The following is a 55,199-nucleotide window of genomic DNA, read 5'->3' on the forward strand; positions in this document are numbered from 1 at the left end:
CATGTCCCAATCTTGCTCTTTTGTCACATAAGGTGCATTGGCCAGTACAAACAGGTTGCTTCTTCCCAGTCCTCCGCTTAAAGCTGGTTCTGAATGACCTGAATAGCATATGTAGAGCGTCGGGTCTTGAGGCAGTTGTTTTTTCTGAAAAATATCTTTGAATTCTTGCTCATAATCCTCAGGGAAAAACACAGTGTGATGAGCGAGCTGTTCATAGACTTTAGGTACACCTAATAAGAGAACAAAGCCCGACAACGACGGTTCAATACCAGCCAGTTTTTGATTTAAAAAACGAGGACGGTCTTTTTCATCTATAAGATGACGGTATACAGTCAGCGCATCTGCTCCTGCAATGACTTGATCTGCCTCATACATCTGCTGATCCGTCTCCACTCCTTTGATCCGCCGATCCTTCACATGAATCTTGTTCACTTGTTCATTGAGGTGAATCTGAACGCCTAATTCTTTTGCCAGTGTCTCAAATGCCTCAACTAAACGATACGTACCGCCTTGTATTCCATAAATCCCTTTCTCTCCTTCTAAATATGCCATCATGTTAAAAATAGCCGGCGCTTCGTAGGGAGAAGAGCCGAGATAAGTGGCATACCGTCCAAACATCGCCAATGTATGGGGATGACGGAAATATTGACGCAGCAGGCGCTGAACGGATGTGAATGGTTTGACAGCAAGAAGTGCTTTCATCAGCTTTAAATCCGCCTTATCCTTCCAGCTCAATAACAAACGATTTAAAAACTGCTCCTCTGCCTTTTGAAAAAGCGTCTTTGATTCCTGCAAAAATGCGCGGTATTGCTTCGCATCTTCAGGACTGAATGCAGCAATTTGTGATTCCATTTGCTCAATATTCGGCGTAAACTCGACCGTATGGCCATCTGAAAAAATATTTTTGGTCAGCGGAGAAATCGGATAAAAGGTCACATAATCCTCCATCCGTCTATGACAGGCTGTAAACACTTCTTCAAAATATGCCTTCATTGTAATGGTACTCGGTCCTAAATCAAAAGAGTAGCCTGCCTCGTGATGGCGCTGCAATTTCCCGCCTAAAACCGCTTCTTTTTCTAAAATGGTGACCTGAACCCCGCGTGACTGTAGACGGATCGCGGCTGATAATCCGCCAAGTCCGCCGCCGATGATGATCACTTTTTTCATTCGTACCTTCTCCCTTTCCATTCATACCCTTCTTTTTTCAGACCGATTTTCATAGAAGCAAAACCGATAGCAATCAGGCTTAAAATACTGACCGGCAATAAAAAAGCCATCGCAGATGTCCGCCCATTTTCAGTATCTATTGCCGCTTTAATCGACACACCCAGCCCATAACAAAGGATCGCTAAGCATATGCTCAAAACATCCAGCTGAAACAATGCAATCATGAAACAAATGACAGGAACCAAATAAAGGAGGGTGTATAAACAAAAGACACTGCTTAACAAAGCAATGCTTCGATTCACACCTGGGAATAAATTTTTCCGGTAACCTTCCCAAACCTCTTGTCCACTCTCATACATTCTCATATACACAAATGGATGAATGCTTGCAAGTGTGAACGGAAAGCCTTTTTCCTTCACCCGTCTAGCCAAGGCCATATCATCAACTAGTGAATTCTTGATCGCTTCATGCCCACCAATGTCGTGATAACAATTCTTTTCAATGGCAATAAAACCGCCATGTGCTGCGGCAAAAGCGGGATTCTTAGATTTTCTTACCCATTTCACTGGCAGATGACAGCCAATGGTAAACATCATCATAGGAACCACAAGATGCTCAAAAAATGTACCTGTTTTCTGTTCTGGAAAACCTGACAGCATGCCCGTTTTTTGCATGCATAACTGCTTGTACACTGATTCAACTGCCCCTTTTTTTAACCGGACATCCGCATCTAAAAATAGCAGCCAGTCAGAAGCAGCAGCTTCCGCGAGCTGAGAACAGGCATATGATTTACCAAGCCAGCCGCGCTTTAATGGTTGACCTGACTGGACACGGATCCACGGATATGTTTCTGCAAAGCGTTCCACAATCGCTCTTGTCTGATCTGTCGAATGGTCATCAAGGACGATGAGCTCTTTCGGGTAAAGACGTTGATCAACGATCGACTGAAGACAGGCTTCGATCCGATTTTCCTCATTTCGCGCTGGAATCAGAATTGATAATGAAATCGGTTCACCCGGCGGAAAGGATGCTGGCTTTAAAACAGGAAGCTGCCTCATATTCCATATGGTGAAAATAAACTGACAGAGCAAGAGTACACTGATCACAGTTAGGAAGACCGCCATGTTTTCACCCACTTTTTAAAGGAATCAAACGCATCACTTGTTGACTGACTTGTCCTTGTCATCTGTCTAAATTCTTGATTGTTTGAAAAATCAGGATCTGCGATGACCTGTGCTTGATGTGCGTTTAACTGCGTTTCAAGCAGATCTCTGAGCAGATGCGTCACGTCCTTGCTTCGAAGTGCCCCGCCAGATACTAAGGTATCTTCACCAAACAAAGCAGATACTGTCGGCTTTTGAAATTGATTAAATGTATAATGCAAGGTCACAGGCTTCACCACGACTTGCTCAAATTGTCTCACTAAAAATGAAGCCCCGCCCTCTAATTCAAGCGGCCGTATGTCCTGATGCATGATTTTCCCCTGTGGAAAAAGCCATACAGCCCCGCCAGCCTGCATGTTTTCTCTAGCCGTCATTAATGCTTGCTTCACACTTTTCAGATTCTCTTTCTGAACCGGAAAGGCACCTAGCTTACGAAAAAAGGCATATTGCTTCAGCTGCTTCTCTTCCATCATCATATAGTGATCGAGTTCGGACGCTTTTTCTGTTAAAAGAAAAAGGATGAGTCCATCCCACCATGAGCTATGATTGGCGAGATAAAGAACAGGCAGCTTCTCGTTTGGGTCCACAGCGCCTTTCATCATCACGCAGCGAAAATGTTTATGAAGTAAATACCGCTCAAGATAAAGAGAAAATATACGTCTAAACGATCGGCTTTTGTCGCTTTCTTTCAAATTGAACCCTTCCTTCACACAAAATAACAATGATCAGTGCTAAATAAAAAATAACCTCGAGCCCGCCCTTTAATGCCAGCACACCAAAAAAGAACACCATTGCCTGATAAATACGGCTCGTCCAGCTAAGAGCCTTTTGATCAATCTGAACAAGCGGGAAGAGAAAGGAAAGTCCTGCTCCAATCATACCCCAGCTCACAAAATTCTCAAAAGGAATACCATAAAAACCACCGCCGTCATACCACACCCAAAATTTCCGTTCAGCTGCTACTGGGTCTAATATGAGGTCAAGCAAGACAATCCATAACCCCGTTTCGATCGCTCGTTTCCACTTCGACTGCTGACTAGATAAAAAAAGACTGTTTAAAAATACTCCAACCCATGCAAAAGCAATGGTTAAAGGCACCCCTGCCACTAGAAAACCTAACGTTGGATAATAGTCATAAGCCCCGAAAGGAAACCCGGTTGTGATCCCAATCCATTCAACCGTAAATGTCAGCACGCCGACAATGGCTGCCCGTTTGATCACCATTCCCCATGATCCATAAATATTTCGCCCAATCTCTATCACACAGCAGGCATACAGCACAAGGAAAATGCCATTTGCAAATTGAAGCCATGCTGGCACCTCAAAAAAGACCATTAATATGAGCCCTATTAAATACCACCCAAGAAATACCCAACTCACTCTATACACGAAACCGCCCCTTTATTTCTTCCAAATTCAAGAAAGTATTCATGCTTCTAGTATAGAAAAAAAGACACGTTCTATAAATAAACAATGCGTTTCTTATTTTCATCTAGGCACTCACCAAAAATCCCTTTTGACATACTTTAATTAGTGATCTAGAACAAAGGAGGCGAATTACTCTTGAATCGTTCCATCAAAGTCAGACTGGCATTCATCGTCGTTGTCCTGCTCTTTATTCCATTTGTCGCCTGTAAAAAAGAACAAGAGCGGACCGTACAAGTAGCCGAGGTGACCCATTCGGTTTTTTATGCTCCGCTATATGTTGCCTTATCTGAGGACTTCTTCAAAGAAGAAGGGCTAGAGGTTGAATTAAAAACGACTTGGGGCGGCGATAAAACGATGACAGCTCTCTTATCCGGTGGTGCAGATATTGCCCTGACCGGTTCTGAATCCTCTATCTATGTAGAGGCTCAAGACTCAAAAGACTCTGTCATCAACTTTGCACAGCTGACACAAACAGACGGTACATTTCTTGTTTCAAGGGAGAAAGTGAGCGAATTCTCTTGGGATCACTTAAAAGGAAAAGACTTTCTTGGACAGCGGAAAGGCGGCATGCCGCAAATGGTCGGTGAATATGTCCTGAAAAAGGAAGGCATTGATGTAAAAAGGGATCTCCGTATGATTCAAAATATTGATTTTGCCAACATTTCAGGTGCTTTCTCCTCTGGAACTGGCGATTTTGTGCAGTTATTCGAACCGACAGCATCCTTAATTGAAAAAGAAGGCAAAGGGTACATCACCGCCTCCTTTGGAGAGGCTTCCGGAAAGGTGCCTTATACCACCTTCATGGCAAAGAAAAGTTACTTAGAGGAAAACAAAGAGACAGCTGAAGCCTTCACTCGTGCCATTTACAAAGCGCAGAAATGGGTGGAAGCCAAGCAGCCGGAAGAGATTGCCAAAACCATTCAATCTCATTTTCCTGACACAGAACTTGATGTCTTATCAACAGCCATTAAACGCTACAAACAGCAGGAATCCTATGCAACAGACCCCCTTCTGAATGAAGAGGAATGGAACAAATTGCAGGAAATTATGAAGGAGAGCGATGAATTGCCGAAATTTATCCCGTACAAACAACTTGTCGATTCATCCATTGCAAAGAAGGTCACAGAACATAAATAGAATAGGAGGTAGCACATGTCTTTCCTTCAAATTGACCATGTGACCCACACGTACTTCTCTTTAAAAGAAAAAACAACGGCCATACAGCACATCAATATGGAGATAGACCAAGGAGAATTTATTTCATTTATTGGTCCCAGCGGGTGCGGAAAAACCACCCTGCTGTCTATCATTGCAGGAATAACGCCGCCCTCTGAAGGCCGAATTTTAATCGAAGGAAAAGAACCGAATCAAAAGGAGCATCAAATCGGCTACATGCTCCAGCAGGATTATTTGTTCCCTTGGAAAACCATCAAGGAAAATATCATTCTCGGGTTGAAAATTACCAAACAAGATTCACATGAAGCCACCTCCGCCGCTCTTGGCTTACTGCCTAAGCTTGGCCTTCATGATGTAGAGGAAAAATACCCGAAAGAGCTGTCAGGCGGTATGAGGCAGCGTGCGGCTCTCGCCCGAACGCTTGCAGTGAATCCCGGTCTGCTTTTACTAGACGAACCCTTTTCAGCTCTAGACTACCAAACCAAACTAACATTAGAGGATCTCGTCTTTCATACACTCAAAAACTATCAAAAAACAGCGGTCCTTGTGACACATGACATTGGCGAAGCCATTGCGATGAGTGACCGCATTTTCTTATTCTCTAAGCATCCCGGCTCGATTCAGCGGATTTTTACCGTTCCAGATGATCTGAGGACTCTTTCTCCTTTCGAAGCAAGACAGACCCAGAGTTTCCAAGAGCTCTTTCAAACGATTTGGAAGGAGCTGAAAACTGTTGAAACACAGTGATCTTTTACATGAAGCCTATCGCAAAAAATACCGAATGGAAAAACGCATGACCCGAATCTATCAGTTCATTATTTTCGCCAGCTTCTTTTCGCTTTGGGAGCTTGCCAGTCATTTTCGTCTCATCGATCCACTGATATTTAGTTCACCATCTGCGGTCTGCCAATTGTTTGTACAAAAAATATCCGATGGGTCTTTAGTGAATCATATGAGTATTACATTATTTGAAACGGTGCTCGGATTTCTACTTGGTACCTTTTGCGGTATTTTGCTTGCTGCCGCCTTATGGTGGTCCACCCGCCTGGCAAACGTTCTTGATCCTTATTTAGTCATTTTAAATGCCATGCCAAAAGTTGCCCTCGCCCCGATTTTAATTGTTGCCCTTGGGCCTGGCATGATCAGCATCGTTGCCATGGGCGCAATCATTAGTGTGATCATTACGACGATCGTCATTTATACAGCCTTTCAAGAGGTCGATGAGAATTATTTAAAGGTGATGAAAACCTTTGGTGCGAAAAAAAGCGTCGTCTTTCGCGAGGTCATTTTGCCAGCTAGTATTCCAACGATGATTTCTGCGATCAAAGTCAATGTCGGCCTTTCTTGGGTTGGGGTTATTGTAGGGGAATTTCTTGTTTCCTCAAAAGGGCTCGGCTACATGATCATTTACGGCTTTCAAGTCTTCAACTTTACACTCGTGTTCTTAAGTCTTTTCATTATTGCCGTGTTTGCGACTATCATGTACCAGCTTGTGGAATGGCTCGAACGCCGTTTTCTTCAAAAATAAAAAAGCACAGGGAATGTCTCCCTGCGCTTTTTTTAACGAATTAAACCGTTTTTTTCTAAATAAGCAAGACTTTGTCTTAACACATCATCTTTCATAATAAAACTGAAATTCTTATTTTTTGCGATGGATCTTGGCAAGTCTGCGAAAAGAACGGGTCCTTTCGTTTCAAAATACGTGTCTTGCTTCACTAGCTTTTCAATATCAGCGAAATAAATATTCTTGACAATGACCTTTTCTCTGCCCAGCACCTGATATTGACCAATATACGTTAATTCACGAACAACAGCACCCGTCTCTTCTTGAATCTCCCGTATAGCGGCTTGGTCTGCTTCTTCATCCGGCTCAACTTTCCCTCCTGGAAACTCATAGCCCCGATCCTCATGTTCAGTGAGCAGCCACTTCCCTTGGTAGCGGCAGATGGCCCAAACATGCTTAGGATGACTTGAAAAAGGCTTCCCCTCAAAAGAGAGCTTGACCGTATTATGATAATAGTCTTTAAATACATGCATGTGAAATCCCTCATATCCTGTCCTTGCTTCTTGTAAAACATCATACCACAGATCACATTTATCTGAAGAATTTTTATCAAAAGTGAAACAAACGAGTGGTTCCAACTCGTCTGTATCTAAAATGAGGTATTGTTGCTAAAACCTTTTTATCATTTCCAACTTCACCCAATTTTAATCATGAAACCTTTTATCCCTATATGACGTAAATGAATCAGTGTTTGTCCTATGACAACGAGGAGGAAATCAGCATGAGTATAAAAAATGGGTCAAAACAAGACGCACCCCATGAGGTGATCAAGAAACACCTTGTGAAAGGGCAAAAGTTAGATTTAACAAAAGACAATCCAGCGGTCGACCAAATTCATATCGGGCTTGGCTGGGACCTGGCCGGTCAGCCAATTGATTTAGATACGCAAGTGTTTCTTTTAAATAAAGAGGACAAACTGTTGTCTCCTAAGCATCTGATCTATTATCACCAGCAGCAAAGCTTAGACGGAGCTGTTCGTCATCTTGGCGATCATCAAGTTGGCGGAGGGTATCGAGACAATGAAATGATTATTATGCAATTAAGCAGAGTCTCACCTGATATTCATAAAATTGTCGTCACAGCCACAATACATGATGCACACGAACGCCAGCATCATTTTGGACAAGTCACTAATGCCTATGTGCGCCTTACTGATCAAATCTCGCAGCAAGAGATTTGTACCTTTCAGTTAACAGAAGATTATTCGTATTGTACATCCATTATATGCGCAGAAATCACGAGAGATCAGGAGGAATGGAAAATCACTGCGACCGGGCAAGGGACTACTCTAGATTTACATGATTTATGCCGCATCTATGGATTCACATCTTGACGAAGGAAAGGAGCCGGCACCCATGGGATTTCATTTCATCACAATAGAAGAACTTACCTTACAAGCAGAAGGCAGCGGAATCTTTTTTGCCAAAAAGGGCGCAATGATTGCCGATCAAGGAAGTTTCCAATACCGCAAGCGATTACTTGGAACGAATAAAGGAAATATGGTCAGCCAAGTATTTAACCATATAAGCAGGAAATTCACAGGTGAAAACCTTGAGATGATGGAAGTGAGTGGACAAGGTACTTGCTATCTGGCTGATTCAAGCGAGCATGTAACAGTGATTAATCTTGAGCCAAGCGGTCCTTGGCAGCATGTAAGTGTAGAAAGTGAAGATTTACTTGCCTTTACTGAGGAATGCCATTACGGCGTCACACCAGTAGGCGTTGGTATTTTATCGCAGAAAGGACTGTTTACATCAAAACTCTCTTATCAAGGACACGGAGCGCAGGTCGCCATCAAAACGAATGGAAATCCGCTCATTTTAAAAGCCCCCTGCCGCGTAGACCCTGACGCAATTGTCGCTTGGACGGGCAAAGCACCAAAGGTCAAATTAGATGTGAACTGGAAAACTTTCATTGGACAAACATCTGGTGAATCCTATTTATTTGAGTTCCAAGAACAAGACCAAATTGTTATTATTCAGCCATCTGAGCGCACATCTGGCTTACGGGTTGGCTTAGATGATAATCGCTATAAGCCTCAGAGCCAAAGCTCCTCTCATGAATTCACCAATTCACAGCAAGAAAATAGAGGCGGCGGTATCACTGATCTGATCGGAGGCATTTTACAACCGCGAAAATAAAGCATGTAGAGATTCTCTACATGCTTTTTCAATTCATCAAACCATTTGTCTCAATAAAGCTCCTTGTCTCTTCATTGCCGAGCTCATAAATCATTGTGTAAATCTCTTTTCTTTTTCTATCCATTTCATCATTTGGACTATCATAATGATATTCAAGAAAAGGAACATGTGCCCGAAAGAAGCCTTTCCAATCTGTCATATACTGTTCATCGAAATAGTCTCTCAGCTGCAAAATTTGATCATCATCTGCTTCTATTTGAAATTGCCAAGCCGCTGCATCTCTATGCTGCGATATCGATCCATCTTGTACGGATACATAGTAGGTGTGTCTCGCCATCTGAATCATCCTTTTTTCCTTTAGTATGACCAGATATGAGGAAATTACGGCTTTTTGCGCAATTTATTTTTCAACATGTCCAACACATCAATAAACAACTGTGGAATGGGAATTCCAAGGGCTCTGGCTGTCGAGACGATTTGGTAAGATTCATAAATTATATAAAAGATGATCGCTAAATCCTTAATCGTCCCATTTGTCTTCAGCATGACATCAAAGAAATGCGCCATCGATATTAAGGAAACTGTCACGATCTTTCGGACAAACCTTGTAAAAAACCGCTTCATTGTGAGCTGTCCAGTCAAAGATTCTCTTAGGCTTGAACAAATTAATTCAATAGCCATCAACGTTACTAAAATCATCAGTAAATATCCTGCTCCACCAAACAGAAAGCCCATCGCCGACAAACTCACTGTAACCAACGAAAAGATGCCTAAATCCTTGCTCACTTGGCATCAACATCCTTTCATAGTGGAACTCCTTACCTCAATAGTATATGCCGGATTTTCGCAATAGCTTGGACGACAAAAAATAAAGGCGCTGTCTTTTGACAAGAAAAAGCCGCCTTGCGCGGCGGCTACTTCCTAGACCCTAACATCAATAAAGCTTGCATCTGAATCCTTTGGCTGGACAGCTTGAGGCTGCTGCTGCACTTGATCCAGCATCACCATAGCTTGTGCTGTATTCGTAGCAAGCTGTGAATTCAACAAACTAATATTGAGTGTCTTTTGAATGCTCGCTACTTGCTGACTCATCATTCCTGCAATAGAAGACATCTTCTTCCCTCCCTTCTCTTTTCTCTTCGGCTGAAAGCCCTATGATTTCAATGGGCTGTCTGTCCCGATTCCAATAAAAAAAGAATGTCGATCGAATTATGACCGACATTCTTTTCCCATACGTGTATTATCCTAAATATGCTTTAAGCATCCAGTTGTGTTTTTCAATGGATTGATGAATCGCAAGCAGCATATCACCTGTTGTTTCATCGCCAACCTCTGCAGCCAGCTCCATTCCTTTCTTTAATTCCTCAGCGATATTGGAGAAATCATCATATAGATTTTTCACCATTTGCTCCGCTGATTCTTTGCCTTCTGCTTCTTGAATGCTTGAAATTTCTAAGCACTCTTTCATTGTCGCAACAGGCTGTCCATTTAAAGCAAGCATACGCTCAGCCAAATCATCAATATATGTAGCTGTTTCTGTATATAGTTCCTCAAATTTCTCATGGAGTGTAAAGAAATCTTTCCCTTTTACATACCAATGATAGTTATGTAATTTCACGTAAAGCACAGTCCAATCAGCTACTTGTTTATTGACAACGTTTAATAAATTTTCAGACATGTTTATTCCTCCTTATGTAATTGCGTTTAGTATGAGAATACCCTTTTCTTATTATACTGAAACCTGCCGTCAATTTCTTCTATTTTGACTGCATGAAATATATGTTAATATGGAAATAAGGAGGGAGTTAGATGCTGTTACTTGGGATTATCAGCTTTATCATTATCTCAATCGTTGTCTTTTTATCATTGTGGACGACATCGAAGGCTTATGAATATAAGCATAAAGTCGATTCACCACAAGATGCTGAACCAAACCAACGTCCTAATCCAAAATGAAACCGCTTTTAATGATGTGACGTTTCTTCATCTTCAGTAGATGAACTCTCTTTTTTCACCTCACCTACGTGGATGTTCGTTTTCGGCATATTATGCTGCTGTTTAGCTGTCACATGGACTTGTATGATATAAAGGCCATCTTTTTTGAAGGCTGTGTGCAATTCGTATACACCTTTGTTTTCTTTCTTTGGCTGAATCATCTTGCTGTTATCCTTGTCGCCATCTTTCCACACTTCAAATTGAACATCATCTGCATCATCAACAGGCGTATCACCGTATGTGACAGCTGCTTTTACTATAACGCTTTCATTTTTCTCCACTTGCTCAGGTCCTGTAAGCTTTACTTCTAATAGCTCAGGCACTTCCCCTTTGCCGCTATTTGCTGCAGAGTTTCCACATGCACTTAATAACGTGAGCATCAGAATCATTCCCAACATTTTTCGCATCGTGCGTTTCCCCCTTCTTTTACTGACATGTCCATTTTAACAAATATCCCCTATTTTGACATCACTGTTGGAATTCAAATAAAAAACCGGACATCTAAATGTCCGGTTCATCATTCTATTAACCAAATACTTTTAAAAGCTCTTCTTGATCCTGAGAAAGCCAGAAACGCATTAAACGTTTTGCTCCTTCAAGATCATGAAGCTTCGCTTGGCCGCATTGCTCTTCGTTTGCAGCAGGAATTTCTGTTACTTCAACTGCATCCTTGAATGTTGCATCAAGAAGTTCAACGATTTCTTTTGGAGTTGGTGCACCACTGACAACTAAATAGTAGCCTGTCTGGCAGCCCATTGGAGAAATATCGATAATATCAAAATGATCATATTTCTCTGAGTGTGTTCTAATATTAAACGCAAGCAAATGCTCTAATGTATGAATCGTATCAGGTTTCATCGCCTGCTTGTTAGGCTGACAAAAACGAATATCAAATTTATTTACTTCCCCATCTGATCCCACTTTATGAACGCCGCAATGACGAACGTATGGCGCTTTTACAGCATTATGATCAAGTTCAAAGCTTTCAACTGAAGGCATAATCACCACTCCTATAATTGCAATTTCCTATATTATAACATATTTCTCCGACCAGTTTAGTTTATAAAACTTTCCTTCCTTGTCCTTTTTTCTTATACTGTGGAAGACAGACAAGGAGGAACCTCTATGAAACAAATTTTTATCGGCATTATACGCTTTTATCAAAAATGTATTTCCCCTCTTACACCGCCAAGCTGCCGGTTTTATCCAACATGCTCAAACTATGGACTTGAGGCGATCAAAACGCATGGCGCGATCAAGGGCGGCTGGCTGACCATAAAGCGAATTTTGAAATGTCATCCGCTTCACCCCGGCGGCATCGATCCTGTTCCGCCTAAAAAGGAAAAGTAACTTACTTTTCTTCATATCCGTTGACAACTAAGTCAAGCTTCCCTGTTCCAGGGTCAATGACAAGCCCATGTACAGGTACATCTGATGGAAGAAGCGGGTGATTTTTTACAACAGACACACTGTCCTTCACGCTCTCTTCAACTGAACTAAAGCTTTTGAGCCACTGTTTAAAATCTATTCCTGAGTATTCCAGTACTTCAATACGCTTTTCTGGAATACCACGCTCAACGGCTTTATTTAAAAGTGTCTGGCTGTCAATTTTGCTCATCCCGCAATCATGATGCCCAATGACATATACCTCGTCAGCATTTAATTCATACACAGCAACTAAAATGCTTCGCATAATACTTCCAAATGGATGAGAAACAAGCGCTCCAGCACTTTTGACAATCTTAATATCGCCATTTTTCATGTTCATTGCACGCGGAAGCAGTTCAACAAGTCTTGTATCCATACACGATAGAATGACAGCTTTTTTCTGTGGAAACTTTGTTGTTGTAAATTCTTCGTATTTCTTTTCTTCAATAAATTGTTGATTATATTCGATGATTTCATCTAAAAGTTTCATACGTTTGTCCATTCCTTTATCTTTTTTTAAAAATAAATATAGCACAATGTAAGAAATTTCGTCACGTTTTGCAGCTTATTTTTTTAGAGGAAACATCTGCTGACGAAAATTTTTTATTTTCCTCTTTTCAAATCGTAATTATTACGATACAATAACTCAGGACATTAAATCGTAATCATTTCTATCTATTAGTTTGAGAGGAGACATTTTCTACATGAAAAAAATCTTTTTTATTTTAACAGCTGCTTTATTCGCGATCGGCCTTGCCGCGTGCTCAAGCAGTGCGGGCACTAATGCTTCAAAAGGAAAGGCAGACGGGAAACTAATCATTTACACCACGATCTTCCCAATTCAAGATTTCACTGAAAAAATAGGCGGCTCTCACGTTCATGCTCAGAGCGTGTATCCTGCCAATGCAGATGCACACAGCTTTGAACCAAGTTCGAAAACGATGGTTGAAATGGCTGAAGGTGATGCGTTTATCTACAGCGGCACAGGGGCTGAAGCATTCGCAGACAAAACTGCTGCCACATTAAAAGACCAAGGTGTGAAAACAGTCAAAGCAGCCGAAGGCATCAAATTGTTATCGACAAATGAAGAACATGCACATGAAGAAGGCGAAGATCATGACCATGAAGGTGAAGACCACGATCATGATCATGACGGGCACGATCACGGAGATAAAGATCCCCATGCATGGTTAGACCCAGTTTATGCGCAGCAAATGGCGAAAAACATTAAAGACACACTCGTCTCATTAGATCCAGATCATAAAGAAGAATACACAAAAAACTATGAAAATCTAAAAAAAGATTTACAATCCCTAGATCAAGAATTCAAAACAACGTTATCTAAAGCCAAACATAAAGAAATTCTTGTTTCTCACGCAGCTTATGGCTATTGGGAAAAGCGCTATGGCATTGAGCAAATCAGCGTTTTAGGATTATCCGCTTCCGAAGAGCCATCACAAAAGCAGCTCGAAAACATTGTACAAAAAGCAGAAAAGCATCACATTCAATACGTTATTTTTGAAAACAACGTCAGCAGCAAAGTATCAGATACGATCCGCAGTGAAATTGGGGCAAAAAGCTTAACCCTTAAAAATCTAGAATCCATTACTGAAAATGATGCCAAAAATGGCGAAAGCTACGTCAGCTTAATGAAACAAAACTTAAAGACATTAAACACCGCTTTAAATGATTAATGTTTTGAACCCCGGGCTTTATCAGCCGGGGTTTTTTGCTGTAAAAAAGCACACCGTTATCAGGCGTGCTTTTTTGATTACATTTGATATTTTTTCTTAAACAGCTCGGCTCTTCCGCCTTTTTCTCCGAATTTTTGACGTCCTGTATAAAAAGGATGCGTATCAGAGCTTGTTTCTACTTTAATGACAGGATACGTTTTCCCATCTTCCCACTCTACTGTCTCATTTGATGTCTTTGTTGATTTACTCAAGAAGCGGTAACCGCTGTTTACGTCCATAAATACAACTTCATGTGAGGTTGGATGAATATCTCTTTTCAATGTCAAAACTCCTTTCGTTATCAAAACGTAATGATTACGTTTTATAATTATATTCTACTCCCTCTTATACAACTTGTCAAAAAACAAGCTTTCTTAGTCAGGAAGAATAATCTAAAAATGGTGGAGAATAATAAGCATCATGAAAAAGAGAAGCGATAAGAAAGGCGGAGAAAAAATTGACTGATCTCGTTTTAGCTAGAAGCCTGTTCGGCACAACCATGGGCTTTCATATTATTTATGCCTCGCTTGGCGTTGGCATCCCGCTAATGATTTTGTTAGCTGAACTCATCTTTCAAAAAACGAAGGACCCGCATTATGCCATCATGGCCAAGCGATGGACAAAAGCACAGGCTGTTCTGTTAGGGGTAGCCATTCCAACTGGTACTATTGCTGGTACGCAGCTTGCCCTTTTATGGCCAGGTTTTATGGAGGTTATCGGAAAAGTCATGTCACTGCCATTCCAGATTGAAATCTATGCGTTCTTTATAGAAGCATTATTTATGTCTATTTATGTGTACGCAGCGGATCGCCTATCAAATGCAATGCGCATCATTACGGTTATTTTTATCGTCATTGGTGCAGCTGCATCAGCGATTCTGATTACAAACGTACATGCTTTTGAAGGGACACCTGCTGGCTTTCAGATGGTGAATGGAGAAATCACAAACATCGAGCCTTGGAAGGCCTTTTTCAATCCAAGCTTTGCTGTGACTGCTACACATGTTGTGCTGTCTGCTTTTACAACAGGTGCTTTTGTCATTGCTTCCGTTGCAGCTTTTAAAATGCTCAAAACTAAAAAAAATGAGAAGCTCTATACATTTCATCGAAAAGCCCTTTTTCTTGGACTCATTGTAGGAGGACTTTTCTCTTTTCTAACAGCCTTAAATGGCCACGAATCCGCTCAGCTTCTGTATGAATATCAGCCTGAAAAGCTGGCTGGAGCTGAAGGTTTATTTGAAACGCAATCACATGCGCCTCTTGCAATAGGTGGTTTTACGGATGCTGATGCGCAGGAAATTAAAGGTGCGATCGAAATTCCTTGGGCGCTTAGTTTTCTCGCAGGAAATAGCTTCGATACGGTGGTCAAAGGGTTAAATGATTTTCCTCGTGACGAGTGGCCGCCTTTATTTATACACACATTATTTAACGGCATGGTCATTATTGGATCGGTGCTCATTCTATTTGCGGTATTAGCACTGCTTTATCGTAAAATTTTAAAACGTGAAAAATTTCCGAAGTGGCTTCTTTTTCTTTACTTATTCGGCGGGCCTCTTAGTCTTTTGGCTATTGAATTTGGCTGGATCTTTGCTTGTACAGGCCGTCAGCCATGGGTCATTTATCGAATGCTCAAAACCTCCGAGGTTGTCACATCATCTGGCTCGATCGGGACACTTTTTATCCTTTTTGCCATTGTCTATCTCATCTTAGGCATAGCAACCGTTATTGTGCTGACGTACTACTTTAGGAAACATACGATTGAAGAAGACCTACGGTTAACAGAATCTTAAAAAGGGAGCGATCTTGATGCAAATGGATGTTACAACTGATGCGCTCATTGCAATCACCATCTTATGGGGATTCGTTTTTATCTATGCAGTGATGGCATCAATGGATTTCGGCGCAGGATTTTGGTCGATGATTTATATGAATAGAGAACAAACAAAGGCAGCTAATATCGCGAATAAATATCTATCTCCAACATGGGAAGTAACAAACGTCTTTATTGTGGCCATCGTTGTCGCATTGTTCAGCCTGTTTCCAGGTGCGACCTTTGTACTTGGTACCGTTTTATTAATACCCGGCAGCATCATCTTATTGCTTCTTGCACTGCGAAGCGGATTTCTCGTGTTTTCTCATTCACTGCCTAAGAAGTACCGAAAAGCAGTGACTTATATTTCAGGGATCAGCGGCTTTATCATTCCGTCCATCCTGATCATGGTTCTCCCAATTACCCATGGTGGATTTATTTTTCAGGAGAACAACGTCTACTCATTAGATCTTGGACTGGTCTTTACAAGTGCAAATGTTTATTCTTTTGTCGGCTTTGCCATCTTTAGCACCCTTTTTCTTTCGTCCTTGCTTTTAGCTGATTTCTCTAATGTAGCTAATGAAGATGAAGCTTACAGCATTTATAGAAGAGGGGCGCTCATTACAGGTCCACTTTCACTCATGATGGCCTTTTTTATCATGCTGACATTACGAAGCGAGGCGAATTGGCTGTTCACAAAAATGATGCAGAACATCCCTATTCTTCTTGTATCTCTCCTAATGTTCCTGCTAGCAGGACTAGCTCTATTTTTACCAAACAGCCGTTTTAAGCATCGGAAAGGGAGACCACGCCTTGCCGTCATTGCGATTACCATTCAATATTTCTTAGCAAGCTATGTGTACGGGCGTGCTCACTTGCCTTACATGGCCTATCCAGATATTACAATTATGTCTGGATTTACAGACCCTGTCACATTTAGGGCATTATTTATCACCTATATTGTAGGTTTTATCATCTTATTTCCTGGGTTCTATTTCTTCTGGAAATTATTTATGAAGGATAAGCGCTATATTCGTCAGGAAGATTAACATGAATGGACGAGCTTCATTTCGGTTACATTATAGATGAAAGACATACTCAAAAGGAGGTCATCTGTATGAGTCAAAAAATCCTTTGTGAAGTCAATAACTGTTCCTATTGGAATACTGGAAACCGCTGTGGTGCAGATGCAATCTATGTCGTCAGCCACACAGGAAATACGGCTGAGAAAAGTGAAGAAACGGATTGTAAAACGTTTAAACCACAAGATCTTTAAGTCTCATTAAAGGAGGCGCTTCAATTTGAAACACGATCGGCTGCTTCAAACGTTTTTTGACGAAATTCATGACGCGGATGAAGCCGCATTCCATCAAGCCGCTCACTCCTTTTTAAACCTTTGGGATTATGAATATGGACATGCAGCAAACATGCCCAATGAAATGCATCAGTATATCGGACAGCTTGCTTATGAGAGCGAGCTGGTAGAAGAGTAAGAAAGAGCGGTTCACCGCTCTTTCTTTTTGTTCAGACAGGAAGGAAAAACTTTCCCTCACTATACATCCATTCTATTGGATAAGCAAAAGGTGATTTCTTCGTTTTTATCTCACAAAATCATGTTTTGTAAACACGTCGATTTTATCTGAAAACGAACGGAGCGCTTGGTAATCAACTTCCACGCCCATTCCTGGCGAGCGAGGCACCTCAATAAACCCATTTTCAACCTTAATTTCAGGAAAAATGATATCCTGCTCCCAAAATTTTGACGAAGCTGAAATATCACCGGGAATTGTAAATTGAGGAAGTGAAGCAAGTGCCACGTTCTGCGCGCGGGAAATACCTGTTTCAATCATCCCCCCGCACCATAACGGAATTTTATGCTCCTTACTGAACGTATGAATTTTAAGAGCCTCTGTCAGTCCGCCAACTCGTGAAGGCTTCACATTAATAATTTGACAACTGCCAAGCTCTACAGCTTTTCTGGCATCATCTAAAGAACAAATACTTTCATCTAAACAAATCGGCGTTTTTAAATGCTTTTGCAAATGGCGATGGTCCACAATATCATCTGCAGCTAGAGGCTGTTCAATCATTAATAAGCGAATATCATCGAGCTGTTTAAGCTTGCTAATATCTTTTAATTCATAAGCAGAGTTTGCATCTGCCATTAATGGCAGATCAGGAAAAGACTCTCTGATCTTTTGAAGAAGTCCAATATCTTGTCCTGGTTTAATTTTCACCTTCACCCGCTGATAGCCTTGATCAACAAATTGCTGAATTTGCTCAAGCATATCGTCAATAGGGCCTAACCCCGCCACAACACCAGATGGTATTCTATCTTTTGTGCCGCCTAATACATCGCGTAAAGACTTATTCTCACGCTTCGCATAAATATCCCAAACAGCCGCTTCAATGCCTGCTTTGGCCATCCTATTGCCTTTAAATTGATACAGACTGTCAGGTATTTCTGAAGGATGTGTAAAGGTGCGCGTCAGCACGTTCGGGATAAAGAAAGCCCTCAGCATATGATAGCAAGTCTCAATTGTTTCTTCTGTATACCAAGGAGAAGAAAAAGCAGATACCTCTCCCCATCCAGTCAATCCTGTTTGATCCTTTACTTCAACAATAATAAACTCACGCTCTGAAATGGTTCCAAGACTTGTTGTAAATGGTTGTTTAAGCTTCATCGTGACATGATATAAAATTACTCGTTCAATTTGAATCATTTGAAAACCCCTTTGATCTGAGTCTGTGCCTTTGCAATTTATTCGATGCATTTCTTGGCAGCTCGTTCACAAAGTGAAAAGCGGCGGGCCATTTATATTTGGCTAAATGCGACTCACATAAAGCATAGAGCTCATTCTCCGGTATCTTATCATCTGTTACAAGGAAAGCAGCCGGTACCTCTCCCCATCTATCATCATACATACCCGTTACTCCGGCTTCCTTTACATGCGGATGTGTTAGAAGCACCGCTTCAATTTCCGCAGGATAAATATTTTCTCCGCCAGAAATAATCAAATCTGAACGGCGGTCAAGCACAAATAAGAACCCTTCCTCATCCACATAGCCAATATCACCCGTCTTCAGCCAGCCCTCATGAAAGGCAGCCGCGGTCGCTTCTTCACGGTAAAGGTATCCTTTCATCACATTTGCACCTTTCACCATAATTTCGCCATGCTCAAAAGGACGGCAAATGCGATCACCATCTTGAATTTTCAGCTCACACCCAAAAAGAGGTTTTCCCGCTGACCCAAGCTTCTCTACACTAAATTCAGGTGCAAGCGTCACAATTTGTGAACAGGTTTCTGTCATACCGTACGATTGAAAGACAGGAAAGCCCTTCTCTTTGCTTTCTTGGAGCATCGCATAAGGCGCAGGTCCTCCGCCTAATAAAAGACAACGCAAAGAAGACGGACATTCTTCTAGTCTGCTTAATAACCGAGATAACATCGTCTGCACAACAGAAATCATCGTCACACGATGCCGTTCAATAGAATCCTTTACTTCATCAACGTCAAACTTCTGATGAAGCACGACTGTCATTCCATAGATTACGGACTTAAATAAGGCAGATAAACCGCTAATATGAAAAAGAGGCAGGGCAATGAGCCAGCGGTCATCCTCTCTGAGACCCAAATTCAATGCAGAGGAAACAGCACTATGAAAATGATTACCAAACGTTTGCTCTACCCCTTTTGGACGTCCTGTTGTCCCAGATGTATACATGATGGTTGCTGTTTCATTCAAATCAAATTCGCTCTCGATCTTCTTTTCATTGCCTTTCCCTGGTTCAGGTAAAGATTCCATTGTATAAACGGGTAAATCCCCCTCATGATCGCTTGCATAAATAGATTCCGTTAATAACGCCGCTGCTTTTGCATCTTCTAGCTGATAGCGCCTTTCAGCTTTTGTCAGCTTATTATTCAATAGCACGATTTTTACTCCTAATAAAAAACAGGCATGTACAAGCATCACCATGTGAGGATGATTGTTCATCAAAAGCGCAACCGTTTCCCCTTTTTTCAATGATGCCTGTGAAAGTCTATTTGAAAGCTCGTCCGCTTCTTGAGCTAATTCGTGAAATGTCCACTCTTTCTCTTGATAAATAAGTGCGACTCGATCTGGTGTTAAATAGGCACGGTGCAGCAGCCAATTAGGTTGCTTCATCATGAGCACCTCCTTTTCGTAAAAGAAAACAGCTTAGTCTGATGCACTAAGCTGTTGTTCATTAATATCATTGAATCAAGGGAAACGCGGGAACTGACCGAAGTCCGGCTTGCGTTTTTCCTTAAAGGAATCGCGTCCTTCTTTTGCTTCATCTGTTGTGTAATAAAGAAGTGTCGCATCTCCTGCAAATTGCTGAATTCCAGCTAATCCATCCGTATCTGCGTTAAATGCAGCCTTCAAGAATCGTAAAGCAGTCGGGCTCTTTTCTAGCATTTCCTCACACCACTTTACTGTTTCCTCTTCAAGCTGATCTAATGGGACAACTGTGTTAACAAGTCCCATATCAAGCGCTTCTTGTGCATTGTATTGACGGCATAAGTACCAAATTTCTCTAGCTTTCTTATGACCTACAATACGTGCAAGGTAGCCTGAACCGTAACCGGCATCAAAGCTGCCTACTTTTGGACCTGTTTGTCCAAAAATCGCATTATCTGCTGCAATTGTGAGATCACATACTATGTGGAGAACGTGTCCGCCTCCAATTGCATAACCTGCAACCATCGCAACAACCGGTTTTGGAATCACACGAATCAAACGCTGTAAGTCTAATACATTTAGACGTGGAATTTGATCGTCTCCTACATAACCGCCATGGCCGCGGACTTTTTGGTCTCCACCAGAACAGAATGCTTTTCCGCCAGCACCTGCAAGTACGATCACACCAACTTCTGAATTATCACGAGCTCGTGAAAATGCATCAATTAATTCACTAACAGTCTTTGGGGTAAACGCGTTATGTACGTGTGGACGATTAATCGTAATCTTTGCGATCCCATTATACGTTTCATATAAAATTTCGTCATACTGACGCTCAGTTTGCCATTCAATAGCCATCAATATTTCCTCCTCTAATCCTGCGCTAAAATAAACTCACTTACTATTTTACCAAAAAAATGTGGTTGTTCCACATGAACTGTATGCCCAGCATGCTCAGCCAATATGAATTGACTTTCCTTCAGCTCCTGCTGCATACGTTTGCCGATATGGCAGAACTTTTCATCAAGCGTTCCGCAAATGAGCAAAACAGGCAAATGAATATGCTTTAATGCCTTCCAAACAGACGGCTGTGAACCTGTTCCAATTCCTTCTAAGCTGCGAGCAAGCCCAAGAGGATTGGCTTTGAGTCTTCCCTCTCTCAGTTGAGCCTGCTTTTCCGCTGATAAAGCTTTCTGCGAAGCAAACAAAGGAATGCTCTCCCAAAAATCCACAAACTTCACTAAGCCTTCATGCCTGATTTTTTGGGCGAGCTGATGATCCTGCTTCAGTCTTACCATCCGCTCTTTAAATGAACGAAGCCCTGGAGACGTACTCTCAAGGATCAGTTTGTTGACACGATCTGGATAACGAGCAGCAAATGATAAAGCAATACGCCCTCCCATAGAATATCCGAGAATATTCACTTTGTGAAGCTTTAATTGGTTTAAAATCTCTGCAAGATCTGCCAGCTGCTGAGACATCGCATATCTTCTCACACTTTCTGGCGAGTCCGTACGCCCATGTCCGAGCAAGCTGACCTGAATCAGTCTTGTATTCTCCAAATAAGCATTCAAGAACGTCCAAGACGCTGCACTTCCAGTGAAGCCGTGTAAGCATAATGTGGCATTTGCTGCCGAAGGGTTCTGATCCACCACTTCGTACGCTACCCCATCACGCATTCTTATGATGAGAGAAGGCATTCTTTTTTCACTTCTTCCAATATGTCATCCATCATTTGACGATGCTTGTCTACACGGGAATGACGATCTGTTTCAATTTCAATTAAATGAAGCCCAGGTTCATCGATATGCGCCATATACACATCATGCAACTCTTGTTTCGTTGCGGGTTTCGAATAGGTTCCCCCATATAACTTCGATGCATACTCAAAATTCAGTCCTGTCGGCGTTCCAAAGAGCTTTTCATAATACGGTTCATCAGACGCCTGTGGAAGGAAAGAAAAGATACCTCCCCCATCATTGTTTATCAAAACAACTGTCAGCGGAATGTCCATCAGCTTAGCTGCGAGCAGACCGTTCATATCATGGTAAAATGATAAATCTCCAATGACTAAAGTGACTGGCTGCTTCAAAGCTGCATACGTGCCAAGTGCTGTAGACACAACGCCGTCAATACCATTTGCTCCGCGATTCGCCATCATTCGAAAAGGCTTGGACTGAGTTTCAAAAAATGTATCTACATCACGAATCGGCATACTATTTCCGATAAAAAGGACACTCTCTTTTGGCAAGAGGTGCTGAAGCTGACGGTACACATTCCCTTCAAAGGACAAATCCTCATCTGAATAGTGGGCAGCATGCGTTCTGAATGAAGAATTAGCATTCTGCCATCGGTTTAAGAAACTTGTCTCTTTACGTTGGACTTCTTGATTTAATGCTGCATCTACAAAAGCAGCCACATGACTTTCTATAACGTACGAAGCACTTAACCCAGGATCACGGAAACCTCCGGCAGCATCTACAACAATCTGCTTCACTTCCGCATGTTTTTCCAGCCACTTGAATAAAGGCTTAGATACAGGCATCGGTCCAAAACGAATGACCATATCCGGCAATAGATGCTGCTGTAATGCTTCATCTTTTAATAAAGAATCATACGCATCGATAATGAGATCTTGATTTTCATGCCCGTTGCGTAAAAGAGAAAGCGGGTCAGCTAAAATAGGTAAATGCAGGGCTTTCGAAAGGCGTAAAACTGCCTCTTTTTCTTCCTGTGTATGAAGTTCACCAGCCACAATCAGTCCCTTTGAGGATTGGTTCATGACGGTTACGATTTCAGACATCACTTGATCATTAGGGAAAGCCTGTCCTGATGCTAATACCTTTTTCGTATCCTCTTTTTCTCGCGCGAAAGGATCAATAGACAGATCAGGAAGCAATGGCTCTCTCAGAGGTACATTGACCTGAACAGGCCCCTTTGGCTCCTGCATCGACATGTGATTTGCTCTCGCAGCTGCCGCCTGAACATAACGCAGCATCGTTTGACTGTCCTCCGGCAATGCTAAGTCTGTGAACCATTTAACAAACTTACCGAATAAGAATTGCTGATCAATCGCTTGAGGTGCCCCAACTTCCCTCAATTCGTGCGGCCGATCAGCAGTTAAAACAATAAGAGGTACACGAGAATAATGCGCCTCTACAACGGCTGGATAAAAGTTAGCAGCTGCCGTACCTGATGTACAAATAAGCAACACTGGTGATTGACTTGCTTTTGCAAGACCAAGCGCATAAAAAGCAGCAGACCGTTCGTCCACTAAAACATGAACATGGATGTCTTGATGGGCAAGGGCCAGCATCGCAAGCGGAGTTGAACGAGAACCAGGACAGACAACTGCCTCTTTCACACCACCTTGGACGAATTCATCCATCAATCTGCCTATATATGTTGTCATGATGTGATTATTCAATAGGATGACCTCCAAGAGCAGACAGCATTGGTCTTAACTTCACTTGTGTTTCTTCATACTCCTGCTTTGCAAGGGAATCCTCTACAATTCCGCAGCCAGCGAACAAACGAACACGGTCTTCCTCAATAAGACCTGACCGGATGGCTACAGCAAATTCTCCATTATCCTGAGAATCAATCCAGCCTACCGGCGCTGCATACCAGCCGCGCTTGAGCGGTTCGATTTCACGAATCACTTCAACCGCCTTTTCCTTTGGATATCCGCCTAGTGCCGGCGTCGGATGGAGCTGCTCAATTAATGAAAAGAGGGAACAGCTGCTTTTAATTTCTCCCACAATCGGTGTAAACAAATGCTGAATGTTTTTTGTTTTATAAAGACTTGGTTGATTTGGTTTATGCACGTGAAGGCAATTCGCTTCAAATGCTTGCTCAATCATATTGACAACAATTTGATGTTCGATCAAATTCTTCTCATCATGCAGCAGTTCCTCGCCTAATGCGTGATCCTCCGCTTCATCTTTTCCGCGAACAATGGAACCTGCTAAACAGGAGGAAAAGACCTCTCCGCCGCTTTTTTTCACTAAGCGTTCCGGCGTGGCTCCGACAAATGCTTGTCTTCCCTGTTCAACCGCAAATACATAACTCGTTGTTTGATGCTTTAATAATTCCGCTAATAGTGGAGCGAGTTCAATTTGATTTTTATAGTGAAGCAAGACTTCTCTTGCTAAAACAACCTTTTCATATTCGTTTGCACGAATGTGGTCTGTCGCTTCTCCGATCGCCTTCATCCATTCCTTCACATCCAGCTCTTCCACATGAACAAGTTCAGCTTGTCCACCAGTCCGTACTGGCAATGTCTCTAAACGAGAGGCTTTTTGTTCTAATTCCTGAATAAGCTGATGAACATTCCCGTCCACCTGCTTCCACTCATTGATCGTAAGAAAACTGCCTTCTTTTGAGACAGTCAGCATGATCGATGGCACAAAAAAATGAGCCTCGCCAAATGCTTCCCAATGACGCGCCTTCTCTTCATACGGATCAAACGAGAATCCTCCAAATAAAAGCGGACCAACAGCCGCTTGCTTTAACTCCTTTTCATCATGAAAATGGAACATGTGCTGCTTGAGCTGTTCCCATTCTTGATGGACTATATCGAATCGTTCCTTGCCTTGCTCAGATGATTTAATGACGGCCGCTCTGCCAAGTCCAGAAAATATCATTTGGCTTTCTGGATCAGACCAAAAAAACCGCTCGCCTAAAAAATCCGCTTCGCCGCTTTGGAAAAAGGCAAGAGGATCCAGATCGTCAACTCTTCTGGAGTAGCTTATCAAAACAGCATGGTTGACGTTATTCGCTTCTTCTAATGTCGCAAGCGCTTCCTGCCGGAAAGTACTTTGCACTGTTGTCACCATGATACATTCCTCCAAAATCCATGAATTACATAAAAAATAAAAACATAATGAAAAAATACATGAACATTCGAATATGTCGAATGACCTGCTTTTCTATTATAAACCTTAACAGATGAACTTAGTAAAGAAAACAGCTTCTAAAACCTCGAATCCTTATTATATCACGCTTTCAAGATTTTTTCGCTCTTGCTTATTGAAACGAGAGCATCTAAAGCAAAATGGCAGGACCGTTTTAAAATCAAGCTTTCTTTCGATATGGCAACGATTAGCAAACATCTTTTTCCCGATTCATCGCATCAATATATTGACACCTTTTTGAACTTTGCTAAACTGGAATTTGGACGTGTACGTATTTTTTTATTTAAAGGAGTATATTTTATGCAGCATCAATCGATATCAGATCAGCTTTCACCAATAAAGCCTGATAAAAACTGGCGAATTTGGTGGAATTTACTACGACCGCATACACTAACAGCGGCATTTATTCCCGTTACTTTAGGAACTGTTTTAGCACTTCCAAGTGGTCAAATACATGTTGGGCTATTTTTAGCCATGCTGTTTGCATCTATGTTTATCCAAATCGCAACAAACATGTTTAATGAGTACTTTGATTATGTTCGCGGGCTGGACAACGAGAAATCTGTCGGCATCGGCGGAGCCATTGTAAGAAACGGTGTGAAGCCAAAGACAGTCCTCAGCCTCGCTTATGCACTATTTGCACTTTCTTTATTACTTGGGGTCTATATTTGCATGATGTCTAGCTGGTGGATTGCATTAATAGGACTTATTTGTATGGCAGCAGGCTATTTCTATACTGGCGGCCCTGTACCAATTGCATATACACCGTTTGGAGAACTTGTTTCAGGTGCTTTTATGGGATTAGGAATCATCCTGATTAGTTTCTATATCCAAACAGGCACTCTGACGTCTAAAGCGGTTCTCATTTCACTACCAATTTCTATTTTAGTGGGTGCCATCTTACTGTCGAACAATATCCGTGATTTAGACGGGGATAAGGAAAATGGACGAAAAACACTTGCCATCCTTGCTGGACGTAAAGCTGCAGTGAACATTTTACTTTCTATGTTTTTGGTATCATATGTACTCATTTTTGTTTATATCTTCACAGATATCGTCGGTCTTTGGAGTCTTCTTGTTTTACTCAGTGTGCCAAAAGCCTATACAGCCATTAAAGAGTTTAAGCAAAAAGAAAAACCGATTGAATTAATGAATGCCATGAAATCTACAGCTCAAACCAATACATTTTTTGGTTTTCTGCTGACGATCGCTTTGATCTTACAATACTATATCGCGTAACAAAGAACGCCTGCAGCCGCAGGCGTTTTTTTAATTAGGAATTGCTTCAAATTGGAACTAGTCTTATATACAAAATTGCTCATACTAACAATATGTTTGATATGAAAGGATGATCGCTTTGTTGTCAAAAGACGAATTACATCATTTGAAGCAGCGTCTTCTCGATGAAAAGAAAGAACTTGAAGCCAAAAGCCATGACGATGAACAGAAAGTATCCTTTCCTTACGATTCAGTCGGAGAACTGTCTGCCTATGATAACCACCCGGGCGATCAAGGGACAGAGCTGTTCGAGCGTGGGAAAGATATTGCTTTAAACAGCTTGGAACATGAACATATGTTAGATATCGATGAAGCACTTCAAGCCATTGCAGACGGCTCTTATGGACTATGTAAGGTCTGTAAGGCCCCTATTCCAAAGGAACGCTTAGAAGCCTTGCCTACTGCCGTCACATGCACAGAGCACACAAAAGAACAGACCGTTTCACAAAACCGTCCGATTGAAGAGGATTTATTAAGTCCGCCAGCTGGACAATTTGAAAATGAAGAAAGTGCTGCGTACGACGGAGAGGATGCCTACCAAGACGTAGAACGCTACGGAAACTCTGATACCCCGTCTGATATGGAATTCCCACCTTTGACATACGATGATGTGTATACACAATCAGAAGATGAAGATTATGTGGAGGACTACGAAGGATTCGCAGCTGCTGATATTGAAGGAAAAGCAAGCAAGGTGTATCCGAACAAAGCACACGAGGCCTATGAAGAAGCATTAGACGAAGAAGGTGTCATGACGGTATTTGGTGACTTGAAACCGTACGAGGAAGAACCTTATACAGAAGAAAATCATTAGTCCCCTCATATTGGGGGCTTTATGTTTATATCATGTAATGATTGGGAAATCACTTTAAGAGTGAATTTGATTGGAGGAGATTCTTGATGGCTAGAAAAAGTATCATTTGGGCGATTGTCGTCTTCTTTATTACATACGCACTATTCTCTATTGCCGGATTTTTGTTCCCCATCGACAGAGAATGGTATGACGCATTAAATAAACCAGAATGGACACCTGGTGGCGGTGTGATTGGTGCTGTGTGGGCTGTCTTATTTGCACTCATCTCATTGTCCGCAGCGATCATTTATGGAAAATATGGATTCCAAAAAATCACTTTACCATTTTGGATTCTTTTCCTTTTAAATTACGTATTCAATCAAGCCTTTAGTTTTTTTCAATTTACACAAAAGGATTTGTTTGTGGCTACGATCGACTGCCTGCTCGTTGCACTGACAGCACTTGCACTTGTCATCGTCTCACGTAAACTAAGCAAAGTCGTTCCAATTTTACTGATCCCTTATGTCTTATGGGGCTTCTTTGCGACATACTTGTCTTATACGATCTATTCCATGAATATGTAAAAAAAGACCGCCATGATAGCGGTCTTTCGTTTTGAAGAAAACAAAAAAGAGATCTTTGACAAGATCTCTTTTAAAAATGACCCGTACGGGATTCGAACCCGTGTTACCGCCGTGAAAGGGCGGTGTCTTAACCGCTTGACCAACGGGCCAGATCAATGGCGGAGAAGGAGGGATTTGAACCCTCGCGCCGCTTACGCGACCTACACCCTTAGCAGGGGCGCCTCTTCAGCCACTTGAGTACTTCTCCATTTGGCTCCGCAGGTAGGATTCGAACCTACGACCGATCGGTTAACAGCCGATAGCTCTACCACTGAGCTACTGCGGAAGATCATGGTGGGCCTGAGTGGACTCGAACCACCGACCTCACGCTTATCAGGCGTGCGCTCTAACCAGCTGAGCTACAGGCCCATGAACAGATATACAAATGGAGCGGGTGATGGGAATCGAACCCACGACATCAGCTTGGAAGGCTGAGGTTTTACCACTAAACTACACCCGCAAAAATATGTATGGGGCGATTGATGGGAATCGAACCCACGAGTGCCAGAGCCACAATCTGGTGCGTTAACCACTTCGCCACAACCGCCATACTATGAATATTTTTATAAAAGTGGCTCGGGACGGAATCGAACCGCCGACACACGGATTTTCAGTCCGTTGCTCTACCAACTGAGCTACCGAGCCAAGTATTCTTTTGAAAAATGGCGGTCCGGACGGGACTCGAACCCGCGACCTCCTGCGTGACAGGCAGGCATTCTAACCAACTGAACTACCGGACCATTTTGGTTGCGGGGGCAGGATTTGAACCTGCGACCTTCGGGTTATGAGCCCGACGAGCTACCGAACTGCTCCACCCCGCGATGATATGGGTTTTAAAAAAATATGGCGGAGGAAGAGGGATTCGAACCCCCGCGGGCTTTGACACCCCTGTCGGTTTTCAAGACCGATCCCTTCAGCCGGACTTGGGTATTCCTCCGTATAGATGGTGGACCTTGTAGGACTCGAACCTACGACCGGACGGTTATGAGCCGTCTGCTCTAACCAACTGAGCTAAAGGTCCTTTATAGCGGCGGAGGGGATCGAACCCCCGACCTCACGGGTATGAACCGTACGCTCTAGCCAGCTGAGCTACACCGCCATGATCAAAATAATCTTTTAAAAAGTGGAGCCTAGCGGGATCGAACCGCTGACCTCCTGCGTGCAAGGCTGGCGCTCTCCCAGCTGAGCTAAGGCCCCATAAAAGATGGTCGGGAAGACAGGATTCGAACCTGCGACCCCTTGGTCCCAAACCAAGTGCTCTACCAAGCTGAGCTACTTCCCGATCTTAATGGCGCGCCCGAGAGGAGTCGAACCCCTAACCTTTTGATCCGTAGTCAAACGCTCTATCCAATTGAGCTACGGGCGCTTATTTATAATGCCGAGGGCCGGACTTGAACCGGCACGGTAGTCACCTACCGCAGGATTTTAAGTCCTGTGTGTCTGCCAATTCCACCACCCCGGCGTGGATGGTATAAGCGGAAGACGGGATTCGAACCCGCGACCCCCACCTTGGCAAGGTGGTGTTCTACCACTGAACTACTTCCGCATTACAGGATTTCTTTATTTTATTTGGCAATGCGGGTGAAGGGACTTGAACCCCCACGTCATAAAGACACTAGATCCTAAGTCTAGCGCGTCTGCCAATTCCGCCACACCCGCATGAAACATGGTGAGCCATGAAGGACTCGAACCTTCGACCCTCTGATTAAAAGTCAGATGCTCTACCAACTGAGCTAATGGCTCGCTTTAAAAGCGACTTGTCTATCTTACCATATGAAAGTGGTGCCGGCAAGAGGACTTGAACCCCCAACCTACTGATTACAAGTCAGTTGCTCTACCAGTTGAGCTACACCGGCTTTATCTATCCTAACATTATGTAAGAATAAATATGGTGGAGGATGACGGGCTCGAACCGCCGACCCTCTGCTTGTAAGGCAGATGCTCTCCCAGCTGAGCTAATCCTCCACTATGTAGGAATCTCTCGATCCGACAAAGATTATTATATACAGGTTTTAATCATTTGTAAAGGCTATATTAAAAAAATTTTATTTCAATTTTCATTGCGTTATTTTTTAACAAAAGATCGTCATATCACCTATTCATACAGCTGCTGTTCAACGTTCAGCAGGTGAGCTTCTCTTCTCTATATTCTCTTTCAAAACGTTCAATTCCTTTAGAATTATTAGCAGTCTTTCATTTTTATACTTTAATGATATAGGTATCTCTTTAGACGTAAAGCATTTATAGAAATCGAATAGGCTTACACATCTTCAATTTAATTAAAGATATATGGAATGCGCCTATATAAGCTCATACTCTGTCTCTCTATTGTTTTGTATAGATAAGGTTTTATGCCATGAACATCTTTAGGTTCAAGTGTTTCACATGCTACGCTTGGACATAAGAAGGTGCGACGATCTTTCATCAAACAAATGGTATAAGATAAAGTATGATGTATGACCCTCAATCAGCACAAAAAAGATCAGTTCCAAATGGAACTGATCCTGATAGAAGCTTGGCGGCGTCCTACTCTCACAGGGGGAAACCCCCAACTACCATCGGCGCTGAAGAGCTTAACTTCCGTGTTCGGTATGGGAACGGGTGTGACCTCTTCGCTATCGCCACCAAACCTGATGGAGAGAATGTTCTCTCAAAACTAGATAACAATGTTCATGCTTCACAATAGAATATAGGTTAAGTCCTCGATCTATTAGTATCTGTCAGCTCCACGTGTCACCACGCTTCCACCTCAGACCTATCAACCTGATCATCTTTCAGGGATCTTACTTCCTTGCGGAATGGGAAATCTCATCTTGAGGGGGGCTTCATGCTTAGATGCTTTCAGCACTTATCCCGTCCGCACATAGCTACCCAGCGATGCCCTTGGCAGAACAACTGGTACACCAGCGGTGCGTCCATCCCGGTCCTCTCGTACTAAGGACAGCTCCTCTCAAATTTCCTGCGCCCGCGACGGATAGGGACCGAACTGTCTCACGACGTTCTGAACCCAGCTCGCGTACCGCTTTAATGGGCGAACAGCCCAACCCTTGGGACCGACTACAGCCCCAGGATGCGATGAGCCGACATCGAGGTGCCAAACCTCCCCGTCGATGTGGACTCTTGGGGGAGATAAGCCTGTTATCCCCGGGGTAGCTTTTATCCGTTGAGCGATGGCCCTTCCATGCGGAACCACCGGATCACTAAGCCCGACTTTCGTCCCTGCTCGACTTGTAGGTCTCGCAGTCAAGCTCCCTTGTGCCTTTACACTCTGCGAATGATTTCCAACCATTCTGAGGGAACCTTTGGGCGCCTCCGTTACATTTTAGGAGGCGACCGCCCCAGTCAAACTGCCCACCTGACACTGTCTCCCTGCCCGATAAGGGCAGCGGGTTAGAAGGTCAATACAGCCAGGGTAGTATCCCACCGATGCCTCCACCGAAGCTAGCGCTCCGGTTTCCAAGGCTCCTACCTATCCTGTACAAGCTGTACCAACATTCAATATCAGGCTGCAGTAAAGCTCCACGGGGTCTTTCCGTCCTGTCGCGGGTAACCTGCATCTTCACAGGTACTATAATTTCACCGAGTCTCTCGTTGAGACAGTGCCCAGATCGTTGCGCCTTTCGTGCGGGTCGGAACTTACCCGACAAGGAATTTCGCTACCTTAGGACCGTTATAGTTACGGCCGCCGTTTACTGGGGCTTCAATTCGCACCTTCGCTTACGCTAAGCGCTCCTCTTAACCTTCCAGCACCGGGCAGGCGTCAGCCCCTATACTTCGCCTTACGGCTTCGCAGAGACCTGTGTTTTTGCTAAACAGTCGCCTGGGCCTATTCACTGCGGCTTCTCGGGGCTTTAACACCCTAAGAAGCACCCCTTCTCCCGAAGTTACGGGGTCATTTTGCCGAGTTCCTTAACGAGAGTTCTCTCGATCACCTTAGGATTCTCTCCTCGCCTACCTGTGTCGGTTTGCGGTACGGGCACCTCTCACCTCGCTAGAGGCTTTTCTTGGCAGTGTGGAATCAGGAACTTCGCTACTAAATTTCGCTCGCCATCACAGCTCAGCCTTTATGGGAAACGGATTTGCCTATTTCCCAGCCTAACTGCTTGGACGCGGATATCCAATACCGCGCTTACCCTATCCTCCTGCGTCCCCCCATTGCTCAAATGGTGAGGAGGTGGTACAGGAATATCAACCTGTTGTCCATCGCCTACGCCTTTCGGCCTCGGCTTAGGTCCCGACTAACCCTGAGCGGACGAGCCTTCCTCAGGAAACCTTAGGCATTCGGTGGACGGGATTCTCACCCGTCTTTCGCTACTCATACCGGCATTCTCACTTCTAAGCGCTCCACCAGTCCTTCCGGTCTGGCTTCACAGCCCTTAGAACGCTCTCCTACCACTGTTCGTAAGAACAGTCCGCAGCTTCGGTGATACGTTTAGCCCCGGTACATTTTCGGCGCAGAGTCACTCGACCAGTGAGCTATTACGCACTCTTTAAATGGTGGCTGCTTCTAAGCCAACATCCTGGTTGTCTAAGCAACTCCACATCCTTTTCCACTTAACGTATACTTTGGGACCTTAGCTGGCGGTCTGGGCTGTTTCCCTTTCGACTACGGATCTTATCACTCGCAGTCTGACTCCCAAGGATAAGTCATCGGCATTCGGAGTTTGACTGAATTCGGTAACCCGGTAGGGGCCCCTAGTCCAATCAGTGCTCTACCTCCGAGACTCTTACCTTGAGGCTAGCCCTAAAGCTATTTCGGAGAGAACCAGCTATCTCCAGGTTCGATTGGCATTTCACCCCTACCCACACCTCATCCCCGCACTTTTCAACGTGCGTGGGTTCGGGCCTCCATTCAGTGTTACCTGAACTTCACCCTGGACATGGGTAGATCACCTGGTTTCGGGTCTACGACCACGTACTCATGCGCCCTATTCAGACTCGCTTTCGCTGCGGCTCCGCATCTTCTGCTTAACCTTGCACGGGATCGTAACTCGCCGGTTCATTCTACAAAAGGCACGCCATCACCCGTTAACGGGCTCTGACTACTTGTAGGCACACGGTTTCAGGATCTATTTCACTCCCCTTCCGGGGTGCTTTTCACCTTTCCCTCACGGTACTGGTTCACTATCGGTCACTAGGGAGTATTTAGCCTTGGGAGATGGTCCTCCCGGATTCCGACGGAATTTCACGTGTTCCGCCGTACTCAGGATCCACTCTGGAGAGAACAACATTTCAGTTACAGGGCTGTTACCTTCTTTGGCGGGCCTTTCCAGACCTCTTCGCTTATATCGTTCCTTTGTAACTCCGTATAGAGTGTCCTACAACCCCAAGAGGCAAGCCTCTTGGTTTGGGCTGTTCCCGTTTCGCTCGCCGCTACTCAGGGAATCGCATTTGCTTTCTCTTCCTCCGGGTACTTAGATGTTTCAGTTCCCCGGGTATGCCTTCTCATACTCTATGTATTCAAGTATGGATACTACTCCATTACGAGCAGTGGGTTTCCCCATTCGGAAATCTCCGGATCAAAGCTTGCTTACAGCTCCCCGAAGCATATCGGTGTTCGTCCCGTCCTTCATCGGCTCCTAGTGCCAAGGCATCCACCGTGCGCCCTTTCTAACTTAACCATTTCTTACTTTAGAAAGAATCACTATGTGTGATGAACTTTGCATTGCATTCAATGTGAATGTATTACTTATTGTTATCTAGTTTTCAAAGAACAATCCTGTCTCGCTAGAGACATGTTTTGAAGGAATGATCCTTCAAAACTAAACAAGACGAAAACGCACGCTGCTCCATATATCCTTAGAAAGGAGGTGATCCAGCCGCACCTTCCGATACGGCTACCTTGTTACGACTTCACCCCAATCATCTGCCCCACCTTCGGCGGCTGGCTCCATAAAGGTTACCTCACCGACTTCGGGTGTTGCAAACTCTCGTGGTGTGACGGGCGGTGTGTACAAGGCCCGGGAACGTATTCACCGCGGCATGCTGATCCGCGATTACTAGCGATTCCAGCTTCACGCAGTCGAGTTGCAGACTGCGATCCGAACTGAGAACAGATTTATGGGATTGGCTAAACCTTGCGGTCTTGCAGCCCTTTGTTCTGTCCATTGTAGCACGTGTGTAGCCCAGGTCATAAGGGGCATGATGATTTGACGTCATCCCCACCTTCCTCCGGTTTGTCACCGGCAGTCACCTTAGAGTGCCCAACTAAATGCTGGCAACTAAGATCAAGGGTTGCGCTCGTTGCGGGACTTAACCCAACATCTCACGACACGAGCTGACGACAACCATGCACCACCTGTCACTCTGTCCCCGAAGGGAAAGCCCTATCTCTAGGGTTGTCAGAGGATGTCAAGACCTGGTAAGGTTCTTCGCGTTGCTTCGAATTAAACCACATGCTCCACCGCTTGTGCGGGCCCCCGTCAATTCCTTTGAGTTTCAGTCTTGCGACCGTACTCCCCAGGCGGAGTGCTTAATGCGTTAGCTGCAGCACTAAGGGGCGGAAACCCCCTAACACTTAGCACTCATCGTTTACGGCGTGGACTACCAGGGTATCTAATCCTGTTCGCTCCCCACGCTTTCGCTCCTCAGCGTCAGTTACAGACCAGAGAGTCGCCTTCGCCACTGGTGTTCCTCCACATCTCTACGCATTTCACCGCTACACGTGGAATTCCACTCTCCTCTTCTGCACTCAAGTTTCCCAGTTTCCAATGACCCTCCCCGGTTGAGCCGGGGGCTTTCACATCAGACTTAAGAAACCGCCTGCGAGCCCTTTACGCCCAATAATTCCGGACAACGCTTGCCACCTACGTATTACCGCGGCTGCTGGCACGTAGTTAGCCGTGGCTTTCTGGTTAGGTACCGTCAAGGTGCGAGCAGTTACTCTCGCACTTGTTCTTCCCTAACAACAGAGCTTTACGATCCGAAAACCTTCATCACTCACGCGGCGTTGCTCCGTCAGACTTTCGTCCATTGCGGAAGATTCCCTACTGCTGCCTCCCGTAGGAGTCTGGGCCGTGTCTCAGTCCCAGTGTGGCCGATCACCCTCTCAGGTCGGCTACGCATCGTCGCCTTGGTGAGCCATTACCCCACCAACTAGCTAATGCGCCGCGGGTCCATCTGTAAGTGACAGCCGAAACCGTCTTTCATCCTTGAACCATGCGGTTCAAGGAACTATCCGGTATTAGCTCCGGTTTCCCGGAGTTATCCCAGTCTTACAGGCAGGTTACCCACGTGTTACTCACCCGTCCGCCGCTAACATCCGGGAGCAAGCTCCCTTCTGTCCGCTCGACTTGCATGTATTAGGCACGCCGCCAGCGTTCGTCCTGAGCCAGGATCAAACTCTCCGAGGTATGCAGGATGCATATCACACATGCGTTGCTACACGATGTAGCGAACTTAGCATGTGATCATTTCCTGCCTCGCCAGTTTGACTGACTACCTATGAAGTATCATAGGATTTTTTTATAAAAACTCGAATTAACAGGTACGTTTTGTCTTGTTTAGTTTTCAAAGATCATGTTCGTCGTCTCTCAGAGGCGACTTTATTAATATAACATTCTATCAAGATAAAGTCAACAACTTTTTTCTTAATGTTATTTATCAACCGCGCTGTTTCAGCGGCGAATACAAATATAACACCTTTTGAAAGAAGAAACAAGTATTTTTTCTAAATAATTTATTTTTCCTTATCTCTTCCTATATATTGATACAAATGCTGCTTATCTCGGGAATTGTCTATTGTTGATCCTGCAGGTCTTTAGTATATTTATAATAGATTGAAACTAAATAACCGCAGGGGGAGCTTTGTGCTGAGAGTGAACATTCGTTGTTCTGACCCTTTGAACCTGTCAGTTAATACTGAAGTAGGAATGTGGAATCACTTGGATACATGGTGTATTCAAATCGATATGTTTTTCTATGAATAACATACTCATCCTTACACGGTCTCTCCTTGCTCAATTCATGAAAAAGGAGATTTTTTTATGCAGCAATCAAATCAATTGGTACGACTGATGGAAATCGCGATTATGACTTCACTTGCACTTGTATTAGATTACTTATCAGGTCTCTTTTTAAGAATGCCGAATGGCGGATCTCTTGCGCTGATTATGATTCCCGTCATTCTTATGTCTATTAGATGGGGGATATCTACCGGATTTATCATCGGTGTGTTAATCGCAGGTCTTCAGCTGATGAATAGCCCGATCATCGCTACACCTGTTCAAGGATTCCTCGATTACTTCGTTGCATCTGTTGTCATTTCTTTAAGCGGCTTGTTTTCTGGATTGATCAAAAAAGCCATTCAGGATCAAAAGCGAAAGCAGCAATTTTTCTATATTACCTTAGCTGTTTTTGTTGCTAGTTTCTTCAGGCTGCTGACGTTCTTTATTTCTGGCGTCGTTTTCTTTTCTCAATATGCACCGAAAGGAACACCAGGATGGGTCTACTCTTTAATTTATAACAGCACATATATGGTTCCTTCATTTATTATTTGCAGTATTGTTCTTTGTATACTCATTCCAAGTGCATCCCGTTTGGTTTTTCCTCATCAAAAATAACCGGCTGATGACAGCTGGTTATTTTTTTATGCATAATTTGCTGCTCTATGGAATCTATTAATAATAGAAGATTTCATGCTGGAGGTACGACAATGAGCCCTTACTCCATTATGCTTTGCTGTTATATTCTCAGTCTTGCTTATTTTTTGGCAGGCTTCTATGAAGCTTTAAAAATAGCAGGCGTGAAAGGAAAAGTAGAAGCTTCACCGTTTATTTCTTACATGTTGCTTGCTGTACTTTTCACTTTTTTCTCTCATTATTACTGGAAGCTGACGATTTAATTCGTTTTACATGGTTATTCAATCTAGACAACTCCCATCCATACCCTATTTCATTATGGTTCTCGCCAGCCAGCTCGAACTGGCTGGTAACGACAAAACTAGGTTGAAGCTTTTGATAAAATTGTTTCGCCGAATTTTGTTCAAACACCCATAGCAGCATATTCTGATAACCCTTTTCTATTAAATATTCCACTCCTTTTTCCATTAGAGCAATACCCGCCCCTGATTTCTGTTTCTGTTGGAATAAATAGATGGCATATAGCTCTCCATCATATGTAGAATAACGTTCGTCACGTTGTTTTCCGAAAGAAGCAAAACCAAAAACGCCATCCTCATCTTCCGCGACAAACGTGCCTTTAAGCGGCCTTCTTCTCCAGCTCTCTTCCCGATCTTCAATGGTTAAACCATCTAAATACTCCTGCGAAATAATCCCTTGATAAGTCGTCTGCCAGCTTTTCACATGAATCTCGGCGATTTTTGGAATATCTTGATGTACAGCATGTCTCACCTTCATCCGCTCCACTCCTTTTAGCTTTTTCCACCTTATCTTCATTATGATAAATTTCTATTACATAGAATTCAATGACTAGCGTTTTGTCAGCACATCTTTCAATGGTTAAATCTTCTTCTATAAAAAGTGACACCTTCTGGTGGAAGGTGTCTTTTGATTTTATTGTTCTATTTGATCATCAGCTTTTTCGATTTTTCTTGGTTGTTTGATTTCATTTGTCAGTTCTTGAATGCTTTGCTTCACATTGCCTTTGCCAGAAAAGTTCTCAATAATTTCTTTCACATCAATTCCAGAGGATGCTTTCAGACTCTCTTGAAGACTAGACATGAGATTTGTGGCATAGCCTGTAACTTTATTGGCACCGCTGCCTTCACCGTTACCGCCTGTATCCACAACAGTAATTTTATCAATGTTAGAAAGTGGTGCAGATACTTGCTTCGCATATTCAGGAAGCATTTTGACAATCATATCAAGAATCGCTGCCTGACCATACTGTTCGAATGCTTCCGCAATTTTCTCTTTCGCTTCGGCTTCTGCAAGTCCTTTTAGTCGAATAACTTCTGCTTCTGTTTCCCCTTTCGCACGATCCGCTTCCGCTTTGGCAAGCCCGTCAATACGAACTTTCTCAGCTTCTGCTTTTGCCATTGCTTCAATGCTATATTTCTTCGCATCTGCTTCAGCAAGACGTTTCGCTTTTTCTGCCGCAGCCGACTGCTCAACAGCATAACGGTCCGCATCTGCTTTCTTTTTCACTTCAGAATCGTATTGACGTTCACGACGCTGAATCTCTTTTTCTTCTAATTCAATTTGTTTCTGACGCTCAATGATTTTGACTTGCATTTCTTGTTCAGTTACGTGCTGGCGGTTACGAGCGGTTTCTAAATCGTACGCTTGGTCAGCACTTGCTTTCGCTGTATCCTGTTCACGTCTGAATTCTGCTCTTTTCAGTTCATTAATCTTTTCTGCTTCAGCGATTTCAGTAGCACGCTCAAGCTCAGATTTCTTCGCATCTTTATCTGCCTCGGCACGTTTGATCCGTGTTTCTTTATCTGCTTCAGCTGTTGCAATATCTGCATCGCGTTTTACTTGGGCAATTCTTGGTTTACCTAGAGATTCTAAGTAGCCATTTTTATCACGAACATCTTTGATCGTAAACGAGACAATGACTAGACCCATTTTCGCTAAATCTTGAGAAGCAACGCGTTGTACTTCTTGTGAAAATTTTTCTCTGTTTTTATAAATCTCTTCAACTGTCATTGACCCTAAGATGGAACGAAGGTGACCTTCTAATACTTCTCTCGCTTCGTTTTCACGGTCTTCTTTTGTTTTACCTAAAAATTGCTCTGCAGCAGTAGCAATTTCTTCAATCGATCCACCAATTTTTATGATGGCCGTTCCATCCGCCATGACCGGTACACCTTGTTCGGTATAGACTTCAGGCGTTGAAACATCTAGCTTGCTAGATAGTAAGCTGAGCGGCTCTGCTTGTTGAAAGACTGGAAGAACAAAGGTACCGCCGCCTCTTACAATCTTAATCTTGTTTCCACCTTCGTCCACGTGGACATTTTTACTTCCTAGATAACTTCCTGTCACGATTAATGCTTCATCTGGACCTGCTGTCCGGTATTTAGAAACAAATACACCAATAAGTGCAATAAGAATGACAAGTACAATTCCAATGATCACTAAAATAGTTGTTCCTGGCATAGCATTCCCTCCTAAATTTCTTCATTTGGTATAACAGATAAGACGCCTTTGTTCACTTCGACAACTAGCACACGGGTTCCATATGGAATCTCCTCTTGGTCGAAACTGACAGCTGGCTTTGAGATTCTCCCGCTATTACTGATTAACAGCACTTCTCCAAACCCGTCTTTTGGAACAGATACAATGATCTCCCCAGTTCTTCCTTTTAAATCGGCCTCCGTATAAGAGAGAGATTCTTCAGCAGAGGAAAGCGGGACTAATACAAATACATTCAAACAGGTCACAAGGATCACTGCGAGGATGGCAGATAATAGTGCGCCAAGTCCACTTCCTACAATTGCTGTTTTTTCAGAGATAAACCCTCCAGCCGAGAAAAAGGTAAGAAATGCGAGGATCAATGTTGGTTGAAGGAATGGAACAGGGATCGCTTCAAACCATCCATCAAATACATCGCCGAAAAAGACGAAAACAAGTGTCAGGATTCCTGATATCATCAATATGTATAAATACAGCGTCTGAAGAGGCAGCCCAAACACATCCATCTTCCTCACCCTTTCTTCATGAAATGAACATCTGTTGTTTCATTTAGACCATACTCACCTCCAATGTATTCCTTGTAACAGGTAATACGAACCACTTTTGTAAAGGTTTCATATTTCATCACAATTCTTCAAAGGGATTTTCGGATAGCTCAAGAATGATTGTCATGTACCCTTATGTTAAAATTTGATCTTGAGGTGATGAAGAAAATGAGTTTATTACATGAAGCAAGACAAGAATTGTGGCACGAGCTGCAAGGTTTGAGCGAAGAACAATTGAACCAAAAATTATCTGATGATACTTGGAGTATTCAAGAGGTAGCAGATCATTTAAAGAAAATGGACCTAGTTGCAGCAAAACATCTAGCTGCTGAGGGGAAAAAAGCACCGATCAAAGAATATGAACCAAAGCCGGTGGAAATGGCAGAGGATCGTTCGAAAAAAGCCACTGCGCCTAGTATTGTTGCGCCTGAGCACAAGCATGTGACACCTACACATTTAAAGGATGAGCTGGATACAGCTCGTGAGCAGCTCAATCAAATTTTATCAACATTTACTGAGGAAGATTTCAAACGCGTCATTGCACACCCTGTGTTTAAAGAGCTATCCCTTAAGCAATATCTTGATTTTATCGGCGCACATGAAAAACGCCATATTCATCAAATCAAAGAAATTAAAGAACAACTATAAAACATAAAAAGGACTCCCTTTAGGGAGCCTTTTTTCATTGTTACACTGTTTTAGGTGTTAACTCAAAGCAGCGCGCATAAATCCATTTGTACGCTTTTTCGTTTAGATCTCTTGGGTTTCCAACTGTTTGCGGATCTTTCATCGCTTCTTTAGATAAACGGTCAATCATATCTTTTGATACACCTTGTTCTTCTAATGAAGGAATTTCTAAATCTTCTACTAAATCATACATCCAGTTCACGGCTGCTTTGGCTGCTTCCTCTGTTGTCATTCTGCTTGTATCAACCCCAAACGCTTGCGCAATTCGTGCGAATTTTTCCGGATACCCTTTCCAGTTATATTCCATCACTGGTCCCATCATCGCTGCAACACACTGACCGTGCGCGACAGGAATAATGCCTCCGAGTGTTTGGCTCATCGCATGTGCAGCGCCAGCTGATTCACTTCCATAAGAAAGCCCGGCAAGCATCGCAGCTTGTGCCATTCCATATCTGGCTTCCAAGTCCTCACCATCAGCAAAGGCACGGCGAATATAATGAGCTGCATATTCAATGGCCATGAGTGCTACCGCATCTGTAATCGGCTGAGCAAATTTCATCGTATAGCATTCAATCGCGTGAGCAAGCGCGTCAATTCCAGTCATTGCTGTCACATGAGGCGGCATGGATACATGAAGCTCTGGGTCAATCACTGTAAGATGAGCTGCAATAAGAGGACCACCTGTATTGAATTTGAATTCTCTTTCTTCATCAGTAATGACTGCCCATTGCGTCACTTCTGAACCTGTACCAGCTGTTGTCGGAATAGTGGTTAAAGGCGGGATTCTGTTTTCAAGCGGTTTTTTCCCCTCTGCCGCTTCGTAATCAAGAACTGAGCCTTCATGAGTCGCCTCTACTCCAATTGCCTTGGCTGTATCCATTGAGCTGCCGCCGCCTACTGCGACTAATCCATTACAGCCTTCTTTTTCATATAAAGCAGATCCTTCGTTCACTAGACGGACTGGCGGATTTGGCTCTACTTTATTAAATAGAACAACATCAATTTGCGCTTCTTTTAATGAAGCAATGACGGGGTCCACCACGCCCGCTTGATAAATGCCGGGGTCTGTTACAAGCAATACCTTTGAAACGCCGTATGCTTTTACTTCTTCCCCAACATGTTTCACTGCACCAATGCCGTGTTTGATGACAGTCGGAATTTCAAATGTATGGAATTTCTGCATGCTTTCAATTTTCATATTTAGTGTCATATAGAATCTCCTCCAAATGCGTAATTTTTATTTAAACCAATGAACTGCTTCAGGTTTTGTATTTCGATATAAATGCTTCAGCTCAGTATATTCTTCAAGTCCCGTGCGTCCTAATTCACGCCCAATGCCTGATTGCTTGTAGCCACCCCACGGTGCTTGAGCAAAATAAGGATGGAAGTCATTGATCCAAACCGTGCCTAATCTTAATTGCCGAGCCACTCTTTCGGCTTTGCTGATATCAGAAGACCACACAGCTCCTGCTAATCCATAAATCGTATCATTTGCCAGCTTGATGACTTCTTCCTCTGTATGGAAGGATTCGACTGTCAGGACAGGTCCAAAGACTTCTTCTTGCACAATCCGCATATCTGACGTGCAGCCTGAGAAAATGGTCGGCAAGTAGAAGAACCCATTTTGCAGCTCCTCTGCGTCAGGTCTTTTTCCACCTGTCTCTAACTTAGCGCCTTCTTCTAAACCGATGCTGACGTATTTTTCTACTTTTTCTCGATGCTCAGCTGAGATGAGCGGCCCGCTCTGGGTGTCTTCATCAAAGCCGTTGCCTAGCTTGATTTTTTTCGTACGCTTCACCAGTTCTTCTAAAAATTCATCATGAATGGATTCTTCCACCAGCAAACGTGACCCTGCTGAACACACTTGCCCTGCATGGAAAAACACAGCATTCATTGCCTGGTCAACCGCTACGTCTAAATCAGAATCTTGAAACACAATATTTGGATTCTTTCCGCCAAGCTCAAGGGCTATTTTTTTCACATTACCGCTGGCTCCCTGCATAATTTTCTTCCCTGTATCAATACCGCCTGTAAATGAAATCAGATCTACTTGATCATTCACAGCAAGCTCATCTCCAACCGTTGCCCCAGGTCCAAGCACTAGGTTTGCAACGCCTGCCGGAACGCCCGCTTCTTCCATGAGTTTAAATACTTTTATCGTGGTGAGTGGTGTGATTTCACTTGGCTTTAGAACGATTGTATTTCCCGCCGCAAGAGCCGGCGCGATTTTCCAGCTTGCTTGAAGCAATGGATAGTTCCAAGGAGTGATTTGTCCGCATACACCGACAGGCTCTCTGATTAATTCACTTTTCGAGTTTGGAATTGGCGATGCAATGATTTCCCCGCCATCTTTATCAGCCAGACCTGCGTAATATTGGAACACGTTCGCAATATCATCCATATCTGCCTTGCTTTCCTCTAATGTTTTCCCTGTATCAAGCGATTCCAATTTGGCTAGTTCATCAAGATCACGTCTAATCAATTCAGCTATCTTAAACACAATATTTCCTCTTTCAAGTCCAGGCAGGTTTGCCCAGTCCCCTTGATCGAAGGCTTTTCTCGCTGCTTTAATGGCTAGCTGCGCGTCATTTCTAGATCCTTCGCTGACTGTCGCGATCACTTCTTGATTGAACGGATTGATAATATCCCGTGTGTCGCTACTTTTAGCGCCAACCCATTGTCCGTCTATAAATAGTGTTTGACTCATAGAAGGAACCTCCTCTGATTCTCTTTGGTAAGTTTGTTAAATAAAAATTTAACGTTTTGAACATAATTAACTTATCATATTCAAATTTTTCTGTCAAAGGGGAGATATGTTTCATTTATTTTGACTTTTTGTATTCTTTCGTTAACATATAGTCCATAAAGATTTTTTTGAACGTATTGAATTCTCTTAATAGAAAGCAGGGACAAAATGAAAAAGCAGGAACAGCCGAAAGCAGAAGATCGTATTTTAGCTGCTAAAGATCTAGTCATTGATTCCATAGCTGAAACGATGGATCTCTATGGCATTACACGAAGTGCAGGTATTCTATATGGGACGATGTATTTAAATGAGGAAATGACACTCGATGAAATGCGTGAAGAGCTGCAAATGAGTAAGCCGAGTATGAGTACAGGTGTGAAAAAGCTGCAAGACATGAATATTGTCAAAAAAACGTTTCACCGGGGCCGAAGAAAACACAGCTTTGTTGCTGAAAAAGACTTTTTTAAGTTTTTCACTAACTTTTTTCCGCAAAAATGGGAACGAGAGGTCGAGGTCAATTTAACAGCAATTGAAGAAGCGCAGGAGCGGCTTCAAGAGGTGGCGCATGATGATCAGCTGGAGGAACATGTAAGAGAGGAAGCGCAGCAGCTCATTGAGCAGCTTGAAAGCTCAAAAGCCTATTATAACTGGTTGAGACGATTAGCCCATTCTGTTCATTCTGGCGAAATCTTTGACTATATTCCAATTGAGCAGAAGGAAAAATAGGCGATGTGTTTACGTTTTACAGCTTGAATTTCACAGGAGGATTGATTATAATAAATTATGTCGTCATACCTCGGGGCATTAGCTCAGCTGGGAGAGCGCTACGCTGGCAGCGTAGAGGTCAGCGGTTCGATCCCGCTATGCTCCATACGAAAAACCATTCTTGAGAAATCAAGGATGGTTTTTTTATGTACATATCTCTTATGCTTGTTCTTTGTTTTTTCGTATTCTTAACCAATTTATGTTGCGGTATGTAATCACAGAAAGATAAGTTAGGATGAGAATGATTGTATAGGACACAGGAAAATCGCTCGTCATTCCGTGATAAATGAAATAGATGAGTAACGCTGACAGCATGATGATTTGGAACAGTTCTTTTTTCATTTTTCTCTCCTCTCATGATAGTGATTTGGTTGATTATATCACACATGATGTCATTTTTTGTTAGCTATCAGCAAGGAAGCATTTCCTCACTTGCTGATAGCACTTTTTATAGATCGTCACTTCTTCAGAAATTGTTCGATTTTGTTCTTCGTCTTCGGTCCGTAAATTCCGTCTGCAGCTAAGCCGTTCATAAGCTGGAACCGCTTGACCGCATTTGCCGTTTTCGGTCCATAATAGCCATCAATTCCGTTGTTTTTTGCCCCTTTGTCTGGGTAAAAATAGAGGGAAGATAAGGCTTTTTGCAATGATGTGACTTGAGGGCCTTTTGTTAAGGGCTTGGTGACTTTTAAAATGCCAGATGGCAGATTTGACGATTTCTGTTTGGAAATGGGTGATTTGTGGCTCAAGCTTTCTGCCTGAACTGGTTTTCTTGTGCTTTTGCTGCCGGTATGCGCTGTGGCTATGCCAGCTTTAAACTGATCCCATCGTCCGAGAAGTTTCCTTGGACACTCTTTCCCGCTCCAATGTTTATGAGGCACTACATTTGATAAAGGAATCCCCAAATCTCCTATCAGCTTGCGAATAAGCCATTGGGCATTTTCGACTGCTTGTTCAAAGTTACCGTCTGCATTTTCACAAATTTCAATTCCAATTGACTTCATATTGCCGGTGCCTCTGCCATCCCCTGCGTGCCAGCCGTTTTCGTTTAACGGTAAATGCTGATAAATCATCTGATCATCAACAGTGTAATGCCAGCTGACACCGGTACTTGAACGTGCAACAAACGCTGCATGACTGGCCGCATTAGCACCTTTTGCACTATTTGACGTATTATGCACTGTAATATAGAGCGGCTTCATCCTGTTTCCTGGTCTGTTGCGATGTTGTTTTGGAATCAATGCTTGAATGATTTTCACCATGTCGTTTCTCCTTCAAGTATTATTTTGTTAGCCCTCTTTGTTTCAGAGCATCTTTTTGTAATTGGCCTTTGTAGGTCACATAATTGTTTTTAAACCAAGCTATTACCGCTGTGACCATAGTAAAAATCGTAGAACCTGCCACATAAAGTGCTTCACCTGCGGTTTGTACTTGCTCCTCACTAATCGGCAGCACCGTCTGTCCAAACATGACAAGCGTTTGATTGATCAGAGCAATAAAAAGAAGCACTGTGCGAATCACAGTGCCTTTGTCGAATGTTTTCATGATCTTTCCTCCTATTTTAAATTTCGTTCTATTTTGTCGAGTTTGTCGATCACGACGTCATACTTTTCACTAAACTTTGCTAACACATCATTTTGCGCCTCGATTTGTGCATTGAGTTTGTTTTCTCGTTCTTTTGTTGTGTTGAGAACATAAAACAGAATCCAGCAAAAGAGAACAGCAAATGGGCCTTGTGTCATTAAGTTTTGAATGACATCTACTTCCATTGGAATCACCTTCTTTCCGGCAAAAAAATAAAGCCATTAGGCTTCGTATATTTCTCCAGTTATATCTTGATAGTCGTCTGCCGAGATCCAGCCGATGCTTACATAAAATGCAATGTCCTCTGGGCCGTAACACTGCCAGTCCCAAAATTGTTTGATATCTGCTACAGTTGGAAACATCATTCTGATTCAGCTCCTTTAAAGATAGCAAATAGCTGTGTTAATTGTTTTGATAATAAAGCATTTTGTTTCTTTAAAAGTTCTATATCACTTGGCGAGAGTGGGGCTGGTTTTAAGCTATCTATATACTCCTGTGTCGCTGATTCGTACCATTGTTGTTTTTCTACATCAAATGCAGCATTATAAAAAGAAGGATTGTTGGGTGGTGCAATTGTTGTGCATTGCTTTGGAATGATATAATTCCCTTCCTCATCCCTCTCAAACACTAGTATAGGTCTGACCAATTCATTTTGTTGATTGTACTCATAAACTTGTATCATACTATCACTTCCTTAATTTAATGGGACGACCGTGTCTAAATAGTAGCCAGTTACCGCACTTTCATTCGCTGCGAGTAAACCAGTTAGCTTTAGCTCTCCTGTCTTATATATAAGTAATTTACTATGACCCGTTGTACCTGATACGGGAACTGATACTACTAGGCCTTTATCTGGTAAGCCCGTACTTGGAATACTTCCACAGATAACTTCTCGATTTGCTTTTAGATGACCTCTCAACAATAATAAGTTTCCCCATTTAGCATATTGAACCGGTCTGTCACCAATAGAAGAACCATTGTCTAATGTGACATTTAGCCACTGAACATTTTCAAAATCAGCATCAGATATTAATCTTCGCCAGCCCTGCCAGCCTAAATTTAAATCTAGATAATTTGTAAAGACGTTATTACGATAATCTACAGCAATCACCCATCCAAAAGTCCCTTTGTTATTACTATCGGCAGATGTAAAATGATAAAAACCACGTGCCGATAAAGCTGAAGGATTGTCCTGTACCCCAGATGGAGAATAAAATGTGCCAAATGTTTTCCCAGTTTGAGTAATTTTATCGAACAAACTCTCTGTAGCTCCTACAGATACACGAACTCCACCCGTATCATTTGTAATTTTGATTAGCTGACTGCCATTCCATTTATTTAAATCTTCTTTACTCGGAAGTGGTGTCCAAGTAATAGTCGTATGACCAGAATTGTAGTAAAAACTGTAAGCATTCCCTGCTATGTCTACCGCAAAGCCTGCCCCAATATTATTTTGACCTACTATTTGCATACCTCTCAGTGAAGTATTTGACGATGATGGAGAATCTTGGACTCCAGAAGCTGCGTAAAATGTACATGTTCCTTTATCCTTAATTGCATCAAATATTTTTGAATCTGGTGAAACATTGATAAGCTGCATACCGTTATCTGCAGTTATTTTATAGATTTGTGAGTCATTCCATTTTTTCTTTTCTTCTTCAGACGCATGTACTCTCCCATCATTTGTATGTTTTAAGAGCTGCTCTAATAGTCCAGTATCATTTTCAAGTAGTACTTCGACCATGTCATTAAACAGATCTGCATGCGCTTTATCATTCACTTCAAAAGCTTTTGGTTCTTTTATTTCCATTCGACTTTCACTCCCTTGCCTTGAAATTTGATTCAATCTCTTGCAGCTGCTCTAAAGTGAGTATCCTTTGCTCGTATCCTGCATTTAGATCTTCCATCGAACAATCACCTAGTTTAACTGCTTGTTTGACCAATTCAGGTGTCACCCATTGGAAATATAATGCCATTACCCAATAATTCATGTTTCACTCTCTCCTTTAAAGAAAAGGATGTCATTTTTTAACGCTTTTAGTTCGTTTGATAGAAGATCACATTGGTGTTCAAGCTGTTTTCTCATCAGCTTTTCTTTAGCTACTTCTTGCGCTAGATAATCTAGTGGAAGCGGTGGTTGATACCTCGGGTTGGCTTGTGATTCCTCCCACCATTTTTTCAATTCTTCTTCTGTTGGTTTGGGCACATCAAGATACCATTCATCTATATACGAACCAGCACCGTCATTTCTTAGTTCAAAATCCTTTTGTGGGTCCGTATCGGGATATTTATATTTAATGGCTTCATATAAAATCATCAAAACCCTCCTATACTCGCGGGAAATTGCGGCCGCCTAATTCAGTAATGTCGAAATAGTTGTACCAGCCTGAATTCTCAGATACGTATCGGCTAACATCTCCGTCATATCCTGCATACATATAAATTTCTAAATAATCCCCTTTATTAGCCGGTACATTGGCAGCACCATAAATTCCCGTACTTAAGCTCAATGTATCAGATGGACTTCCAGGGCTTTGTCTGTGATGTGCAATGTTTTTATACCTTTTTCCATTTAAAAAAATCGCTAATTCAAAGTTTGCGTATCGTTGAAAGGTTTCAATATAAACACCTGCATTAACTAAATACATCCCATTTTCGGGACAGATGAAACGATTATTTTTGATATCAAAATTGTTATGACTGTCTTTTATCTTTCGATTAAAAAGGACTTTTTGGTGCTCTCCCTTGTTTAACAGCTGCTTCCCAGTTGTACCAATATTGGCATGAAGGAATCCAGATATTTTGTGCCATTCGGTCCAGCCAGACCCTGTCCACCAATGACGGCACCACGTACCTGTGCTATCAAAATAACTGCCTGCTTCATTTCCAGTCCCATAGTAATATTGAATAAATCGAAAGTTACTATATTTTTCATTTTTCACAAAGCCGAATCTTGTAGGGTATCCCGTATCATTGGCTTGACCAATATCCATGAATGTAATCCCTATTGGATATTCCTCGCCGCTGACTGTCGCATCTTGAATGGCTTGATCACCTGTTAGCTTGAAGAAGCTTTCATTTGTGATCCCTGCAATTTGTTTACTCAGCGCATAATCATTCTCTACAAGTGTGTCGACCACCTGGTTAAACAAGTTGGCATGGGCTTTGTCAGTGGTTTCAAACGGTAAAGGTGATTTTATGTCCACTTCATTTCCCCTCCATTAATAAATATCATCAATCTCAAAAACGAATTCGATGTCGCCGTCTTTTTGTTTGTCTGTCATGGTGCGGATGGCGGTGAATTTGCCGTCTTCGTCGACAAGTGCTAGTTCGTTGATCACTTCTCCTGCCAGTTCTCCTTCGGCGATCGTGCAGGTGTAGCGGATTTTTGCTGGTTCCATGAAGGTAAATGAATCAATATTTTTTTGGACTAGTTCTTTTTTGAGTTTTTGTTCCGTGCCGTCTAGTGAGATCGGTTTTCCATCCTTCGTTCCCCCATTTCCAAATGCCATTTTGACGACTTTTGTGAGTTTTGTTCCTTCTGCTCTTGCCTTTGCCATTTGTTGACGTGCATACAGTGTTGTTACGGTTAATTGATCAGCCATTGTGATCCTCCTTATAAATCTATTTTTTTAGAAGTTGCTGCGAGCATTTTTGATCCGTCCAGCGGAACAGATCCATCAAGAATCCAGTAATGGTCCTTGATTAGTAAGCTTCCACCCTGCTCAGTTTGGACATGTACTGGCAGACGGAATGTCATCTTCTTTTTGGTTTGATGCTGAAGATGATTTTTTGTGCGTAAAGTCAATGCCGCTCCTTGCTTCGTTTCATGTACCGCTCCAGTCATGACATAGTTCATGCGCTGTGCTGTTTCTGACTGATGTTGAAGCCGCATTCTCATGTTTAATGAATGCCGAAAACGAGCAGGCACATCCGTTGTACCTCGTGTTCCACTGAGATAAAACGTACCATTTAAGACAAATTCACCATTGAGTAAAATCGGGATATGATCGAAAAAACCCACCCTGCTTCGCAGTGTGAGCCTCACGTGATGATCATTTTTTTCATGTACGTCGGTATGATGAAAAGCCGTGAACGTATAAGCCAAGTGAGCAGGCTTTAACGTTTCAAGAATTTCTACAATATATCTCGTGTTTTGCAGATCATCAAGGTTCACACGTAAGGCGAAGTGATAACGATTGGTTGTGAGACGGATGACAGCACTTGGATTCTTGAGAAAGCGATTCACTGATTTCTCTAATGAAAGATACGTGATTGGCGGAATATTAGACATCATATTGAGTAAGCGTGCCCTGCGCAGTTCAATTGAATCATCTGATTCCCGCTGCACCTTCAGCATCCTTTCCCATCTATTCAATCCCCATGTCGCTGTTAAAGGAAAGAACTGATCCGTTAAGTCGAAAATGGATTCGTCCAATTGCTCAAATTCCGGTGCCTCTGTCTTGAGCAGGTGATCCACTTCATAAATTTCTGTAAAATATGGCGGCAAATAGTTTTTCATTTCATCCTGTTTGCTCAATAACCTTCACCTGCCTAAGACGCGGAATCTCAATGTCCTGTAATACTAAGTTTTTCGACTCGCCATTCAATAACACATCTGCATAATCTGACACACTTTCTGAATGATACAAAATATCATTTAAGGCGGACATTCGAATGGTACTCTTTTCAAATGCGATTGATTTCAACAACGTCTTGACCTTTTCTTCTATTTCTTTCTGAGCTCCTTCAAGGGTCCAGTCCATTTGAAGTTCGACAGTCACTTCTATGTCGATATCCAGCCATTTGGCGCTTTCAACGGTTGCTTTTGAACCGATAGGCGCTTGTCCTTCTCCTTCACCTGGCACTGGGTCGATATATTCCTGTACCCTTTTGACAAGAAGGTCTGATGCAACATCTAGATTGCCATCTGTGATGACGATTTTGACCGTCCCTTCTCCGTTCCAAAGCGGGAACACTTTCGCTCTGCCAACACCGGCTACTTCCTCAGCCCATTTTTTATAATGTGCCCTGTTGGCACTGACAGCCTCTCGCCTCGCACGTATTAAATATCGATCGTATAATGAAGCGTCATCTTCCTCCTCTTGACCAGGTATGACCAGTTCTTTCATCGTAATCGATTCAAGTCCTGGAATTGTATCAAGTGACAGCAGAGGCTGTTCTGTTAATTGAACATTGCCTGCTTTACCAGGTGTCTCGCATTCTAGCGTGCCATCCTTCGAATATTGAAAATAAACGTCTTCAATAAAGAAACGTGAGCCAGCTGGAATATTGATATTTTCTGGCTGAATGGCCGCTGACCAAACCGCTTTAGTGGCTGGTTTTCTTTCAATTCCTACTTCAGCAGCCCGCCGATCTAGAAACTCTCCTTGTGCTGTATCTGCAAAGACCAGCTCAAACACTTGATCAAGCCAAATATAGGATTGGGCCAGTTCAGCGGCAGCAGGTGCCAAGGCATTCCAAATCACGCTGTTTTCTCTTTTATCTATATCATCTGGCAGTCTGTCCAGCATTCTTTCCATTAATGCTTCGTACGTCTGTTCCTCAAACATCGCCCTCCATCACCTCCTCTATTTCTAATGTTCCCTCATCTGTGACAATCGCTAATTTGATATGAAACGAGTCATTTTGCTTTGTGACCTCTAACTCTTCAATATGATCAATCCGCTCGTCAACGAGCAGTGCCTCCTCTAGCAGCCTTGGAATCTCCATTTCTTTGTATTCATCCGTGGCTTCTGTATCCGTCAACAGCTCCTGAATTTCAGTGCCAATGTCGTGACTGTAGATAGGATGTGCATACCGCTCTGTCCTAAGTGTCATATAAATAAATTGCCGGATTGCTTCAATACCTGAGATGGTTTCGCCTGTCAGTCTGCCAGTTTCAAAATCTATTCGATACGTCGTCGAGGTTTCAACCTCTTCGTCTTCTTCTACTTCCTCGATTTCTTCCTCTGGTGAAAGTGCCACGTTCATCACCTCCCTTACAATTTGTCGATGATGTAAAAGGACTGTCCTCCTACCATTCCAAGCACCATAATACTGTCTCCTCTTTTCAGCTCATCATCCTCACCCTTATTTAAGCGCTTCGGCCAAATCAGTAATTCTTCTGGAATGATCAGCTTATGATTTTCATTTAATCGGATGCTCAGCGGGGAAACCGCCGTGACTTCTCCAATGACAAGTTCGATTGGAGATTCTGCGTCTACTGCATTCACTGCCAATCGTTTAATCGCTTCACTTAATCTCACGCTTGATCACCCTTTGGCATTGAATTTTTCTCAACAACATCAATTGTCATGGTGTGTTTCACCCCACTGAATTCATGTTTGTCTTGATCGATCCAGTAAGTTTTTTTTACGTTGATTTCAGGAATTTTCAAATAGATTGGGAGACCGCTTTGCAGCTCAGGAATTCCTAGCGCTTGGATGCTTTTGACTTCTTGTTTGACGCCTTTTTTCTCTGCCAGCCGTACTTTTGCTCTCTTTTGCAGCTGCGGCTGATTAATTTGCCCCGTGATTGTCTCAACATGCTGTAAAATACCGTATTTATTCTGACCGGCTTTATCCTGTTCGACCACAACAATCTCGGATTTACTGCCTTTTTTCTTATTCTTCCCCTGTTCATCAGCAGACGTACGCATCTTAACACGAGTGGCTGTCTCTTCAATCGAGGTGCTGTATTGATAGCTGATGAGATTGACGCCTGAATCAATGACCCATACGTCCTCTGGATTAGGCCAGGCTCTCAGCCCCATCTTGCCTTTAGCAGAATAGATTTGATAGTTTCTTCCCGTTTGCCGCTTCGTTTCTTTCAATGCTTTCAATATCATGTCATACAAACTCGTATCATTTTTAAAGACTAGTGATTTGATGACATGTCCTGTATTGGCAATAGAAGTCATTGGAATTTGAAAGTCAGCTCCAATCCGCCTTAAGATCTGATCTGCTCTTTGATTTGAAAAAACATAGACATCTTGGTTTTTCACCAAATATTGAAGCATATCGTATGCGGTAAAGGTCATCTTCCCTTCAACAGGTGTCCGGGAAAAAACGATGCCTCTAAAAAGTTCTTTTCCTTTCCATTTAAAAAGAACCGTGTCCCCTTCCGAGACACGGTAATAAGTTTGACTGCCTTGCTTTGTGATAATATTTGCCTGAATTGAGCGAGGGGCTTGATACCTTTGCCCCTGAAGTGTCACACTCTCTGTGACAAGCTCATACATGGTGCCGCTTCTGATGGCAAAAAGCTCAATCAATGCCAGCCCCCCCTATTGTGGTATTTTTAACCTTTGTCCAGGGAAAATCCAATGCCCCGGCTGCTTAATATTACGTCTGCTACGTTTAATCATCGCTAACTTATTGGCATTCCAAATACGCCGCCATTTTGTACTGTCGCCATAAAACCTGCCAGAAATGGCCCATAGCGTATCCCCTTTTTTGACGGTGTACATTTTTGGTGGTGTTTTTGAAGGCCGTTTCTTTTTCGTTTGTTTTGCTTTTTTCTTCCGTTTGATTTTCCTAGGAGATGCGGTTTTATATTCTTTTAACTCGATCGTAAATTCACGATCTCCAATATCATATGACCCTTCCTTGTGGGTGAAGCTTTCAATGCTGCACGTCATATTGATTTTTGTTCCAGTTACAATCAACCGCACGGATTTCTTAGAACGCATCATTCGTTCAATTTTCCCGATTGCATTCTCTGGTGATGGAATACTTTTATATTCAGCAATCGGCGAATATTTCTTAGGAAATAATGAGGTGAATGATACTTGTTTAGCCGATGGTACGTCAATAAAAGTCAGTTCTCCAAAAGAAGCGACCTTTACCGTTTCATTTTGTACGTTATTTGTGATTTCGAGTTCGGATGGAAGGACAGGGAATCGCAACTTGTCCTTTCCTTGGGAAATCCACAATTGATACACTGATTTACCCATCAATCACGACCCCCTTCGTTCCTGTATGAAGCTCTACTTCAAGTTCATCTACAAGCATTTGTTTAATTTTTTCGACTAGCGATTGTTGATCTTGTCCATTATGGAAATGCTGATCTCCATTGAATTGAATCGTGATTTGTTTATTACCTGACGATGATGTTGTACTGCCTGTTGACTGAGCTGAGGTGACTTGCTGCATCTGTGCTTCTGGTAAAGGAGCAGATGCATTTGATGGATCATATACTTGCATCCCAAGTGCCTTAGCTGCCTGCGTCAATAAATACCTTCCGCGAATGCCTCTTTCCTCGGGAATAATCCATTCACGTTTGTTTCCTTCACCGACTCTAGCCACCTGCTCTTGAGTAATCAATCCGCCATTTGCGTAGCCTTTATAAGGGCCGCCTCTTCTCATACTTCGTAATCCCGGCGTATTGAAGACTGTTCCATATCTGCCCTTAATGTAGTTAATGGCTGCTACGGCATTATGAATTGGGTTCCAAATGTCATTCATGCCCTTGCCTTTATTGGCGTTAAACGTCGTTCCAATGGTTTGCATTAAGCCTTTAGAAGGTGTTCCCTTTTTGGCATTGGAATCCCATAAGTTGATCGCTCTCGGATCTCCATGTGACTCATTCTGCGCGATGGTCATCAGACCTGGAAGCCAGCTCATAGATGTACCAGTTGCCATGATAGCCGCCATGAGCCATTGCTTCACATTAAGATTTGAAGCTCCCATGCCGCTGAAGGCTCCAATTAATGAACCAGCCTGATTCTCAGCAAATTTTTTCACATCAACTGAGTCGAGCCCTTTGACGACACCGATTGATGCAAATTTCCCAAGACTCATCATGACGCGTGAAGGGGAGTGAATGTCTAATTCCTCTCTAAACGCCTGTTCTACTTTCTTCGCCATTTCTTTGGCCGCTTGCGTGACTTCGCTTCCTTTGGAACGCATGCCGCTGTTAAAGGCGTCAATCATTCCTGAGCCCCAGCTTGGTGATTCTTGTTTTGCTTGCAGGAATGGTTGTTTGATATGTTGATCTACGTATAAGTTTGTGCCAGTTGATGTAGCATTTTGACCTGCTGCAAAACCTCTCACCGTCCCAGTGCCCCAAGTTGGTGATGTTGTCATTACTTGTTGGTATGGTGTTTTTACACGACTTTGCAAGAAGCTGGCTGTACCTGTTGGTGTCATCTGCTGACCATTTGCAAAGGCTGAAACCGTTTGTTGACCATACTTTCCTGAGTCTGATGTCAATTGACCAAAAGGCTGCTGAATATTCTTTTGTTTCCATTGATCAAGGGAAATTACTTTACGATTTAACCCTTGTTCAAAATCGTCATTAAATTGCTCGCCAATGCTAGAGGCCTGAATGTCCCCAGTCATCGAGACCGATCCGTCTATTGAACCGACAGAAGATGATGCAGCTACTGCTGTAGGAGCTGGAGAGCTTGATACTTGATTTCCAGCTGCTCCACTTGGCATAACAGACATTCCAAGATGAGAAGCGGCCTGAGCAAGCAGCATCTTTCCGCGTCCTCGGTTATTTTGAGTTGGAATAACAAATTCGTTACCTGCTTCACCAACCCATGATAAGGTTGGCTGGGTGATATAGCCGCCTGTGGCTTTTTTATCAGGGGTTCCAAAGACTTGTTTCAATACAAAATCAACCCCACCGCTAGCCTTATTAAACAAATCTTTGACCCAGCCAAACGCTTTAGAAAACCCATCACCAATAGCTTCTGCTACTTTTACAATCGGCTTTTGAATGTTGTCCTCAAACCATTTGGATAACCCATCCCATATATCTGTCACGACTTTATACGCTTCTTCAAACTTTTCCCCGATACCATCTTTAATGGTTCCTACGGTATCTACAAGTGGATTCCACACATTTTCCATAAACCATGTCGATACAGCACCAAAGATTGATTGTATCTTTTTCCATGCATTTGATAATGCTGTCCAAATCCCTGTAGCGACTGTAACAACTGTGCTGCTTAGTGGCGTCCAGACGTTCTCGATAAACCACCCTGCTACTGCACTAAATGTTTCTTGAATCCATGTCCAGGCATTGACTAGGCTTGACCAGATGGTCGTTGCTACCGTAACGACTGTGCTGCTTAGCGGCGTCCAAACGTTCTCGATAAACCACCCTGCTACTGCACTGAATGTTTCTTGAATCCACGTCCAGGCATTGACTAGGCTTGACCAGATGGTCGTTGCTACCGTAACGACTGTGCTGCTTAGCGGCGTCCAAACGTTCTCGATAAACCACCCTGCTACTGCACTGAATGTTTCTTGAATCCACGTCCAGGCATTGACTAGGCTTGACCAGATGGTCGTTGCTACTGTGACAACCGTGCTGCTTAATGGTGTCCAGACATTTTCTGTGAACCAA

General features: G+C 42.9%; 60 protein-coding genes, 22 tRNA genes, 3 rRNA genes and 1 riboswitch (2 of these 86 cut by a window edge). Of the genes, 19 read left to right on the top strand and 66 right to left on the bottom strand.

Annotated features, from left to right (window positions below):
• The 4 genes in view from QR42_RS13585 to QR42_RS13600 are tightly spaced (each overlapping or abutting the next) and all read right to left on the bottom strand, a layout consistent with a single transcriptional unit that may run on beyond the window.
• A protein-coding gene (locus QR42_RS13585; protein WP_039180854.1) for a phytoene desaturase family protein crosses the window boundary here: on the bottom strand, positions 1-1,167 show its 5' portion. It extends 315 nt beyond the left edge of the window; 1,167 of the gene's 1,482 nt are visible here — the first part of the coding sequence; the start codon lies at positions 1,165-1,167; its stop codon lies beyond the left edge, outside the window.
• Positions 1,164-2,291, bottom strand: coding sequence for a glycosyltransferase family 2 protein (locus tag QR42_RS13590; RefSeq protein WP_039180858.1), 1,128 nt, complete (start codon positions 2,289-2,291; stop codon positions 1,164-1,166). Before QR42_RS13590 ends, QR42_RS13585 begins: the two co-directional genes overlap by 4 nt.
• Positions 2,276-3,022, bottom strand: coding sequence for a lysophospholipid acyltransferase family protein (locus QR42_RS13595; RefSeq protein WP_039180860.1), 747 nt, complete (start codon positions 3,020-3,022; stop codon positions 2,276-2,278). Before QR42_RS13595 ends, QR42_RS13590 begins: the two co-directional genes overlap by 16 nt.
• Entirely contained in the window at positions 2,991-3,719 is a 729-nt protein-coding gene (locus QR42_RS13600; protein WP_039180864.1) for a carotenoid biosynthesis protein, read from the bottom strand. The genes QR42_RS13595 and QR42_RS13600 overlap by 32 nt, the downstream gene beginning before the upstream one ends.
• Positions 3,720-3,893: 174 nt before the next feature.
• On the opposite strand from QR42_RS13600, the gene QR42_RS13605 reads away from it, so the two are divergent.
• From QR42_RS13605 to QR42_RS13615, 3 genes are read left to right on the top strand one after another with little or no spacing between them, the layout of a single operon-like run.
• Entirely contained in the window at positions 3,894-4,895 is a 1,002-nt protein-coding gene (locus QR42_RS13605; RefSeq protein WP_039180867.1) for an ABC transporter substrate-binding protein, read from the top strand.
• A gap of 15 nt (positions 4,896-4,910) precedes the next feature.
• Positions 4,911-5,681, top strand: coding sequence for an ABC transporter ATP-binding protein (locus tag QR42_RS13610; RefSeq protein WP_039180871.1), 771 nt, complete (start codon positions 4,911-4,913; stop codon positions 5,679-5,681).
• A 34-nt stretch (positions 5,682-5,715) separates the two neighbouring features.
• On the top strand, positions 5,716-6,462 hold the full coding sequence (locus tag QR42_RS13615; protein ID WP_369810477.1) for an ABC transporter permease: 747 nt from the start codon (positions 5,716-5,718) through the stop codon (positions 6,460-6,462).
• 32 nt (positions 6,463-6,494) lie between these two features.
• On the opposite strand, the gene ytkD is transcribed toward QR42_RS13615, so the two are convergent.
• Positions 6,495-6,971, bottom strand: a complete 477-nt coding sequence (gene ytkD / locus QR42_RS13620; RefSeq protein WP_039180876.1) for an RNA deprotection pyrophosphohydrolase — start codon at positions 6,969-6,971, stop codon at positions 6,495-6,497.
• A gap of 248 nt (positions 6,972-7,219) precedes the next feature.
• Here ytkD and QR42_RS13625 point away from each other — a divergent pair, with 248 nt between their 5' ends.
• Positions 7,220-7,831: a TerD family protein gene (locus QR42_RS13625; protein ID WP_052196529.1), complete on the top strand. Its 612-nt coding sequence runs from the start codon at positions 7,220-7,222 to the stop codon at positions 7,829-7,831.
• Positions 7,832-7,853: 22 nt separating this feature from the next.
• A complete protein-coding gene (locus QR42_RS13630; RefSeq protein ID WP_039180879.1) occupies positions 7,854-8,639 on the top strand; it encodes an AIM24 family protein in 786 nt (261 codons plus the stop codon).
• 28 nt (positions 8,640-8,667) lie between these two features.
• Here the strand turns inward: QR42_RS13630 and QR42_RS13635 are convergent, their stop codons facing one another.
• From QR42_RS13635 to QR42_RS13650, 4 genes are all read right to left on the bottom strand, one after another.
• Positions 8,668-8,976 (bottom strand): hypothetical protein, encoded by a 309-nt coding sequence (locus QR42_RS13635; protein WP_024425787.1) that lies wholly within the window; start codon positions 8,974-8,976, stop codon positions 8,668-8,670.
• Between the two features lie 44 nt (positions 8,977-9,020).
• Entirely contained in the window at positions 9,021-9,425 is a 405-nt protein-coding gene (locus QR42_RS13640) for a phage holin family protein (protein WP_039180882.1), read from the bottom strand.
• Positions 9,426-9,560: 135 nt separating this feature from the next.
• Positions 9,561-9,752, bottom strand: coding sequence for a hypothetical protein (locus QR42_RS13645; protein WP_024424925.1), 192 nt, complete (start codon positions 9,750-9,752; stop codon positions 9,561-9,563).
• A 127-nt stretch (positions 9,753-9,879) separates the two neighbouring features.
• Entirely contained in the window at positions 9,880-10,317 is a 438-nt protein-coding gene (locus QR42_RS13650; protein ID WP_039180885.1) for a Dps family protein, read from the bottom strand.
• A 131-nt stretch (positions 10,318-10,448) separates the two neighbouring features.
• On the opposite strand from QR42_RS13650, the gene ytzI reads away from it, so the two are divergent.
• Positions 10,449-10,595, top strand: a complete 147-nt coding sequence (gene ytzI / locus QR42_RS13655) for a YtzI protein (RefSeq protein WP_003217544.1) — start codon at positions 10,449-10,451, stop codon at positions 10,593-10,595.
• An 8-nt stretch (positions 10,596-10,603) separates the two neighbouring features.
• Here the strand turns inward: ytzI and QR42_RS13660 are convergent, their stop codons facing one another.
• The gene (locus QR42_RS13660) at positions 10,604-11,041 is read right to left on the bottom strand and encodes a FixH family protein (protein WP_039180888.1); all 438 of its coding nucleotides are present in this window, start codon (positions 11,039-11,041) and stop codon (positions 10,604-10,606) included.
• 118 nt (positions 11,042-11,159) lie between these two features.
• Positions 11,160-11,633, bottom strand: a complete 474-nt coding sequence (locus QR42_RS13665) for an S-ribosylhomocysteine lyase (RefSeq protein ID WP_003217624.1) — start codon at positions 11,631-11,633, stop codon at positions 11,160-11,162.
• Positions 11,634-11,759: 126 nt separating this feature from the next.
• Between QR42_RS13665 and yidD the strand changes: the two genes are divergently transcribed.
• Positions 11,760-11,984, top strand: coding sequence for a membrane protein insertion efficiency factor YidD (yidD, locus tag QR42_RS13670; RefSeq protein ID WP_039180891.1), 225 nt, complete (start codon positions 11,760-11,762; stop codon positions 11,982-11,984).
• 1 nt (position 11,985) lies between these two features.
• Here yidD and QR42_RS13675 read toward each other — a convergent pair whose 3' ends face one another.
• Positions 11,986-12,552: a beta-class carbonic anhydrase gene (locus QR42_RS13675; RefSeq protein WP_024424929.1), complete on the bottom strand. Its 567-nt coding sequence runs from the start codon at positions 12,550-12,552 to the stop codon at positions 11,986-11,988.
• Between the two features lie 214 nt (positions 12,553-12,766).
• Between QR42_RS13675 and QR42_RS13680 the strand changes: the two genes are divergently transcribed.
• A complete protein-coding gene (locus tag QR42_RS13680; protein ID WP_039180894.1) occupies positions 12,767-13,756 on the top strand; it encodes a metal ABC transporter solute-binding protein, Zn/Mn family in 990 nt (329 codons plus the stop codon).
• 77 nt (positions 13,757-13,833) lie between these two features.
• Here the strand turns inward: QR42_RS13680 and QR42_RS13685 are convergent, their stop codons facing one another.
• Positions 13,834-14,076 carry a type B 50S ribosomal protein L31 gene (locus QR42_RS13685; protein ID WP_034665302.1) on the bottom strand — a complete coding sequence of 81 codons (243 nt, stop codon included), beginning with the start codon at positions 14,074-14,076 and terminating at the stop codon, positions 13,834-13,836.
• 176 nt (positions 14,077-14,252) lie between these two features.
• Between QR42_RS13685 and QR42_RS13690 the strand changes: the two genes are divergently transcribed.
• The 4 genes from QR42_RS13690 (at position 14,253) to QR42_RS13705 (ending at position 17,097) form a co-directional block, all read left to right on the top strand.
• Positions 14,253-15,584, top strand: a complete 1,332-nt coding sequence (locus QR42_RS13690) for a cytochrome ubiquinol oxidase subunit I (protein ID WP_039180899.1) — start codon at positions 14,253-14,255, stop codon at positions 15,582-15,584.
• A 22-nt stretch (positions 15,585-15,606) separates the two neighbouring features.
• Positions 15,607-16,653, top strand: coding sequence for a cytochrome d ubiquinol oxidase subunit II (locus tag QR42_RS13695; RefSeq protein WP_169510868.1), 1,047 nt, complete (start codon positions 15,607-15,609; stop codon positions 16,651-16,653).
• A gap of 68 nt (positions 16,654-16,721) precedes the next feature.
• The gene (locus QR42_RS13700; protein WP_008342921.1) at positions 16,722-16,880 is read left to right on the top strand and encodes a DUF1540 domain-containing protein; all 159 of its coding nucleotides are present in this window, start codon (positions 16,722-16,724) and stop codon (positions 16,878-16,880) included.
• A 25-nt stretch (positions 16,881-16,905) separates the two neighbouring features.
• On the top strand, positions 16,906-17,097 hold the full coding sequence (locus QR42_RS13705; protein WP_039180906.1) for a hypothetical protein: 192 nt from the start codon (positions 16,906-16,908) through the stop codon (positions 17,095-17,097).
• A gap of 105 nt (positions 17,098-17,202) precedes the next feature.
• On the opposite strand, the gene menC is transcribed toward QR42_RS13705, so the two are convergent.
• From menC to QR42_RS13735, 6 genes are all read right to left on the bottom strand, one after another.
• Entirely contained in the window at positions 17,203-18,327 is a 1,125-nt protein-coding gene (gene menC / locus QR42_RS13710; protein WP_039180908.1) for an o-succinylbenzoate synthase, read from the bottom strand.
• Positions 18,314-19,774, bottom strand: a complete 1,461-nt coding sequence (locus tag QR42_RS13715) for an o-succinylbenzoate--CoA ligase (RefSeq protein ID WP_039180911.1) — start codon at positions 19,772-19,774, stop codon at positions 18,314-18,316. Before QR42_RS13715 ends, menC begins: the two co-directional genes overlap by 14 nt.
• A gap of 72 nt (positions 19,775-19,846) precedes the next feature.
• The gene (gene menB / locus QR42_RS13720) at positions 19,847-20,665 is read right to left on the bottom strand and encodes a 1,4-dihydroxy-2-naphthoyl-CoA synthase (RefSeq protein ID WP_039180914.1); all 819 of its coding nucleotides are present in this window, start codon (positions 20,663-20,665) and stop codon (positions 19,847-19,849) included.
• A gap of 14 nt (positions 20,666-20,679) precedes the next feature.
• Positions 20,680-21,507 (bottom strand): 2-succinyl-6-hydroxy-2,4-cyclohexadiene-1-carboxylate synthase, encoded by an 828-nt coding sequence (menH, locus tag QR42_RS13725; protein WP_039180917.1) that lies wholly within the window; start codon positions 21,505-21,507, stop codon positions 20,680-20,682.
• A complete protein-coding gene (gene menD / locus QR42_RS13730; RefSeq protein ID WP_039180920.1) occupies positions 21,489-23,234 on the bottom strand; it encodes a 2-succinyl-5-enolpyruvyl-6-hydroxy-3-cyclohexene-1-carboxylic-acid synthase in 1,746 nt (581 codons plus the stop codon). The genes menH and menD overlap by 19 nt, the downstream gene beginning before the upstream one ends.
• Positions 23,227-24,645 carry an isochorismate synthase gene (locus QR42_RS13735; protein ID WP_039180923.1) on the bottom strand — a complete coding sequence of 473 codons (1,419 nt, stop codon included), beginning with the start codon at positions 24,643-24,645 and terminating at the stop codon, positions 23,227-23,229. Before QR42_RS13735 ends, menD begins: the two co-directional genes overlap by 8 nt.
• A gap of 378 nt (positions 24,646-25,023) precedes the next feature.
• Here QR42_RS13735 and QR42_RS13740 point away from each other — a divergent pair, with 378 nt between their 5' ends.
• The 3 genes from QR42_RS13740 (at position 25,024) to QR42_RS13750 (ending at position 27,378) form a co-directional block, all read left to right on the top strand.
• A complete protein-coding gene (locus QR42_RS13740; RefSeq protein ID WP_039183276.1) occupies positions 25,024-25,962 on the top strand; it encodes a 1,4-dihydroxy-2-naphthoate polyprenyltransferase in 939 nt (312 codons plus the stop codon).
• 118 nt (positions 25,963-26,080) lie between these two features.
• Positions 26,081-26,815 carry a TraR/DksA C4-type zinc finger protein gene (locus QR42_RS13745; protein WP_039180925.1) on the top strand — a complete coding sequence of 245 codons (735 nt, stop codon included), beginning with the start codon at positions 26,081-26,083 and terminating at the stop codon, positions 26,813-26,815.
• An 86-nt stretch (positions 26,816-26,901) separates the two neighbouring features.
• Entirely contained in the window at positions 26,902-27,378 is a 477-nt protein-coding gene (locus QR42_RS13750) for a TspO/MBR family protein (RefSeq protein ID WP_024424942.1), read from the top strand.
• 77 nt (positions 27,379-27,455) lie between these two features.
• Here QR42_RS13750 and QR42_RS13755 read toward each other — a convergent pair.
• The 24 genes from QR42_RS13755 to QR42_RS13870 form a co-directional block, all read right to left on the bottom strand.
• A tRNA-Glu gene (locus QR42_RS13755) sits at positions 27,456-27,527 on the bottom strand.
• 7 nt (positions 27,528-27,534) lie between these two features.
• Positions 27,535-27,625, bottom strand: a tRNA-Ser gene (locus tag QR42_RS13760).
• A 3-nt stretch (positions 27,626-27,628) separates the two neighbouring features.
• Positions 27,629-27,703 (bottom strand) — tRNA-Asn (locus QR42_RS13765).
• A 6-nt stretch (positions 27,704-27,709) separates the two neighbouring features.
• A tRNA-Ile gene (locus QR42_RS13770) sits at positions 27,710-27,786 on the bottom strand.
• Between the two features lie 17 nt (positions 27,787-27,803).
• Positions 27,804-27,877 (bottom strand) — tRNA-Gly (locus tag QR42_RS13775).
• Between the two features lie 11 nt (positions 27,878-27,888).
• Positions 27,889-27,964 (bottom strand) — tRNA-His (locus tag QR42_RS13780).
• Positions 27,965-27,989: 25 nt separating this feature from the next.
• Positions 27,990-28,062: transfer RNA gene (locus QR42_RS13785), tRNA-Phe, on the bottom strand.
• An 18-nt stretch (positions 28,063-28,080) separates the two neighbouring features.
• Positions 28,081-28,157, bottom strand: a tRNA-Asp gene (locus QR42_RS13790).
• 4 nt (positions 28,158-28,161) lie between these two features.
• Positions 28,162-28,238, bottom strand: a tRNA-Met gene (locus QR42_RS13795).
• 23 nt (positions 28,239-28,261) lie between these two features.
• A tRNA-Ser gene (locus tag QR42_RS13800) sits at positions 28,262-28,354 on the bottom strand.
• 7 nt (positions 28,355-28,361) lie between these two features.
• Positions 28,362-28,438: transfer RNA gene (locus QR42_RS13805), tRNA-Ile, on the bottom strand.
• A gap of 4 nt (positions 28,439-28,442) precedes the next feature.
• A tRNA-Met gene (locus QR42_RS13810) sits at positions 28,443-28,516 on the bottom strand.
• A 25-nt stretch (positions 28,517-28,541) separates the two neighbouring features.
• Positions 28,542-28,614: transfer RNA gene (locus QR42_RS13815), tRNA-Ala, on the bottom strand.
• Between the two features lie 8 nt (positions 28,615-28,622).
• A tRNA-Pro gene (locus tag QR42_RS13820) sits at positions 28,623-28,699 on the bottom strand.
• A gap of 7 nt (positions 28,700-28,706) precedes the next feature.
• Positions 28,707-28,783, bottom strand: a tRNA-Arg gene (locus QR42_RS13825).
• Positions 28,784-28,793: 10 nt separating this feature from the next.
• Positions 28,794-28,879 (bottom strand) — tRNA-Leu (locus QR42_RS13830).
• Positions 28,880-28,891: 12 nt separating this feature from the next.
• Positions 28,892-28,963: transfer RNA gene (locus tag QR42_RS13835), tRNA-Gly, on the bottom strand.
• 30 nt (positions 28,964-28,993) lie between these two features.
• Positions 28,994-29,076 (bottom strand) — tRNA-Leu (locus QR42_RS13840).
• A gap of 8 nt (positions 29,077-29,084) precedes the next feature.
• Positions 29,085-29,160, bottom strand: a tRNA-Lys gene (locus tag QR42_RS13845).
• A gap of 37 nt (positions 29,161-29,197) precedes the next feature.
• Positions 29,198-29,273 (bottom strand) — tRNA-Thr (locus QR42_RS13850).
• Positions 29,274-29,306: 33 nt separating this feature from the next.
• Positions 29,307-29,382 (bottom strand) — tRNA-Val (locus tag QR42_RS13855).
• A 548-nt stretch (positions 29,383-29,930) separates the two neighbouring features.
• A 5S ribosomal RNA gene (rrf, locus tag QR42_RS13860) occupies positions 29,931-30,046 on the bottom strand.
• Positions 30,047-30,107: 61 nt separating this feature from the next.
• Positions 30,108-33,038 (bottom strand): 23S ribosomal RNA (locus QR42_RS13865).
• A 182-nt stretch (positions 33,039-33,220) separates the two neighbouring features.
• Positions 33,221-34,769, bottom strand: a 16S ribosomal RNA gene (locus tag QR42_RS13870).
• The 16S, 23S and 5S rRNA genes sit together here, the layout of an rRNA operon.
• A 435-nt stretch (positions 34,770-35,204) precedes the next feature.
• A riboswitch (TPP riboswitch) is annotated at positions 35,205-35,306 on the top strand.
• Positions 35,307-35,402: 96 nt separating this feature from the next.
• Here QR42_RS13870 and thiT point away from each other — a divergent pair.
• Positions 35,403-35,978 (top strand): energy-coupled thiamine transporter ThiT, encoded by a 576-nt coding sequence (gene thiT, locus QR42_RS13875; RefSeq protein ID WP_039180928.1) that lies wholly within the window; start codon positions 35,403-35,405, stop codon positions 35,976-35,978.
• A 240-nt stretch (positions 35,979-36,218) separates the two neighbouring features.
• On the opposite strand, the gene QR42_RS13885 is transcribed toward thiT, so the two are convergent.
• From QR42_RS13885 to QR42_RS13895, 3 genes are all read right to left on the bottom strand, one after another.
• Positions 36,219-36,773: a GNAT family N-acetyltransferase gene (locus tag QR42_RS13885; protein ID WP_039180933.1), complete on the bottom strand. Its 555-nt coding sequence runs from the start codon at positions 36,771-36,773 to the stop codon at positions 36,219-36,221.
• Positions 36,774-36,929: 156 nt separating this feature from the next.
• On the bottom strand, positions 36,930-38,477 hold the full coding sequence (locus QR42_RS13890; RefSeq protein WP_039180936.1) for a flotillin lipid rafts scaffold protein FloT: 1,548 nt from the start codon (positions 38,475-38,477) through the stop codon (positions 36,930-36,932).
• Between the two features lie 11 nt (positions 38,478-38,488).
• Complete coding sequence (locus QR42_RS13895; RefSeq protein ID WP_039180939.1) at positions 38,489-39,019, bottom strand: NfeD family membrane protein; 531 nt, start codon at positions 39,017-39,019, stop codon at positions 38,489-38,491.
• 207 nt (positions 39,020-39,226) lie between these two features.
• Here QR42_RS13895 and QR42_RS13900 point away from each other — a divergent pair, with 207 nt between their 5' ends.
• The gene (locus tag QR42_RS13900; protein WP_180272435.1) at positions 39,227-39,706 is read left to right on the top strand and encodes a DinB family protein; all 480 of its coding nucleotides are present in this window, start codon (positions 39,227-39,229) and stop codon (positions 39,704-39,706) included.
• Positions 39,707-39,746: 40 nt separating this feature from the next.
• Here QR42_RS13900 and QR42_RS13905 read toward each other — a convergent pair whose 3' ends face one another.
• Together QR42_RS13905 and betB are read right to left on the bottom strand one after the other, a co-directional pair.
• The gene (locus QR42_RS13905; protein ID WP_039180944.1) at positions 39,747-40,955 is read right to left on the bottom strand and encodes a choline dehydrogenase; all 1,209 of its coding nucleotides are present in this window, start codon (positions 40,953-40,955) and stop codon (positions 39,747-39,749) included.
• Between the two features lie 27 nt (positions 40,956-40,982).
• The gene (betB, locus tag QR42_RS13910; RefSeq protein WP_039180946.1) at positions 40,983-42,452 is read right to left on the bottom strand and encodes a betaine-aldehyde dehydrogenase; all 1,470 of its coding nucleotides are present in this window, start codon (positions 42,450-42,452) and stop codon (positions 40,983-40,985) included.
• 207 nt (positions 42,453-42,659) lie between these two features.
• Between betB and cudC the strand changes: the two genes are divergently transcribed.
• Both cudC and QR42_RS13920 read left to right on the top strand, forming a co-directional pair.
• Complete coding sequence (gene cudC / locus QR42_RS13915) at positions 42,660-43,217, top strand: transcriptional regulator GbsR (protein WP_039180948.1); 558 nt, start codon at positions 42,660-42,662, stop codon at positions 43,215-43,217.
• Between the two features lie 72 nt (positions 43,218-43,289).
• Positions 43,290-43,362, top strand: a tRNA-Ala gene (locus tag QR42_RS13920).
• Positions 43,363-43,415: 53 nt separating this feature from the next.
• Here QR42_RS13920 and QR42_RS13925 read toward each other — a convergent pair.
• The 18 genes from QR42_RS13925 to QR42_RS14010 all read right to left on the bottom strand — a co-directional run.
• Positions 43,416-43,598 (bottom strand): hypothetical protein, encoded by a 183-nt coding sequence (locus tag QR42_RS13925; RefSeq protein ID WP_039180950.1) that lies wholly within the window; start codon positions 43,596-43,598, stop codon positions 43,416-43,418.
• A gap of 116 nt (positions 43,599-43,714) precedes the next feature.
• Positions 43,715-44,518: a peptidoglycan recognition protein family protein gene (locus QR42_RS13930; protein ID WP_039180952.1), complete on the bottom strand. Its 804-nt coding sequence runs from the start codon at positions 44,516-44,518 to the stop codon at positions 43,715-43,717.
• 19 nt (positions 44,519-44,537) lie between these two features.
• Entirely contained in the window at positions 44,538-44,801 is a 264-nt protein-coding gene (locus QR42_RS13935) for a phage holin (protein WP_019743388.1), read from the bottom strand.
• Positions 44,802-44,812: 11 nt separating this feature from the next.
• Positions 44,813-45,025, bottom strand: a complete 213-nt coding sequence (locus tag QR42_RS13940) for a BhlA/UviB family holin-like peptide (protein ID WP_039180953.1) — start codon at positions 45,023-45,025, stop codon at positions 44,813-44,815.
• A 36-nt stretch (positions 45,026-45,061) separates the two neighbouring features.
• Positions 45,062-45,205 (bottom strand): XkdX family protein, encoded by a 144-nt coding sequence (locus QR42_RS13945; protein WP_039180954.1) that lies wholly within the window; start codon positions 45,203-45,205, stop codon positions 45,062-45,064.
• The gene (locus QR42_RS13950) at positions 45,202-45,522 is read right to left on the bottom strand and encodes a hypothetical protein (protein WP_039180955.1); all 321 of its coding nucleotides are present in this window, start codon (positions 45,520-45,522) and stop codon (positions 45,202-45,204) included. Before QR42_RS13950 ends, QR42_RS13945 begins: the two co-directional genes overlap by 4 nt.
• Before the next feature lie 12 nt (positions 45,523-45,534).
• Complete coding sequence (locus QR42_RS18725; RefSeq protein WP_052196530.1) at positions 45,535-46,650, bottom strand: hypothetical protein; 1,116 nt, start codon at positions 46,648-46,650, stop codon at positions 45,535-45,537.
• A 7-nt stretch (positions 46,651-46,657) separates the two neighbouring features.
• Entirely contained in the window at positions 46,658-46,831 is a 174-nt protein-coding gene (locus QR42_RS13960; protein ID WP_039180957.1) for a phage portal protein, read from the bottom strand.
• A complete protein-coding gene (locus tag QR42_RS13965) occupies positions 46,828-47,157 on the bottom strand; it encodes an XkdW family protein (RefSeq protein ID WP_039180959.1) in 330 nt (109 codons plus the stop codon). Before QR42_RS13965 ends, QR42_RS13960 begins: the two co-directional genes overlap by 4 nt.
• Before the next feature lie 10 nt (positions 47,158-47,167).
• On the bottom strand, positions 47,168-48,046 hold the full coding sequence (locus tag QR42_RS13970) for a hypothetical protein (protein ID WP_039180961.1): 879 nt from the start codon (positions 48,044-48,046) through the stop codon (positions 47,168-47,170).
• 15 nt (positions 48,047-48,061) lie between these two features.
• On the bottom strand, positions 48,062-48,445 hold the full coding sequence (locus QR42_RS13975) for a phage tail-collar fiber domain-containing protein (RefSeq protein WP_024423249.1): 384 nt from the start codon (positions 48,443-48,445) through the stop codon (positions 48,062-48,064).
• 11 nt (positions 48,446-48,456) lie between these two features.
• Positions 48,457-49,380 carry a YmfQ family protein gene (locus QR42_RS13980; RefSeq protein ID WP_039180964.1) on the bottom strand — a complete coding sequence of 308 codons (924 nt, stop codon included), beginning with the start codon at positions 49,378-49,380 and terminating at the stop codon, positions 48,457-48,459.
• Positions 49,364-50,413 (bottom strand): baseplate J/gp47 family protein, encoded by a 1,050-nt coding sequence (locus QR42_RS13985; RefSeq protein WP_039180966.1) that lies wholly within the window; start codon positions 50,411-50,413, stop codon positions 49,364-49,366. The genes QR42_RS13980 and QR42_RS13985 overlap by 17 nt, the downstream gene beginning before the upstream one ends.
• Entirely contained in the window at positions 50,406-50,828 is a 423-nt protein-coding gene (locus QR42_RS13990) for a DUF2634 domain-containing protein (RefSeq protein ID WP_039180968.1), read from the bottom strand. Before QR42_RS13990 ends, QR42_RS13985 begins: the two co-directional genes overlap by 8 nt.
• Before the next feature lie 14 nt (positions 50,829-50,842).
• Positions 50,843-51,109 carry a DUF2577 family protein gene (locus tag QR42_RS13995; RefSeq protein WP_039180970.1) on the bottom strand — a complete coding sequence of 89 codons (267 nt, stop codon included), beginning with the start codon at positions 51,107-51,109 and terminating at the stop codon, positions 50,843-50,845.
• Positions 51,106-52,116 carry an XkdQ/YqbQ family protein gene (locus QR42_RS14000; protein ID WP_039180975.1) on the bottom strand — a complete coding sequence of 337 codons (1,011 nt, stop codon included), beginning with the start codon at positions 52,114-52,116 and terminating at the stop codon, positions 51,106-51,108. The genes QR42_RS13995 and QR42_RS14000 overlap by 4 nt, the downstream gene beginning before the upstream one ends.
• Positions 52,117-52,128: 12 nt before the next feature.
• Positions 52,129-52,797: a LysM peptidoglycan-binding domain-containing protein gene (locus QR42_RS14005; RefSeq protein WP_039180978.1), complete on the bottom strand. Its 669-nt coding sequence runs from the start codon at positions 52,795-52,797 to the stop codon at positions 52,129-52,131.
• On the bottom strand, positions 52,790-55,199 hold the 3' portion of the coding sequence (locus QR42_RS14010; RefSeq protein WP_052196531.1) for a transglycosylase SLT domain-containing protein. The gene runs 1,568 nt beyond the window's last position; only the last 2,410 of its 3,978 coding nucleotides appear in the window; its start codon lies beyond the right edge, outside the window — the gene reads right to left on this strand; its stop codon occupies positions 52,790-52,792. The genes QR42_RS14005 and QR42_RS14010 overlap by 8 nt, the downstream gene beginning before the upstream one ends.

The sequence above is a fragment of the Bacillus sp. WP8 genome, assembly GCF_000800825.1.
GTDB classification, from domain to species: domain Bacteria; phylum Bacillota; class Bacilli; order Bacillales; family Bacillaceae; genus Bacillus; species Bacillus safensis.

Excerpts from the sequence above, each read along its gene's own strand:
- QR42_RS13590 (WP_039180858.1), bottom strand. The coding sequence starts at position 2,291 with ATGGCGGTCTTCCTAACTGTGATCAGTGTACTCTTGCTCTGTCAGTTT.
- QR42_RS13610 (WP_039180871.1), top strand. The coding sequence starts at position 4,911 with ATGTCTTTCCTTCAAATTGACCATGTGACCCACACGTACTTCTCTTTA.
- QR42_RS13615 (WP_369810477.1), top strand. The coding sequence starts at position 5,716 with ATGGAAAAACGCATGACCCGAATCTATCAGTTCATTATTTTCGCCAGC.
- ytkD (WP_039180876.1), bottom strand. The coding sequence starts at position 6,971 with ATGCATGTATTTAAAGACTATTATCATAATACGGTCAAGCTCTCTTTT.
- QR42_RS13625 (WP_052196529.1), top strand. The coding sequence starts at position 7,220 with ATGAGTATAAAAAATGGGTCAAAACAAGACGCACCCCATGAGGTGATC.
- QR42_RS13630 (WP_039180879.1), top strand. The coding sequence starts at position 7,854 with ATGGGATTTCATTTCATCACAATAGAAGAACTTACCTTACAAGCAGAA.
- QR42_RS13635 (WP_024425787.1), bottom strand. The coding sequence starts at position 8,976 with ATGGCGAGACACACCTACTATGTATCCGTACAAGATGGATCGATATCG.
- QR42_RS13645 (WP_024424925.1), bottom strand. The coding sequence starts at position 9,752 with ATGTCTTCTATTGCAGGAATGATGAGTCAGCAAGTAGCGAGCATTCAA.
- QR42_RS13650 (WP_039180885.1), bottom strand. The coding sequence starts at position 10,317 with ATGTCTGAAAATTTATTAAACGTTGTCAATAAACAAGTAGCTGATTGG.
- ytzI (WP_003217544.1), top strand. The coding sequence starts at position 10,449 with ATGCTGTTACTTGGGATTATCAGCTTTATCATTATCTCAATCGTTGTC.
- QR42_RS13660 (WP_039180888.1), bottom strand. The coding sequence starts at position 11,041 with ATGCGAAAAATGTTGGGAATGATTCTGATGCTCACGTTATTAAGTGCA.
- QR42_RS13665 (WP_003217624.1), bottom strand. The coding sequence starts at position 11,633 with ATGCCTTCAGTTGAAAGCTTTGAACTTGATCATAATGCTGTAAAAGCG.
- yidD (WP_039180891.1), top strand. The coding sequence starts at position 11,760 with ATGAAACAAATTTTTATCGGCATTATACGCTTTTATCAAAAATGTATT.
- QR42_RS13675 (WP_024424929.1), bottom strand. The coding sequence starts at position 12,552 with ATGAAACTTTTAGATGAAATCATCGAATATAATCAACAATTTATTGAA.
- QR42_RS13680 (WP_039180894.1), top strand. The coding sequence starts at position 12,767 with ATGAAAAAAATCTTTTTTATTTTAACAGCTGCTTTATTCGCGATCGGC.
- QR42_RS13695 (WP_169510868.1), top strand. The coding sequence starts at position 15,607 with ATGGATGTTACAACTGATGCGCTCATTGCAATCACCATCTTATGGGGA.
- QR42_RS13700 (WP_008342921.1), top strand. The coding sequence starts at position 16,722 with ATGAGTCAAAAAATCCTTTGTGAAGTCAATAACTGTTCCTATTGGAAT.
- menC (WP_039180908.1), bottom strand. The coding sequence starts at position 18,327 with ATGATTCAAATTGAACGAGTAATTTTATATCATGTCACGATGAAGCTT.
- QR42_RS13715 (WP_039180911.1), bottom strand. The coding sequence starts at position 19,774 with ATGATGAAGCAACCTAATTGGCTGCTGCACCGTGCCTATTTAACACCA.
- menB (WP_039180914.1), bottom strand. The coding sequence starts at position 20,665 with ATGGCTATTGAATGGCAAACTGAGCGTCAGTATGACGAAATTTTATAT.
- menH (WP_039180917.1), bottom strand. The coding sequence starts at position 21,507 with ATGCCTTCTCTCATCATAAGAATGCGTGATGGGGTAGCGTACGAAGTG.
- QR42_RS13735 (WP_039180923.1), bottom strand. The coding sequence starts at position 24,645 with ATGGTGACAACAGTGCAAAGTACTTTCCGGCAGGAAGCGCTTGCGACA.
- QR42_RS13740 (WP_039183276.1), top strand. The coding sequence starts at position 25,024 with ATGCAGCATCAATCGATATCAGATCAGCTTTCACCAATAAAGCCTGAT.
- QR42_RS13750 (WP_024424942.1), top strand. The coding sequence starts at position 26,902 with ATGGCTAGAAAAAGTATCATTTGGGCGATTGTCGTCTTCTTTATTACA.
- thiT (WP_039180928.1), top strand. The coding sequence starts at position 35,403 with ATGCAGCAATCAAATCAATTGGTACGACTGATGGAAATCGCGATTATG.
- QR42_RS13885 (WP_039180933.1), bottom strand. The coding sequence starts at position 36,773 with ATGAAGGTGAGACATGCTGTACATCAAGATATTCCAAAAATCGCCGAG.
- QR42_RS13890 (WP_039180936.1), bottom strand. The coding sequence starts at position 38,477 with ATGCCAGGAACAACTATTTTAGTGATCATTGGAATTGTACTTGTCATT.
- QR42_RS13895 (WP_039180939.1), bottom strand. The coding sequence starts at position 39,019 with ATGGATGTGTTTGGGCTGCCTCTTCAGACGCTGTATTTATACATATTG.
- QR42_RS13900 (WP_180272435.1), top strand. The coding sequence starts at position 39,227 with ATGAGTTTATTACATGAAGCAAGACAAGAATTGTGGCACGAGCTGCAA.
- QR42_RS13905 (WP_039180944.1), bottom strand. The coding sequence starts at position 40,955 with ATGACACTAAATATGAAAATTGAAAGCATGCAGAAATTCCATACATTT.
- betB (WP_039180946.1), bottom strand. The coding sequence starts at position 42,452 with ATGAGTCAAACACTATTTATAGACGGACAATGGGTTGGCGCTAAAAGT.
- cudC (WP_039180948.1), top strand. The coding sequence starts at position 42,660 with ATGAAAAAGCAGGAACAGCCGAAAGCAGAAGATCGTATTTTAGCTGCT.
- QR42_RS13925 (WP_039180950.1), bottom strand. The coding sequence starts at position 43,598 with ATGAAAAAAGAACTGTTCCAAATCATCATGCTGTCAGCGTTACTCATC.
- QR42_RS13930 (WP_039180952.1), bottom strand. The coding sequence starts at position 44,518 with ATGGTGAAAATCATTCAAGCATTGATTCCAAAACAACATCGCAACAGA.
- QR42_RS13935 (WP_019743388.1), bottom strand. The coding sequence starts at position 44,801 with ATGAAAACATTCGACAAAGGCACTGTGATTCGCACAGTGCTTCTTTTT.
- QR42_RS13940 (WP_039180953.1), bottom strand. The coding sequence starts at position 45,025 with ATGGAAGTAGATGTCATTCAAAACTTAATGACACAAGGCCCATTTGCT.
- QR42_RS13945 (WP_039180954.1), bottom strand. The coding sequence starts at position 45,205 with ATGATGTTTCCAACTGTAGCAGATATCAAACAATTTTGGGACTGGCAG.
- QR42_RS13950 (WP_039180955.1), bottom strand. The coding sequence starts at position 45,522 with ATGATACAAGTTTATGAGTACAATCAACAAAATGAATTGGTCAGACCT.
- QR42_RS18725 (WP_052196530.1), bottom strand. The coding sequence starts at position 46,650 with ATGGAAATAAAAGAACCAAAAGCTTTTGAAGTGAATGATAAAGCGCAT.
- QR42_RS13960 (WP_039180957.1), bottom strand. The coding sequence starts at position 46,831 with ATGAATTATTGGGTAATGGCATTATATTTCCAATGGGTGACACCTGAA.
- QR42_RS13965 (WP_039180959.1), bottom strand. The coding sequence starts at position 47,157 with ATGATTTTATATGAAGCCATTAAATATAAATATCCCGATACGGACCCA.
- QR42_RS13975 (WP_024423249.1), bottom strand. The coding sequence starts at position 48,445 with ATGGCTGATCAATTAACCGTAACAACACTGTATGCACGTCAACAAATG.
- QR42_RS13985 (WP_039180966.1), bottom strand. The coding sequence starts at position 50,413 with ATGTTTGAGGAACAGACGTACGAAGCATTAATGGAAAGAATGCTGGAC.
- QR42_RS14005 (WP_039180978.1), bottom strand. The coding sequence starts at position 52,797 with ATGGGTAAATCAGTGTATCAATTGTGGATTTCCCAAGGAAAGGACAAG.